Annotated in this window: 52 protein-coding genes and 1 tRNA gene (1 of these 53 running past the window's edge); 32 read left to right on the top strand and 21 right to left on the bottom strand. The window is 65.1% G+C overall.

Annotation, left to right across the window (positions count from 1 at the left end; all coding sequences use genetic code 11):
• The first annotated feature begins 151 nt into the window (after positions 1–151).
• The 3 genes from AC1X6S_RS03245 to clpX all read left to right on the top strand — a co-directional run bounded on the left by AC1X6S_RS03245 (position 152) and on the right by clpX (position 2,888).
• Positions 152–739, top strand: a complete 588-nt coding sequence (locus AC1X6S_RS03245; RefSeq protein WP_108391261.1) for an ATP-dependent Clp protease proteolytic subunit — start codon at positions 152–154, stop codon at positions 737–739.
• Between the two features lie 24 nt (positions 740–763).
• Positions 764–1,447, top strand: a complete 684-nt coding sequence (locus tag AC1X6S_RS03240) for an ATP-dependent Clp protease proteolytic subunit (RefSeq protein WP_108391260.1) — start codon at positions 764–766, stop codon at positions 1,445–1,447.
• A 163-nt stretch (positions 1,448–1,610) separates the two neighbouring features.
• A complete protein-coding gene (gene clpX, locus AC1X6S_RS03235) occupies positions 1,611–2,888 on the top strand; it encodes an ATP-dependent Clp protease ATP-binding subunit ClpX (RefSeq protein ID WP_108391259.1) in 1,278 nt (425 codons plus the stop codon).
• 171 nt (positions 2,889–3,059) lie between these two features.
• On the opposite strand, the gene AC1X6S_RS03230 is transcribed toward clpX, so the two are convergent.
• On the bottom strand, positions 3,060–5,105 hold the full coding sequence (locus AC1X6S_RS03230) for a M3 family metallopeptidase (RefSeq protein WP_483404365.1): 2,046 nt from the start codon (positions 5,103–5,105) through the stop codon (positions 3,060–3,062).
• A 63-nt stretch (positions 5,106–5,168) separates the two neighbouring features.
• Between AC1X6S_RS03230 and AC1X6S_RS03225 the strand changes: the two genes are divergently transcribed.
• The 4 genes from AC1X6S_RS03225 to AC1X6S_RS03210 all read left to right on the top strand — a co-directional run bounded on the left by AC1X6S_RS03225 (position 5,169) and on the right by AC1X6S_RS03210 (position 10,637).
• Complete coding sequence (locus AC1X6S_RS03225; RefSeq protein WP_483404364.1) at positions 5,169–5,975, top strand: class I SAM-dependent methyltransferase; 807 nt, start codon at positions 5,169–5,171, stop codon at positions 5,973–5,975.
• An 81-nt stretch (positions 5,976–6,056) separates the two neighbouring features.
• Complete coding sequence (locus tag AC1X6S_RS03220) at positions 6,057–7,745, top strand: DHA2 family efflux MFS transporter permease subunit (protein WP_483404363.1); 1,689 nt, start codon at positions 6,057–6,059, stop codon at positions 7,743–7,745.
• Between the two features lie 122 nt (positions 7,746–7,867).
• Positions 7,868–8,464 (top strand): isochorismatase family protein, encoded by a 597-nt coding sequence (locus AC1X6S_RS03215; protein WP_483404362.1) that lies wholly within the window; start codon positions 7,868–7,870, stop codon positions 8,462–8,464.
• Positions 8,465–8,906: 442 nt separating this feature from the next.
• The gene (locus tag AC1X6S_RS03210; protein WP_483404361.1) at positions 8,907–10,637 is read left to right on the top strand and encodes a DUF222 domain-containing protein; all 1,731 of its coding nucleotides are present in this window, start codon (positions 8,907–8,909) and stop codon (positions 10,635–10,637) included.
• Between the two features lie 122 nt (positions 10,638–10,759).
• Here AC1X6S_RS03210 and AC1X6S_RS03205 read toward each other — a convergent pair whose 3' ends face one another.
• The 8 genes from AC1X6S_RS03205 to AC1X6S_RS03170 all read right to left on the bottom strand — a co-directional run bounded on the left by AC1X6S_RS03205 (position 10,760) and on the right by AC1X6S_RS03170 (position 19,857).
• Positions 10,760–11,029, bottom strand: coding sequence for a hypothetical protein (locus tag AC1X6S_RS03205; protein WP_483404360.1), 270 nt, complete (start codon positions 11,027–11,029; stop codon positions 10,760–10,762).
• 4 nt (positions 11,030–11,033) lie between these two features.
• On the bottom strand, positions 11,034–11,486 hold the full coding sequence (locus AC1X6S_RS03200; protein WP_483404359.1) for a GNAT family N-acetyltransferase: 453 nt from the start codon (positions 11,484–11,486) through the stop codon (positions 11,034–11,036).
• 10 nt (positions 11,487–11,496) lie between these two features.
• Positions 11,497–14,094 (bottom strand): valine--tRNA ligase, encoded by a 2,598-nt coding sequence (gene valS, locus AC1X6S_RS03195; protein WP_483404358.1) that lies wholly within the window; start codon positions 14,092–14,094, stop codon positions 11,497–11,499.
• A 189-nt stretch (positions 14,095–14,283) separates the two neighbouring features.
• A complete protein-coding gene (locus AC1X6S_RS03190) occupies positions 14,284–14,634 on the bottom strand; it encodes a VOC family protein (protein WP_483404357.1) in 351 nt (116 codons plus the stop codon).
• A 49-nt stretch (positions 14,635–14,683) separates the two neighbouring features.
• Positions 14,684–16,363, bottom strand: a complete 1,680-nt coding sequence (locus tag AC1X6S_RS03185; protein WP_483404356.1) for a dipeptide ABC transporter ATP-binding protein — start codon at positions 16,361–16,363, stop codon at positions 14,684–14,686.
• A 14-nt stretch (positions 16,364–16,377) separates the two neighbouring features.
• Positions 16,378–17,235, bottom strand: a complete 858-nt coding sequence (locus AC1X6S_RS03180; RefSeq protein WP_483404355.1) for an ABC transporter permease — start codon at positions 17,233–17,235, stop codon at positions 16,378–16,380.
• Entirely contained in the window at positions 17,232–18,224 is a 993-nt protein-coding gene (locus AC1X6S_RS03175) for an ABC transporter permease (RefSeq protein WP_483404354.1), read from the bottom strand. Before AC1X6S_RS03175 ends, AC1X6S_RS03180 begins: the two co-directional genes overlap by 4 nt.
• Positions 18,199–19,857 carry an ABC transporter substrate-binding protein gene (locus AC1X6S_RS03170; protein WP_483404353.1) on the bottom strand — a complete coding sequence of 553 codons (1,659 nt, stop codon included), beginning with the start codon at positions 19,855–19,857 and terminating at the stop codon, positions 18,199–18,201. The genes AC1X6S_RS03175 and AC1X6S_RS03170 overlap by 26 nt, the downstream gene beginning before the upstream one ends.
• A 217-nt stretch (positions 19,858–20,074) precedes the next feature.
• Here AC1X6S_RS03170 and AC1X6S_RS03165 point away from each other — a divergent pair, with 217 nt between their 5' ends.
• Positions 20,075–20,680 carry an acyl-CoA-like ligand-binding transcription factor gene (locus tag AC1X6S_RS03165; RefSeq protein ID WP_483404352.1) on the top strand — a complete coding sequence of 202 codons (606 nt, stop codon included), beginning with the start codon at positions 20,075–20,077 and terminating at the stop codon, positions 20,678–20,680.
• 13 nt (positions 20,681–20,693) lie between these two features.
• Here the strand turns inward: AC1X6S_RS03165 and AC1X6S_RS03160 are convergent, their stop codons facing one another.
• On the bottom strand, positions 20,694–21,470 hold the full coding sequence (locus tag AC1X6S_RS03160; RefSeq protein ID WP_483404351.1) for an AAA family ATPase: 777 nt from the start codon (positions 21,468–21,470) through the stop codon (positions 20,694–20,696).
• Between the two features lie 35 nt (positions 21,471–21,505).
• Between AC1X6S_RS03160 and AC1X6S_RS03155 the strand changes: the two genes are divergently transcribed.
• The 6 genes from AC1X6S_RS03155 to ndk all read left to right on the top strand — a co-directional run bounded on the left by AC1X6S_RS03155 (position 21,506) and on the right by ndk (position 28,665).
• Positions 21,506–21,856, top strand: coding sequence for a GntR family transcriptional regulator (locus AC1X6S_RS03155; protein ID WP_108391245.1), 351 nt, complete (start codon positions 21,506–21,508; stop codon positions 21,854–21,856).
• Positions 21,853–22,854, top strand: a complete 1,002-nt coding sequence (locus AC1X6S_RS03150) for a DUF1648 domain-containing protein (RefSeq protein WP_483404350.1) — start codon at positions 21,853–21,855, stop codon at positions 22,852–22,854. The genes AC1X6S_RS03155 and AC1X6S_RS03150 overlap by 4 nt, the downstream gene beginning before the upstream one ends.
• 263 nt (positions 22,855–23,117) lie before the next feature.
• Positions 23,118–26,531, top strand: coding sequence for an isoleucine--tRNA ligase (gene ileS, locus AC1X6S_RS03145; RefSeq protein WP_483404349.1), 3,414 nt, complete (start codon positions 23,118–23,120; stop codon positions 26,529–26,531).
• Entirely contained in the window at positions 26,524–27,888 is a 1,365-nt protein-coding gene (locus tag AC1X6S_RS03140) for a bifunctional folylpolyglutamate synthase/dihydrofolate synthase (protein WP_483404348.1), read from the top strand. The genes ileS and AC1X6S_RS03140 overlap by 8 nt, the downstream gene beginning before the upstream one ends.
• A 17-nt stretch (positions 27,889–27,905) precedes the next feature.
• Complete coding sequence (locus AC1X6S_RS03135; protein ID WP_158270246.1) at positions 27,906–28,259, top strand: DUF4233 domain-containing protein; 354 nt, start codon at positions 27,906–27,908, stop codon at positions 28,257–28,259.
• The gene (gene ndk / locus AC1X6S_RS03130) at positions 28,249–28,665 is read left to right on the top strand and encodes a nucleoside-diphosphate kinase (protein WP_108391240.1); all 417 of its coding nucleotides are present in this window, start codon (positions 28,249–28,251) and stop codon (positions 28,663–28,665) included. The genes AC1X6S_RS03135 and ndk overlap by 11 nt, the downstream gene beginning before the upstream one ends.
• A 115-nt stretch (positions 28,666–28,780) precedes the next feature.
• Here ndk and AC1X6S_RS03125 read toward each other — a convergent pair whose 3' ends face one another.
• Entirely contained in the window at positions 28,781–29,380 is a 600-nt protein-coding gene (locus tag AC1X6S_RS03125) for a vitamin K epoxide reductase family protein (protein ID WP_483404347.1), read from the bottom strand.
• A 538-nt stretch (positions 29,381–29,918) separates the two neighbouring features.
• Here AC1X6S_RS03125 and AC1X6S_RS03120 point away from each other — a divergent pair.
• Entirely contained in the window at positions 29,919–32,690 is a 2,772-nt protein-coding gene (locus AC1X6S_RS03120; RefSeq protein ID WP_483404346.1) for an Rne/Rng family ribonuclease, read from the top strand.
• A gap of 27 nt (positions 32,691–32,717) precedes the next feature.
• Here the strand turns inward: AC1X6S_RS03120 and AC1X6S_RS03115 are convergent, their stop codons facing one another.
• Positions 32,718–33,002 (bottom strand): DUF4031 domain-containing protein, encoded by a 285-nt coding sequence (locus tag AC1X6S_RS03115; RefSeq protein ID WP_483404345.1) that lies wholly within the window; start codon positions 33,000–33,002, stop codon positions 32,718–32,720.
• Between the two features lie 219 nt (positions 33,003–33,221).
• Between AC1X6S_RS03115 and rplU the strand changes: the two genes are divergently transcribed.
• The 10 genes from rplU to AC1X6S_RS03065 all read left to right on the top strand — a co-directional run bounded on the left by rplU (position 33,222) and on the right by AC1X6S_RS03065 (position 40,288).
• Positions 33,222–33,530 (top strand): 50S ribosomal protein L21, encoded by a 309-nt coding sequence (gene rplU / locus AC1X6S_RS03110; protein WP_108391236.1) that lies wholly within the window; start codon positions 33,222–33,224, stop codon positions 33,528–33,530.
• Positions 33,531–33,548: 18 nt separating this feature from the next.
• Positions 33,549–33,809 carry a 50S ribosomal protein L27 gene (gene rpmA, locus AC1X6S_RS03105; protein ID WP_108391235.1) on the top strand — a complete coding sequence of 87 codons (261 nt, stop codon included), beginning with the start codon at positions 33,549–33,551 and terminating at the stop codon, positions 33,807–33,809.
• 86 nt (positions 33,810–33,895) lie between these two features.
• Positions 33,896–35,452: a GTPase ObgE gene (gene obgE / locus AC1X6S_RS03100; RefSeq protein WP_483404344.1), complete on the top strand. Its 1,557-nt coding sequence runs from the start codon at positions 33,896–33,898 to the stop codon at positions 35,450–35,452.
• Positions 35,453–35,455: 3 nt separating this feature from the next.
• A complete protein-coding gene (gene proB, locus AC1X6S_RS03095; RefSeq protein ID WP_483404343.1) occupies positions 35,456–36,265 on the top strand; it encodes a glutamate 5-kinase in 810 nt (269 codons plus the stop codon).
• A 10-nt stretch (positions 36,266–36,275) separates the two neighbouring features.
• Complete coding sequence (locus AC1X6S_RS03090) at positions 36,276–37,589, top strand: glutamate-5-semialdehyde dehydrogenase (protein ID WP_483404342.1); 1,314 nt, start codon at positions 36,276–36,278, stop codon at positions 37,587–37,589.
• 53 nt (positions 37,590–37,642) lie between these two features.
• On the top strand, positions 37,643–37,840 hold the full coding sequence (locus tag AC1X6S_RS03085) for a hypothetical protein (protein ID WP_108391231.1): 198 nt from the start codon (positions 37,643–37,645) through the stop codon (positions 37,838–37,840).
• A gap of 7 nt (positions 37,841–37,847) precedes the next feature.
• On the top strand, positions 37,848–38,447 hold the full coding sequence (nadD, locus tag AC1X6S_RS03080; protein ID WP_483404341.1) for a nicotinate-nucleotide adenylyltransferase: 600 nt from the start codon (positions 37,848–37,850) through the stop codon (positions 38,445–38,447).
• A complete protein-coding gene (locus AC1X6S_RS03075) occupies positions 38,444–39,727 on the top strand; it encodes a hypothetical protein (protein ID WP_483404340.1) in 1,284 nt (427 codons plus the stop codon). Before nadD ends, AC1X6S_RS03075 begins: the two co-directional genes overlap by 4 nt.
• 22 nt (positions 39,728–39,749) lie before the next feature.
• The gene (rsfS, locus tag AC1X6S_RS03070; RefSeq protein WP_483404339.1) at positions 39,750–40,127 is read left to right on the top strand and encodes a ribosome silencing factor; all 378 of its coding nucleotides are present in this window, start codon (positions 39,750–39,752) and stop codon (positions 40,125–40,127) included.
• An 85-nt stretch (positions 40,128–40,212) separates the two neighbouring features.
• Positions 40,213–40,288: transfer RNA gene (locus AC1X6S_RS03065), tRNA-Ala, on the top strand.
• A gap of 65 nt (positions 40,289–40,353) precedes the next feature.
• On the opposite strand, the gene AC1X6S_RS03060 is transcribed toward AC1X6S_RS03065, so the two are convergent.
• The gene (locus AC1X6S_RS03060; RefSeq protein ID WP_483404338.1) at positions 40,354–43,515 is read right to left on the bottom strand and encodes a M14 family metallopeptidase; all 3,162 of its coding nucleotides are present in this window, start codon (positions 43,513–43,515) and stop codon (positions 40,354–40,356) included.
• 236 nt (positions 43,516–43,751) lie between these two features.
• Here AC1X6S_RS03060 and AC1X6S_RS03055 point away from each other — a divergent pair, with 236 nt between their 5' ends.
• The 3 genes from AC1X6S_RS03055 (at position 43,752) to AC1X6S_RS03045 (ending at position 45,616) form a co-directional block, all read left to right on the top strand.
• The gene (locus tag AC1X6S_RS03055; RefSeq protein ID WP_483404337.1) at positions 43,752–43,910 is read left to right on the top strand and encodes a hypothetical protein; all 159 of its coding nucleotides are present in this window, start codon (positions 43,752–43,754) and stop codon (positions 43,908–43,910) included.
• Between the two features lie 2 nt (positions 43,911–43,912).
• Positions 43,913–44,899, top strand: a complete 987-nt coding sequence (locus AC1X6S_RS03050; protein WP_483404336.1) for an aldo/keto reductase — start codon at positions 43,913–43,915, stop codon at positions 44,897–44,899.
• 309 nt (positions 44,900–45,208) lie between these two features.
• Entirely contained in the window at positions 45,209–45,616 is a 408-nt protein-coding gene (locus AC1X6S_RS03045) for a YchJ family protein (protein ID WP_483404335.1), read from the top strand.
• 7 nt (positions 45,617–45,623) lie between these two features.
• Here AC1X6S_RS03045 and AC1X6S_RS03040 read toward each other — a convergent pair whose 3' ends face one another.
• On the bottom strand, positions 45,624–46,214 hold the full coding sequence (locus AC1X6S_RS03040) for an NADPH-dependent FMN reductase (protein WP_483404334.1): 591 nt from the start codon (positions 46,212–46,214) through the stop codon (positions 45,624–45,626).
• A 65-nt stretch (positions 46,215–46,279) separates the two neighbouring features.
• Positions 46,280–47,050 carry a trimeric intracellular cation channel family protein gene (locus tag AC1X6S_RS03035; RefSeq protein ID WP_483404333.1) on the bottom strand — a complete coding sequence of 257 codons (771 nt, stop codon included), beginning with the start codon at positions 47,048–47,050 and terminating at the stop codon, positions 46,280–46,282.
• An 85-nt stretch (positions 47,051–47,135) separates the two neighbouring features.
• Between AC1X6S_RS03035 and AC1X6S_RS03030 the strand changes: the two genes are divergently transcribed.
• Both AC1X6S_RS03030 and AC1X6S_RS03025 read left to right on the top strand, forming a co-directional pair.
• Complete coding sequence (locus tag AC1X6S_RS03030; RefSeq protein ID WP_483404332.1) at positions 47,136–48,182, top strand: zinc-binding dehydrogenase; 1,047 nt, start codon at positions 47,136–47,138, stop codon at positions 48,180–48,182.
• The gene (locus tag AC1X6S_RS03025) at positions 48,179–49,234 is read left to right on the top strand and encodes a glycoside hydrolase family 3 N-terminal domain-containing protein (protein ID WP_483404331.1); all 1,056 of its coding nucleotides are present in this window, start codon (positions 48,179–48,181) and stop codon (positions 49,232–49,234) included. The genes AC1X6S_RS03030 and AC1X6S_RS03025 overlap by 4 nt, the downstream gene beginning before the upstream one ends.
• Before the next feature lie 13 nt (positions 49,235–49,247).
• Here the strand turns inward: AC1X6S_RS03025 and AC1X6S_RS03020 are convergent, their stop codons facing one another.
• Both AC1X6S_RS03020 and AC1X6S_RS03015 read right to left on the bottom strand, forming a co-directional pair.
• Entirely contained in the window at positions 49,248–50,306 is a 1,059-nt protein-coding gene (locus AC1X6S_RS03020; protein WP_483404330.1) for an FUSC family protein, read from the bottom strand.
• The gene (locus AC1X6S_RS03015) at positions 50,306–51,433 is read right to left on the bottom strand and encodes a winged helix DNA-binding domain-containing protein (RefSeq protein WP_483404329.1); all 1,128 of its coding nucleotides are present in this window, start codon (positions 51,431–51,433) and stop codon (positions 50,306–50,308) included. Before AC1X6S_RS03015 ends, AC1X6S_RS03020 begins: the two co-directional genes overlap by 1 nt.
• Before the next feature lie 90 nt (positions 51,434–51,523).
• On the opposite strand from AC1X6S_RS03015, the gene AC1X6S_RS03010 reads away from it, so the two are divergent.
• The gene (locus tag AC1X6S_RS03010) at positions 51,524–52,237 is read left to right on the top strand and encodes an SOS response-associated peptidase (RefSeq protein WP_483404328.1); all 714 of its coding nucleotides are present in this window, start codon (positions 51,524–51,526) and stop codon (positions 52,235–52,237) included.
• Positions 52,238–52,271: 34 nt separating this feature from the next.
• On the opposite strand, the gene AC1X6S_RS03005 is transcribed toward AC1X6S_RS03010, so the two are convergent.
• The 4 genes from AC1X6S_RS03005 to AC1X6S_RS02990 form a co-directional block, all read right to left on the bottom strand.
• Positions 52,272–53,279 carry an App1 family protein gene (locus tag AC1X6S_RS03005; RefSeq protein WP_483404968.1) on the bottom strand — a complete coding sequence of 336 codons (1,008 nt, stop codon included), beginning with the start codon at positions 53,277–53,279 and terminating at the stop codon, positions 52,272–52,274.
• Between the two features lie 84 nt (positions 53,280–53,363).
• Positions 53,364–54,038, bottom strand: a complete 675-nt coding sequence (locus tag AC1X6S_RS03000; protein ID WP_483404327.1) for a DedA family protein — start codon at positions 54,036–54,038, stop codon at positions 53,364–53,366.
• 19 nt (positions 54,039–54,057) lie between these two features.
• Positions 54,058–54,996: a M56 family metallopeptidase gene (locus tag AC1X6S_RS02995; protein ID WP_483404967.1), complete on the bottom strand. Its 939-nt coding sequence runs from the start codon at positions 54,994–54,996 to the stop codon at positions 54,058–54,060.
• A gap of 20 nt (positions 54,997–55,016) precedes the next feature.
• Entirely contained in the window at positions 55,017–55,385 is a 369-nt protein-coding gene (locus tag AC1X6S_RS02990; RefSeq protein ID WP_483404326.1) for a BlaI/MecI/CopY family transcriptional regulator, read from the bottom strand.
• 129 nt (positions 55,386–55,514) lie between these two features.
• Here AC1X6S_RS02990 and AC1X6S_RS02985 point away from each other — a divergent pair, with 129 nt between their 5' ends.
• Positions 55,515–56,525, top strand: the 5' portion of a protein-coding gene (locus AC1X6S_RS02985; protein WP_483404325.1) for a cytochrome ubiquinol oxidase subunit I. The gene runs 402 nt beyond the window's last position; only the first 1,011 of its 1,413 coding nucleotides appear in the window; it begins with the start codon at positions 55,515–55,517; its stop codon lies beyond the right edge, outside the window.

The following is a 56,525-nucleotide window of genomic DNA, read 5'->3' as shown; positions in this document are numbered from 1 at the left end:
GAACTTTTTCCGGGGCATTCGTCGTTTTGTCGTAAGTGCGCTGTGTGCGGGGCCGAGCCCCGCGGGATATCTGCCCACGGCGAACAGGGCAGAAGTGGCTTTGCACCTCCGATAGATTCGATTACACGCAACAACTGAAATGGAGCGCGACATGGCCGAACTGGCACTGCCGAACAGTGTTTTTGACCGACTGCTGAAGGATCGCATCATCTGGCTCGGCGCAGAAGTACGCGATGAGAACGCCAATGAGATCGCTGCGAAGCTGTTGCTGCTCGCGGCTGAAGACTCCAAGCGTGACATTTACCTCTACATCAACTCACCCGGTGGTTCCATCACCGCAGGCATGGCGATCTACGACACCATGCAGTTCGTCCCCAATGACATCGTCACTGTCGGTATCGGCATGGCGGCATCGATGGGACAGCTTCTCCTGACGGCCGGAACCAAGGGCAAGCGCTACATCACGCCGAACGCCCGCGTGCTCCTGCACCAGCCGCACGGCGGCTTCGGTGGAACCGCGAGCGACATCCAGACGCAGGCTCAGCTCATCCTCGACATGAAGAAGCGCCTCGCTGAAATCACCGCAGCGCAGACCGGCAAGACCGTCGAGCAGATCAACGCCGACGGTGACCGTGACCGCTGGTTCACGGCACAGGAAGCCCTCGAGTACGGTTTCGTCGATCACATCCGCGAATCAGCAACGGACGTCGCCGGCGGCGGCGGCACCGAGGCGAGCTAAGCGCAGAGAGACAAAGGAAAAACTATGGACACCCCTACATTCCGCGCAGCGGGCAATCTTCCGCAGCAGGCGGCAGCGATGCCGAACTCGCGCTACATCCTCCCCAGCTTCGAGGAGCGCACGGCATACGGCTACAAGCGCCAGGACCCGTATGCGAAGCTCTTCGAGGATCGCATCATCTTCCTCGGCGTCCAGATCGACGACGCATCGGCGGATGACGTCATGGCCCAGCTGCTCGTGCTCGAGAGCATGGACCCTGACCGCGACATCGTCATGTACATCAACTCACCCGGTGGTTCCTTCACCGCGATGACGGCGATCTACGACACCATGCAGTACATCCGCCCGCACGTGCAGACTGTCGTGCTCGGCCAGGCCGCGTCAGCTGCCGCCGTGCTCACCGCTGCCGGTACGCCGGGCAAGCGACTCGCGCTGCCGAACGCCCGCATCCTCATCCACCAGCCGGCTGTCGGCCAGGCGGGCCAGGGGCAGGCATCCGACATCGAGATCCAGGCCGCGGAGATCCTCCGCATGCGGGTCTGGCTCGAGGAGACGCTGTCGCAGCTCTCGAACCGCTCGGTCGAGCAGGTCAACAAGGACATCGACCGCGACAAGATCCTCTCGGCCGCCGAGGCGCTCGAGTACGGTCTCATCGACCAGGTGCTCACGAGCCGCAAGAGCCTGCCGGCTCTCGTCAAGGGCGCGTAACACCGATCAACCACGAAGGTGGGATCCATGGAACACCATTGGATCCCACCTTCTTCGGTCTGCGGGGAGTCACGATTGTGACCCACCGCGCGCCGGATACACCCCGATGTCATATGTTCGGGTTAGGCTCGAGTACCGGATAGCCAGAAGAGGAGAAAAGCTGATGGCACGAATCGGTGAGAGCGCCGACCTGCTCAAGTGCTCCTTCTGTGGCAAGAGCCAGAAGCAGGTACAGCAGCTCATTGCTGGGCCAGGCGTCTACATCTGCGACGAGTGTGTCGAGCTCTGCAACGAGATCATCGAAGAGCGTCTCGCGGAGGCAGGCGAGGTCGCGGCGACGGAGTTCGAACTGCCGAAGCCCCGCGAGATCTTCAACTTCCTCGAGGAGTACGTCATCGGGCAGGAGCCGGCCAAGAAGGCGCTGAGTGTCGCGGTGTACAACCACTACAAGCGCACACGGGCTCGGTCCACGCTCACCAGCGCCGACTCGATCAATGACGACATCGAGATCGCGAAGAGCAACATCCTGCTCATCGGCCCGACCGGCTGCGGCAAGACGTACCTCGCGCAGACCCTGGCAAAGCGGCTCAACGTGCCGTTCGCCGTCGCCGATGCCACAGCGCTGACCGAGGCCGGGTACGTCGGTGAAGATGTCGAGAACATCCTCCTCAAGCTCATCCAGGCCGCCGACTACGACGTCAAGCGCGCCGAGACCGGCATCATCTACATCGACGAGGTCGACAAGATCGCCCGCAAGGCCGAGAACCCGTCGATCACCCGCGACGTATCGGGCGAGGGCGTTCAGCAGGCTCTGCTGAAGATCCTCGAGGGTACCGTCGCTTCGGTTCCGCCGCAGGGCGGCCGCAAGCACCCGCACCAGGAGTTCATCCAGATCGACACCACGAACGTGTTGTTCATCGTCGCTGGAGCGTTCGCCGGACTCGAGGAGATCATCTCGTCACGAGCAGGGAAGAAGGGCATCGGTTTCGGCGCCCCCCTGCACTCCAAGGGCGACGACATGAACCTGTTCAGCGAGGTTCTCCCCGAAGACCTGCACAAGTTCGGGCTCATTCCTGAGTTCATCGGCCGTCTGCCGGTCGTCACGACCGTCACGCCGCTCGATCAGGACGCGCTGATGCAGATCCTGACAGTGCCCAAGAACGCTCTCGTCCGGCAGTACCAGCGCATGTTCGAGATCGATGGCGTCGAGCTCGAGTTCGAGCGAAGCGCCCTCGAGGCAATCGCTGACCTCGCCGTGCTGCGCAAGACCGGTGCCAGAGGGCTCCGAGCGATTCTCGAAGAGGTGCTCGGCCCCGTCATGTTCGAGGTTCCGTCCACCGAGGAGGTGGCGCGGGTGATCATCACTCGCGAGTCCGTTCTCGAGAACGCGGCGCCGACGATTGTGCCTCACAAGCAGCGTCGCCAGGAGAAGTCGGCCTGATCCTCGTCGGGGTTCTCGCGAGTGTCAACCGCAACATCCGTTTGCCACAAGCGGCTCGCTAACCCCGCCGAGACCGGGTTGGGGGAGCCAGTTTTGGCAAGCCGGCGAGCCCGGTCGGCGGGCGCCGCCCCGCCCGGGTGACCTCAGGCCGGCGCCCTGGCGCGAGCGAGCTCAGGCCAGTGCGCGCCGGACAAGCAGCGGCTCTATCGCGGCGTCGCGACCGCGGAATGCGCGGTACGCCGCCAGCGGGTCCATGCGACCGCCGACGCCGAGCAGCGTGCTGCGGAAGTGATCGCCGTTGGCGCGGGTGAGCCCTCCGTTCTCGGTGAACCAGCCGACGGCATCCGCGTCGAGGACTTCGCTCCAGATGTAGGAGTAATAGCCGGCGTCGTATCCGCCCGAGAACGTGTGCGCGAAGTAGGTACTTGAGTACCGGGGTGGTACCGCCGGGTTGTCGAGCCCCGCCGCCTCGAGCGCGGCCTTCTCAAAGACCGCGACATCGGCAATACTGTCGGTCGCGGCGATGCGGTGCCAGGCCTGGTCGAGCATCGCGGCAGCGAGGTATTCGCTCGTGAGGAACCCCTCGTTGAAAGCTGCAGCCTGGGTGAGCCGCGAAACGAGCGCTGATGGCATCCGCTCGCCGGTTTCGGCGTGGACCGCATAGTTCTCCAGTACCTCGGGCCAGAGCATCCACATCTCGTTGACCTGACTCGGGAACTCGACGAAGTCGCGGAAGACGTTGGTGCCTGCGAACCTGGGATAGGTCACCGTCGCGAAAAGGCCGTGGAGTGCGTGACCGAACTCGTGGAAGAACGTAGTCACCTCGTCGAGGCTCAGGAACGTGAGTTCGCCCGCGGCGGGTTTGGGGACGTTGAGGTTGTTGACGACGACCGTCGGTGAGCCGAGGAGGGTGTTCTGCGAGATGAGCGGGTTCATCCAGGCGCCGCCTCGCTTGGAATCCCTGGTGTAGAGGTCGAGGAGGTACAGGCCGACGGCGGTGCCGTCTTCGTCCGTCACCTCGAAGATCCTGACGTCGGGGTGGTAGGCGACGAGATCGTGACGTTCGGTGAACCGCACCCCGTAGAGCTTTTCGGCCGCGAAGAAGATGCCGTGAATGAGCACGCGATCCGCCTCGAAGTAGTGGCGGAGAGCGGCGGTATCGATGGAGAACCGATCGGCGCGCACGCGCTCGGTGTAGAACGCCCAGTCCCAGCTCTCGACAGGGTGTGAGTCGCCATCGGAGCGGATGAGCGCCTCCAGGTCGGCCTGTTCAGCCCGTGCGTTCCGCGCGGCGGCGGGAGCGAGTGACTCCAGCAGGGAGGCGACGTTCTCCGGCGTTTTCGCCGTCTCGTCCGCGGTGACGAATGCGGCGTGTGAGTCGCAGCCAAGGAGTGCCGCGCGTTCGGCGCGCAGCCGCGTGATGTCGAGCACCAGTGACCGGTTGTCGTGATCGCCACCCCGGATGCCGCGGGCCCTGGAGGCGCGCATGATGCGCTCTCGAACGTCACGGCGGGTAAGGCTCGCCAGGGCAGGGTGACCCGTTGGCAGCACGAGCGTGAGCAGGTAGCTGTCCGTCAGGCCGCGTTCACGGGCTGCTTCAGCCGCTGCGGAGATCTGCCCGTCGCTGAGGCCGTCGAGTTCGGCAACGTCGGTGATGACAACGGCGAGTTCGTTGGTGTCGGCGAGAAGGTTCTTCTCGAACCTGGTGGTGAGAGTCGACAGAGTGGTGTTCAGCGCTCGAAGACGCTCCTTGTCGGCGTCGCTCAGGGCAGCCCCTGCCAGGGTGAACTCCGTGTGGTATCGCTCGAGGAGGTAGCGGGACTCGTCGTCCAGGCCGAGATCATGGATGCTGGCATACAAGGCGCTGATCCTGCCATAGAGCCCGGCGTTCAGGCGGATCGCGTCTGAGTGTGCAGCGAGCCGGGGAGCCATGTGCTCTTCGAGCGCGGTCGTCTCAGCGCTGGAATCCGCCGAACTCTTGGTGAAGAAGACGTTGCTGACGCGGGCGAGGGTCTGGCCGGATCGTTCCAGCGGAACCATGGTGTTCTCGAACGTCGGAGCATCCGTTTCTGTCACAATCGCGTCGATCTCAGCGAGCTGCTCGGCCATGCCGGCTTCGAACGCCGGCAGGAAATGCTCGTCCCTGATATCCGCGAACGGCGGCAATTGGTACGGGAGAGTGCTCGGGGCGAGGAACGGATTGTTCGAGTCAGACATGAACCAACCCTAGGGCCCGTCATGTGGGCGAGGACGCCCGTGAACCGGTCATAGGCTTGGGCTATGGCAATTTCCGAGCGCTACACGCTGGGGCACCACGAAAGCGTGCTCCGCACGCACAGCTGGCGCACCGTTGACAACTCCGCTTCATATCTTGTGCCCTACCTCGTCCCCGGGGTCAGGGTGCTCGACGTTGGCAGCGGACCCGGCACGATCACCCTTGATATCGCCGAGAGGATCACTCCCGGATCCGTTATCGGTATGGATGCATCCGCTGACGTGTGTATCCAGGCCTCAACGCTCGCTCGGGACAGCGGCGTGATGAACGTCGACTTCGTGGTCGGTGACGCATACTCCCTGGATTTCCCCGACGACAGCTTCGATATTGTTCACGCCCACCAGGTGCTGCAGCACGTCGGGGACCCGGTTGCCGTGCTGCGCGAGATGCGTCGGGTTGTGAAGCCCGGCGGCATCGTCGCCGCCCGCGACGTTGTCTATGGAGCGGCATCCTGGTATCCGCTTCTGCCCGGTCTCGATACCTGGATGCGGGTGTATCAGGCACTGGCCAGGTCGAACGCGGGAGAGCCGAACGCCGGACGTTCGCTCAAGGCGTGGGCGATGGAGGCCGGTTTCACCGAGGTGGAGAGCACCGCGTCGATCTGGTGCTTCTCGACGGATGCCGACCGCGATTGGTGGGGGAGCGCATGGGCGGATCGTGCGGTCGAGTCGAGCTTCGCCGCGCAGTCGATCGAAACCGGTGCTGCAACCGAAGCCGAGCTCGAGCAGATCTCGGCCGCATGGAGAGAATGGGTGGCCGACGATCGCGGCTGGTACGCGATGCCTCACGGTGAGATACTCGCGCGGAAGTAGCAGGGGGATGCCCGGGGCGCCAGCCCTCTGCGCTTTGAGCTGGCGGGTCTAGGGTGGCCCCCTGTGCCGAAGGGGTTATCCATGAGTCAGAAATCGACGGGGTCGACTGCCGACCGCTACGTGCGGTACCGCTGGTGGGGATTGCTCGCCATCAGCCTCGGCGTCGCCATCATCATCATGGACGCGACAATTGTCTCGGTCGCGGTCCCGTCGATCGTCGATGACCTTGGTATTTCCAGTACGGAGATCCAGTGGGTGCAGGAGATCTACACGCTGCTGTTCGCCGCGCTGCTCCTGACCTGGGGCCGCATCGCAGACCGGGTCGGGCGACGTCGGATCATGCTGATCGGTGTCGTGATCTTCGTTGCGGCCAGTGTGCTCTGTGCCCTCGCAGACAACGGGGCTGTGCTCATCGCCGGGCGCGCTCTGCAGGGGCTCGGCGGATCGATGATCCTGCCAACGACGCTTGCGCTGCTCAACGCCAACTTCCAGGGCAGGGAGCGCGGTATCGCCTTCGCAGTCTGGGGGTCGACCATCGGTGGAATGGCCGCCATCGGTCCGCTGCTGGGCGGCTGGCTCACCGAGAACGCGAGCTGGCGCTGGGCGTTCGGCATCAACGTGCCCGTTGGTGCGTTGATCATCGCTGGATTGATCCTCTTCGTGGCCGAGTCATCCGAGGCGGTGACCGGGGCGCTGCAGCGGCTCGATATCGGGGGAGCGCTGCTCTCCATTCTCGGTTTCGGTGCGCTCGTCTTCGGGCTGATCGAGGGACGCAACTACGGCTGGTGGACGGCCACGGACGAGGCGCCATTCGCCGTCGGTGATATCTCGCCGGTGCCATTCGCGTTCCTGCTCGCCGTGATCGCCCTGACCGCCTTCGTGCTCTGGGAGCGCGCCAGGACCAATGCAGGAAAGGGAGTCATCCTCGATCTCTCGCTGTTCAGCATCCCGTCATTCGCCAACGGCAATGTGACCGCGCTGATCGTCAGCTTCGGCGAATTCGGGCTCATCCTTTCGCTGCCCCTCTGGTTCCAGAACGTGCTGGGGTACACGGCATTTGAGGCCGGACTTGCTCTCGTGCCCCTCGCGGCGGGGTCTTTCCTCGCGAGCGGTGCGGTGGCGGGGTTGTCGAAGCGTCTCTCGCCGATTGTCGTGGTGCGAATCGGTCTTGGCCTTGAGATCCTCGCGATCGCCGTGCTTGCGCTCCTGATCCGACCGGACAGCACGGCCTGGCTGACCTCCCCGATCCTCCTGGTTTATGGGATGGGCGTCGGGCTCGCGACGGCTCAGCTGACCAGCGTGGTGCTGGCCGATGTTCCCGTGGCGAGGAGTGGTCAGGGATCCGCTACCCAGAGCACCGCGCGGCAGACCGGGTCTGCGCTCGGGATCGCCGTGCTGGGTACCGCGTTCTTTACGACGCTCAAGACGGGTACGGAGAATCGGGTGGCGGATGCCGTTGCCGGGAACCCGATGCTCCAGTCACTCGTCGACTCGGTGAATGCGAGCTCAGGCGGAAGTATCGCTTCGCTGGCTGCAAATGAGCAGACGGCGTTCATTGCGGATGCCGCGCGTGCGGCGATGACGGACGGTGCGTCACTCGCCGGCTGGATCGCCGCGGGTGCTCTGGTGGTCGGGCTGATCACGAGCCTGCGGATCAGGCCGGCAGCAGGCTCCGCTGGGGCATCCACCGCGGGTTCGTCCTCTGCCGGTCCCGCCTCTGCACACCGTGCCAGCGGCACGGAGAGCGCCCAGGCGGGTGAGTCGAACTGACCGTCTGGCACGCCGCGCGGTCTGCGTAGTGAGCGCGTCGACAACTGGACGTGTCCGGAATCCGTCATATGTTGACCGCTGAGCGGTTTCGCGTTGGCACTCTGGGCACGCAGGATGGGTCCATGAATCGAGAAACCCGGACCGCACTGCTCGTCATCGACGCTCAGGAGTCTTTTCGCCAACGGCCGGATGACTGGGCACGGATGGCAAACCCATTCGTGTTCGATAACATCGCCCGGCTTGTGGCGCACGCACGCTCCGCCGGTCAGCTCGTTGTATGGGTAACCCACGCCGAGCCGGGGACAGGGGGCGTGTTTGATCCTGAGCTTGGGTTCGTTCGGGTCGTGGCGGAACTCGATCCGCTCGACAGTGAATTACGCGTGACCAAGACCTCGGTTAACGCGTTCACGACGTCGAACCTGCATCAGCGGTTGGTGCAGCACGACGTTCGCAGGGTAGTCATCTGCGGGATCAGGACTGAACAGTGCTGCGAGACCACGGCACGCGTGGCAAGCGACCTGGGCTTCGAGGTGGATTTCGTGACCGACGCCACCACGACCAGCGACATCGAGCCGGGCCCCGGTTATGCGGGGGTCTCCGCTGACGATCTCATCAGCCGGACCGCGAGCATCCTCGGCAGTCGCGAATTCGCCTCGATAGTCACGACGGAACAACTGGTGCACCCCACTGAGCACCTGACCGCATCTGCAGCGCGCTGAGGCTCGGCGTAGCTTCAGATACCCACTCGAAGATATCTACGAAATACCTGGAGAAAAGCCTTCTCTAATATCGAATGTCTTGGTATCATGAAGTATGGCAAAGGTGTCCGAGCAGATTCGAGAGGTCGCCCTTCGGGTGTGCGACCAGATCGCCCGGTATGAGGACGCCATCGAGGCGGTTGGTCGTGCGGCGGGGGATGCCGCGGGGCCGGAGCCAGCGTCTGGTCCCGAACCTGCGTCGGGATCTCTCAGGGGTTCTGGCAGGGGCAGGTCTTCGTCTGCTGAGGTTTCGACCGGCATCACCGAGTTCGGTGGTGCCGGTTCGTCGTTTAAGCGCCAGCGGTTCGTGCCGGTGGAGCCGGAGCCGTTGAGCACTGGGCGTGGTGTTGGTGACGATGGTGCGGCCGCTGGTACGGGCGTGAGTACGCGTATGAGTACGCGTATGAGTACGGGCGCGGGCGCAGCACCTGCAGGCTCTGCCGTGGACGCGGCGCTCCCGTTGTCGATGGTGTTGGAGCGGGCGGCGAACGCCGAGCTGGAGGAATTGCTCCGCAACGCGGCGCGAGCGAAGTCCGAGCTGGACGCGGTGATCGCGGCCGGGGCTGGGGTGGCTGCGAAACGGTCGAGCCGTGATCTCGGTTACTCGGGGTGGGCCCAGTCGACCGGGGACCGCACGGCGGTGAACCTGGTGCAGCGGTTGACCGGGTCGACCAAGTCCGAGGCGTTCCGACAGGTGCGTTTGGGTGAGGCGATGGGTGAGGCGGATGCCGCCACCCACCCGACCGGGTTCGCACCCGGGACTGGTCCCGGCGTCGACGGCGCTGATGAGCCGTTGATCGATCTCGACGGGAAGATCCTGGTTGATCCCGACGCCGACCCTGAAACGGACACAGACCGCGCTGCGGTGTCGGTGTTGCGTCCGGTGCCGGTGGTGCCGTGGCATGAACCGATCTCGCGGGCGGCGCGGGAGGGGGTGATCCGGTCGGAGGCGGTAACGATCATCATGCGCGGGCTCGGGCAACCGAATGAGCGGGTGGATGTGGAGATGTTGCGGGCCGCGGCGGTGGAGATCATCGCGGATGCTGCCGGGGCGAACGCTGACGAACTCGGGGTTAGGGCGCGGCATTTGCGGGACCGGATTGATCCGGCCGGGGTGCAGTTGCGGTGGGATGAGCGTTACGCGAACCGGAAGTGGCGGTTCGGCCGCAACGAGGACGGCACGAAAACGGCGTATGTGGCCTTTGATGAGGAAGGCGCTGCGTGGGTGGAGTCGATCGTGGGGGCGGCGTTGCGGCCGCGGCGGGGTGGGCCGCGGATGGTGGACCCGGTTGAGGCGGAACGGGCTGAGAAGCTGCGGGTGGATGAGCGCAGTAATGACCAGATCGTGTACGACATTCTGATGGGTGCGATGCGGACCGGGGTGCAGGCCGACCCGACCACAACATACGGATCCCGCCAACCCGGAATCCGGGTCGTGATGACCGAAACCAGCCTCGACAACCGTGCCACCGACAGCGAGGGTGCGGAGCACCTGGTCGGCACCGGGTATCTCGAAGACAGCAAAGATGCGGTGCCGGGCAGTGTGATCGAGAAGCAGATCTGTATCTCCGGGATCTCCCCGATCCTGATGGACACCTCCGGCACGATTCTCGACGTCGGGCGGGAGCAACGACTCCACACCCGGAAGCAGCGGGTGGCGATGGCGGTGCGGGACGGTGGCTGTCGGATCGAGGGCTGCGAGTGTCCGCCGTCGATGACCGAGGCGCACCACATCAACGAATGGGCCGCCCACGAGGGCTGCACCGACCTCGCGGATGGGATCCTGCTGTGTCCCTATCACCACACCCTGGTGCATACGTTTGGCTATCGGGTGGTCCGGATCGAGGGCGAGTACTACCTGATCCCACCACCGGGGGAGAACGGGGAACGGATCCCGATCCGGATGCCATCGAAATCACCGTTGGAAAAGGAACGCCTCCGCCTGGCCGGGATCAAAGCCGCGACCGACGCCGCGGACGCCGCAGCACGAGCCGCAGCCGCCGGGAACAACGGTGCCGGTGCCGACAGTGCCGACAGTGCCGATGGCGGCGGTGACCGGTCAAGCAGACGAGGCGGACAGGCGCCAGGGGAGAACTCCGCCCACCCATCGGCCCAACAGACCAGGACCGCGTAGTCGGGAGCCGGGGGAGAACTCAGCCTTCCCGTCGGCCCAACAGACCCGGACCGCATAGCAACCACTGACCGTGCTGCCAGCGCCGGGCTCAGGCGATGGATGAACTTGAGCCGGGTTGCGCCCTAGGCGTCATCCTCGTCATCGTCGAGGGTCGGCTCGTCATACTGCCGAATCGTTGCTGAGTCGGTTGTCGAGTTGTACGTGATCACCGTTCCATCATCGAGTTCGACAACCGGCTTTCGCTCAAGCCAGGTCAGGGTCCATCGCCAACCGGTGGTGGAGACGTCCTCCGCACGGAGCTCGTCCTCAACCGTCCTGACCGCAGCGACAATCACCTCGGGAAGCCCCGCGGGCGGGGTATCACCGATCGACCAGCGTGTCCCGAGCTGCATGACGCTAGCCGTTGACGTTGCGGTCGTACGTGATCCAGTCGGTGCGGTTCGCAACCTTGCCGCCGAGGCTCTGAGCCGCGTCGTTGTCGGGAGCTGTTGTCCACCGCACGATACCGGCGCGCTCAGAACGGGCGATCTCAGTGACCCGGTCGAGCAGCGCAGTCCCGATGCCGTTGCCGCGCGACTCGGGAGCGACGAACAGGTCATCGATAAAGATGCCGGTTCCACCCTCGAGCGGCCTCGGGAACGGCCGGTAGTGGGCAAGGCCAACGAGCTTGCCGTCGTCATCCTGCGCCACGAGGGCAGAAACGCCGTGCACTTTCTCCGAGATCCAGCTCCAGACAAGGAGGGCCTTCTCGTCAGGCACCTGGGTGCCATAAAACTCGCCATAGCTTGCAAACAGTGGCAGCCAGTCAAAGAAGTCGCGGTCGCGGACCGGACGGATTTCGATCGTCATTGTGTCTCCTCTAACTGTGGTTCGACGTCGGGGCGTCGACCGGGGCAAACTCCACCCCGGTTACCGACAACTCGTCGGCCGGGGTGAATGTGAGTCTAACGATACGTCCTACCGCTTTAAGGTCGCCTTCCGCACCAGCCAAAAGGCCTATCTGGTCCGGTGTGCCGGTGATGGTGGCCTCGTTCAACGTTGCCTTCTGCGAGGCCTTGGCGTCCGTTTTAGCACGACGGATGCTCGTGAGCGCCTGTCCCGCAAGCGCCAGCAGTTCAGGCTCACCGGTCGCGGTCAGCTCATCGGCGGTCGGCCAGGAAGCGGAGTGCACCGAGCCCTCATTCCACCAGGACCATGCCTCATCGACGGCAAACGGGATGAACGGGGCGAAGAGACGAAGCAAAACGCTCAGTGCTTCACGGAGCGCCGCCACAGCAGAGGCCTGGCCCGGGTGCTCAGCGTCGTATGCACGCTCCTTGACCAGCTCGAGGTAGTCGTCGCAGAACGTCCAGAAGAACGACTCGGCGGTCTCAAGCGCACGGGCGTGGTCGTAGGACTCGAACGCCGTGGTCGCGTCAGCGACAACCGTACGCAGAGTCGCGAGCATGCTCAGGTCCAGAGGTTCGGTTACAGCTGCATCGGCTGCTGATTCGAAGCTCAGGATGAACTTGGACGCGTTGAGCACCTTGATCGCGAGACGACGCCCGATTTTGATCTGGGTCGGGTTCTGCGGGTCGAAGCCGGCATCGGTACCGAGGCGCGATGATGCTGCCCAGTAACGCACAGCATCCGAACCGTGCTTCTCCAGAATGTCGGCGGGCGTCACGACGTTGCCCTTCGACTTGGACATCTTCTTGCGGTCGGGGTCGAGGATCCAGCCGGACAGGGCAGCGTGTTCCCAGGGCTTTTCGCCGTACTCGAGAACCGAACGGAGCATGGTCGAGAACAACCAGGTACGGATGATGTCCTGGCCCTGCGGGCGCACCGAGTAGGGGAAGACGAGGTTCCAGAGCTCCGGGTCACGCTCCCAGCCACCGGCGAGTTGCGGGGTGAGCGAGGAGGTCGCCCAGGTGTCCATCACGTCGAGTTCGCCGATGAAGCCACCGGGAGCATTGCGCTGTGATTCGTCGTAGCCGGGGGCGGTGTCGCTCGACGGGTCGACGGGCAGCGACTCTTCCGATGCAACGATCGGGGAGTCGTAGACCGGGTTACCGTCGGCATCCAGCGGGTACCAGATCGGGATGGAAACACCGAAGAAGCGCTGGCGCGAAATCAGCCAGTCGCCGGTGAGTCCACCGACCCAGTTTTCGTAGCGCACGCGCATGAAGTCGGGGTGCCACTCGAGTTCGTTGCCGAGCTCGATCAGGCGGGCACGAAGCTCCTCATCGCGGGCACCGTTCTTGATGTACCACTGACGGGTGGAGACGATCTCGAGCGGCTTGTCGCCCTTCTCGAAGAACTTCACCTGGTGCGTGATCGGCTTCGGGTCTCCGATGAGCTCACCGGACTCCTTGAGCAGGGCAACAACGGCCTGCTTGGCGCTGAAGACCGTCTTGCCAGCCAGTTCGCGATACGCGGCCTGTCCTTCTTCGCTCGTGATGACATCCGGTGCTTCGCTGATGATGCGACCGTCGCGACCCATGATGGTGCGGTTCGGCAGGTCGAGTTCACGCCACCAGACCACGTCGGTGACGTCACCGAACGTACAGATCATCGCGATACCCGCACCCTTGTCCGGCTGGGCAAGGTGGTGCGCGAGCACGGGGACGTCGACGCCGAACAACGGCGTCTTCACCGTCGTTCCGAAGTACTGCTGGTAGCGCTCATCATCGGGGTGCGCGACGAGGGCGACACACGCGGGGAGCAGTTCGGGCCGCGTGGTCTCAATCTCGATCGTTCCGCCGTCGGGCTTGGCGAAGGCGAGGCGGTGGTAGGCCGCCGGCTGCTCTTTGTCCTCGAGCTCGGCCTGGGCGACCGCGGTACGGAAGGTGACATCCCACAGGGTGGGCGCCATGGCCTGGTACGCCTCGCCGCGCGCGATGTTCCGCACGAAGGCAAGCTGGCTCGACCGGATCGAGTCGGCACCGATCGTGCGGTAGGACTGCTTCCAGTCCACCGAAAGGCCGAGGGTGCGCCAGAGGGCCTCGAACTGCTTCTCGTCTTCGATCGTCAGCGTCTCGCAGAGCTCGATGAAGTTACGGCGCGAGATCGGCTTCTGATCGGCGGCCTTGGAGCTCTTGTTGTCGCCACCCTCGAACGGCGGCACGAAGTCAGGGTCGTAGGGGAGCGTCGGGTCACAGCGGACACCGTAGTAGTTCTGTACGCGGCGCTCGGTGGGGAGACCGTTGTCGTCCCAGCCCATCGGGTAGAAGACCTGCTTGCCGCGCATGCGCTGGAACCGCGCAACGACGTCGGTGTGGGTGTAGCTGAACACGTGCCCGATGTGCAGTGAACCGGATGCCGTTGGCGGGGGCGTGTCGATCGAGTACACGCACTCGCGGCCACCGTCGAGGGCGGCTGAACGGTTGAAGCTGTAGGTGCCGCGGGACTCCCATTCCGGACCCCATTTCGCTTCGAGGCCCTCGAGAGCGGGCTTGTCTGGAACGTGCGAGGTCATGGGTAACTCCGGTTCAATATGGGCGGCACCGTGTGTACGTGCCTGAGTGTCGGGGACTATCCATGGTAGCGGAGCCGGGGCAGCGCGAACCGCGACGCCACCCCGAGGGTGACCCGATGGCCACCCCGCCAGCGAGGGAAACGGGCGGTCGTCAGAGCGAAGCGGCGGCGCTGCGAGCGGTTCGGAACCTCAGGCGAGCTCGGTGACAAACCCAATCTTGTTGCCGTCGAGGTCGGTCAGTTCAAAGAAATCAACGACGCCGTCAATGTGCTGCAGCGGGGTCACCTCAAGCCCCCGGGAGACGAAGGATTCTCGCTGTGCCGAGGCGTCAGCGACGCTGATGTTGACCGAGATGCCCTCGTTCCCGGCGAGCTCAGCCGACAGCGCGAGTTGCAGCCAGAAAGCATCGAGGTCGAACTCGACGAGCCCTTCCATTGGTTCGAGGTCGGGCTCACCCAGCTCAAACGCCGTCTGGTACCAGGCGGTAGCCGCCCGGAGATCGCGGACCGGGATGCCGATGGTGACTGCCTGAGGTTTCATACCGACACCGTAGCGGCCGGGCGAACCGGCACGGAATGGATCACGCGAATCAGTGTGATGGCAAAAGCCGGGGCACATCGGCGACGAGGCGTGCCGTGTACGGATGCTGTGGGTCGGCGAAGACGGTCGCCGCGTCACCGGTCTCGACAATTTGCCCATCCTTCATCACGGCGACCCGGTCGCTCACGTGCCGGACAACGCCAAGGTCGTGGGAGATGAACAGGTAACTGAGCCCGCGTTCGACCTGCAGCCGGTCGAGAAGGTCAAGCACCTGGGCCTGGACCGTGACATCGAGCGCAGAAACCGGTTCATCACAGACGATGACGTCGGGACGGGCCGCGAGTGCTCGGGCGATCGACACCCGCTGCCGCTGACCACCCGAGAGCAGTAACGGGCGCGCGTCGGCAACGCCCCTGGCCAGACCGACGGCGTCGAGCAGTTCATCGACGGTCGACCGGTCGGTGGCAGGCGCCGTGCCGATGGCGTCGTCGAGAATGCGTCTCACCGAGAGTCGGGGATCGAACGAGCTGAGGCTGTCCTGGTAGATGGCACCGATCCGTTGCCGGAGTGGACGCCGCTCCCGCTCCCTCAGCGTGGAGAACGGAGCACCGTCGAGCAGCACCTCGCCCTCGTCCGCCGGGGTGAGCGCGAGAACCAACCTGGCCACCGTCGTCTTGCCGGACCCGGATTCGCCGACGAGGCCGAGCGTCTCGCCCCTGCCCAGGCTGAACGACACCCCGTCGACGGCGCGGAACCGGCCCGCCGGCGATCGATAGGTCTTCACGAGCGACCGTGCCTCGAGAACAGCGGGAGCGGCATCCGGTGTCTCAGGTGTTGTGTCTCCAGGGAGGGCGACCGCGGCATGGATCGGCTTTCGGCTCATGCCCCCATTGGTCATGTCCGGCTCCTGAACCGGGACGAGCGGGGTATGGCGCGGCTTATCGGTGGGCACCGCCGCGATGAGCCGTCGGGTGTAGTCCTCCCGCGGCCGGGTCAGCAGCTCCCTGGTCGCTCCCGACTCCACAACGCTGCCGTCCTTCAGCACGAGCACGCGATCGGCGATTGCACTCACGACGGCGAGGTCGTGGCTGATCAGCAGGATGCCCGTTCCCCGTGACCGCAGTTCGGCGAGCAGATCGAGAATGCGGGCCTGGATGGTGACGTCGAGGGCGGTCGTCGGCTCGTCGGCAATCACGAACGGCGGGTCCAAAGCGATAGCCGCGGCGATCAGTGCTCGCTGTCGGAGTCCTCCGCTCAGTTCGCCAGCACGCTGGGACACCGCCCGCTCGGGATCCGGCATTCCGACCCGGGCGAGGACCTCGACGACGCGACTGCGGGCATCCGTTGCCGACAGGTTCGCGTGCAGCCGGAGCGCATCGCCGATCTCGCGACCGATGGGACGCAACGGGTCGAGGGAGACCAGCGCGTCCTGGAGCACGAGCCCGACCTGTGACCCGCGGATGCCGCGCCAGTCCCGTTCGCTCGCCGCGGTGAGGTCACGCCCGGCGAGAGTGAGCGTTGATGCCGTGACCTCGGAGCCGCGTCCGGCGAGGCCGAGCAGGGCCCTCGCGGTGACGCTCTTGCCCGACCCGGATTCGCCGACGATGGCAACGCACTCGCCCCGGCCGATGCTGAGGGAGATGTCCCTGACCACGGGGACGCCGCCGAAGGAGACGGAGAGACCCTCTACCTCGAGGAGTTGTGACGCGGAGCCTGTCGAAGCGTTCATCGGTTGCCTGTCGTTCATCGGTTGTCCGCCGTTCGTCGGGTGAGGCTCCGGCCGAGCACCGTTGTCGCGATGGTGGTGAGCACGATCATGAGGCCGGGGAACACGGTCAGCCACCACGCGGTACCGATGTAGGTGCGCCCGGCGGACAGCATGGCGCCCCATTCCGGCTCCGGCGGTTGTGCGCCGAGGCCCAGGTAGCTGAGGGCGGCAGCCCACACAACAGCCTGCCCGACACCGAGGGTGGCGAGTACCGCGAGGGGAGCGAGGGCGTTCGGCAGGATGTGCCTGGTGAGGATTCGCCACGGCCCGTGACCGAGCACCCCTGCCGATTCGACGTACGCAGACGAACGGATGCTAACGAGCTGGCCGCGGATGATCCTCGCGTACCCGGGCGCGGTGGAGAGGCCGACGGCGATGGTCGCGGTCACCGGGCCGGGCCCGGCGATGACAATGACGAGGAGAGCGAGGAGGAGTCCGGGGAACGCGAAGAGCACCTCGATCGTGCGGTTCACCGTGAAGTCGAGCACGCGACCGCCGAACCCGGCGAGCACACCGAGGATCAGCCCCAGAATGAGACCGATCGCTGTCGCTGACACGCCGATCAACAGCGAGGTGGCTGTTCCGGTGACGACCCGGCTGTAGATGTCGCGACCGGACTCGTCGGTGCCGAACCAGTGAGTCAGTGACGGGCCCTGGAACGCGTCGCGTGCCGAGATGGCGTTGGGGTCGAATGACGAGAGCAGCCCGGGCGCGACGGTGGCCACGATGAGGAAGAGAACGAAGAGACCGGCGAGTACTTCGCCGACACTCGGGCGGGCGCGACGGGCGGGTGCCGCGCTCGCCGCAGCGGTCCTCAGGTCGAGTTCGCTCATCGCGTTGCCTCCGTGCTGGCCAGGCGTGGATCTGCCAGCCGGGAGGCGGCATCCGTCAGAATCGTCATGAGGATGTAGACCAGGGCGACGAGCAGCACAACACCGGTGACCACGGGCACATCACGGAGCGTCACCGCCTGCAGCAGGGTGCGGCCGAGCCCCGGCCTGGCAAAGATGGTCTCGACCACCACGGCGCCCGAGATGAGGTAACCGAGTGCCCAGCCGGAGAGGCTGATCGCCGGCAGGCTCGCGTGGCGGAGTGCATGGCGGAGACGGATGCCCCGCTCCGATTCGCCCCTGGCCCTTGCCGAAACGATGAAGGGTGCGTCGAGGGTGTCGAGCAGCGTCTCGCGCATCACCTGGGCGAGGAACCCGGCGAGGGGAATGGCGAGCGTCACGGTCGGGAGGATGAGTCCCGTCGCCCCTCCCGTCGATACCGGTGGGAGCCAGCCGAGACTCGTGCTGAATACGGCGATGAGGACAGTGGCAAGCCAGAAGTGGGGGAGAGCAGCACTCGTGAGTTCGATGCCCTGCCCGAGAGATGCAGCAACGCGGCCGCCACCGGTTGACCAGAGCGAGAGGCCGAGTGCGGCGAACCAGGCGAGGGCGAGGGCCGCGAGAGCGAGGAGGAGCGTGCCGCCGAGCTGGGCGCCGAGAAGTTCGGTGACGGGGACCTTAAGCGCGTAGGAGGTGCCGAGGTCGCCCCTGAGCAAGCGGCCCAGTGCGTTGAGGTACTGGATGCCGAGGGGGAGATCGAGACCGTAGTCGCGTCGAACCTGGTCGAGGGTCTCCTGTGATGCCTGTGACCCGGGCCCGCCGAGGACCGCCTCGGCCGGGTCTCCCGGAATCAGGCGGATCGCGAAGAAGGTCAGCGTCGCGACCGCCCAGAGCACGAACGCAGCACCGCCGAGTCGGACGAGGAGCCAGCGCACTGAGCGCCGGCTCCTCGATCGCTCGGCCGGCTTACTGTCCGGCAAGCCAGGCGTCATAGAACGTGGGTGTCGACACCGTCGGCATGGCGCGGGCATCCTTCACCTGTGTGCCGAGCAGGAAGTGGTTCTGCTGGTCGTAGAGAGGGAGGATGTGGAAGCCACCGAGGATGATCTCCTGCGCCTGGTCGTAGAGCGCGGCGCGCTCGCCGTCATCGGAGGTCTCACTCGCTGTGGTCAGCAGATCGTCCAGCTCAGGGTTGCTGACCTGCGAGAGATTCGCGAAGTATCCGCTCGGCGCCGGGACGATTCCGTCGGAGTGGTACAGGATCCGCAGCACGTCAGGGCCGACCTTCGTGTACGGGGCGCTCACGAGGTCGTAGTTGTTCTCGGCGAGGACGCCGTACCAGCTCGACAGATCGAGGAGCGAGAGCTTGACCTCGAACCCTGCGTCCTTCGCCGTTGCCTGGATCTGCTCGAAGAGCGACTGCTCGGCGGGGATCGACTGGTTCGTCGAGACGGGGAAGTCGAGAGTGAGGCGCTCGCCGCCTTTGACCCGGTAGCCGTCGGCATCCCGTTCAGTCCAGCCAGCGGAGTCGAGCAATTCGTTGGCCTCGTCGAGGTCGGTGTCGAACAGTGACTCGTCGGAGAAGCCTTCGGGCTCAGCGCTCGACAGCGGCGAGTATGAGCGTTCCGCCGAGCCGAAGAACAGTGACTCGATGCCGTCATTGACGTCAACCGCGCGGATGAATGCCTCACGGACAGCGGGGTCGCTGAATGGTGTGGCACCGGCGTTCAGCTCGATGCGGTTGGCGGCACCGGGGCGCGGTGCGTCGATGTGCGCGAGCGTCGTGGTCTTCTCGGCTGCGGAGATCGTGTCGGGCTGCGCGTTGTCGAGAACATCGACCTGCCCGGCCTGCAGAGCGGCGTAGCGCGATGCGGAGTCAGGGATGAAGCGCCATTCGATCGCCTCGAGGTATGCCTTGCCCTCGTGCTTGGCGTCGGCCGGCGGTGAGTTGTAGTCGTCATTGCGAACGAGCGAGACGTGGTCCTGCTTGACCCACTCGTCGACGATGAACGGCCCAGTGCCGATCGGCGCCTGGCAGTTCTCCTCCATGCCGCGGGCGATTCCCGCGGGCGACTCGATGGCGAGCCATGGCATCGAGAGGGACTCGAGCAGTGCGCTGTCCGGCGCGCTCAGGGTGAATCGCGCGACGGTGTCGGAGACTGCTTCGACACTCTCAACCTTGCCGAGTGCGAGGTAGCCCGTCGACGACTCAGTGGCCGGATCCTTGAGGTGCTCGACGTTGACCTTGACGGCCTCGGCGTTGAACGGGGTGCCATCGGTGAAGCTGACGTCATCACGAAGAGTGAAATCCCAGCTGAGGCCGTCGTCTGAGGCCGACCATTCGGTGGCCAGCCAGGGGATGACGGTTCCATCCGAGTCCCGCGAGACGAGCGAGTCGAGGAACTGGCCGGCGATGAGTGCCTGCGGGTAGTTGCCACCGACGTGGGGGTCGAGGCAGGTGGGTTCCGCGTCTCCGCTGGCGTAGGTGAGGGTTCCGCCGGCGACCGGGGTCGATGACTGTTCGGCCGCGGGTGACTGGCAGGCGGTGATGAGAAGGGCGAGAACGGCTGCCGAGCCGACCGCCGCGAGTCCGCGCCGCGCGCGGGTGATGGTGAGTGAGTGCATTGCCTGTTCCTTGACGAGGGCAAAGCCGCGATGCGGGTGGCCCGAGCGTGGCGCCCAGATTTATTGGACGCGGTCTAATAACGACCCTAGTACCTGATTTCTTCCCGATTGCCCTGACGTGGCAGCCGGTGTCGACGCCCGGCTGGATCCACCCCGATCGACGGGCGGTGGAGACGGTATGCCCTCGGGTCGATACGCTTTCGGGAGGAGGAACCTATTGGCCGAGAACACTGTGCAGGTCGGGCGCCCGAGGCGATCATCGAAGCGCACGCTTGAGGAGGCCGCCGCCGAGCTGTTCCTCGAGCAGACCTACGCCGGGACGACAGTCGACCAGATCGCACAGAGAGCCGGCGTCAGTCGCAACACCTTCTTCAACTACTTCGGCTCCAAGTCCGACGTGCTCTGGATCGACTTCGACGAGACGCTCGCTCGGCTCGCCGATGAGCTTGCGGCGGCGGATGCAACCGAGCCGGTGATGGATGCCGTGCGCAACGCGGTCGTGCGTGTCGCGCGGTCGCATCCCGGCGATCGTGTGCCGTGGGCGCTGACCCAGGTCGACCTCATGGGCACCCGCGAGGACCTCGAGGCATCCGGGCTCCGTCGCCTGATGAAGCAGAGCGCCGTCATCCGTGACTTCATTCTGCGCCGGACGGAAGGTTCCGCCGGAGTGCTGCTGCCTCAGGCCATCGCCTTCGCGGTGCTCGGTGCGGCAGCGGCTGCAGCCGGCGTCTGGGCGAACGCCGGTGTCGCCAGGCGCCCGCTCGCCGATTACGTCGACGAGGCCGTGGGCCCGGTCTGCGCGGGTTTCGCCGACGCGGTCTGACGGAGTCTGGCGGTCAGTCGAGGATGTGCCGCAGGTAACGTCCCGGCGCATCGAGGTAGGACTTCCAGTGGGTGACGAGATCGAGGTCTTCCCAGTTGGCGCGGCGGATGCCGTGATCGCCGAGTTCGTAGATCGTCGCGCCGGGAAGTGACGCGAGCACGGGGGAGTGCGTCGCGCACAGCACCTGGGAGCCGTTAGCAACGAGATCGGCAAGCACCCCGATCATCGCGAGGGTCGAACTGAAACTCAGGGCTGCCTCGGGTTCGTCGAGGCAGTAGAAACCGGGTCGTGTCAGGTAGGTCTCGGCCACGGCGAGGAACGATTCGCCGTGGCTCATGCTGTGGAAGTCGTGGCCGCCCTCGAGTGAATCCTGGAAGGTGTAGTAGCCGTGCATCGTCTCGGCGCGAAGGAAGAAGCCCCACTTTGCTGCTCCGGGGCGCCTGGCGAGGGTGATCCAGTCGCCGAGTGGCGACTCCGTGCGCCTGGTCTCATGCGCCGAGTTGATGGTGCCGCCCTCCGGGCCGAGGCCGTACGCCGCTGCCGCCGCCTCGATCAGGGTGGACTTGCCGCTGCCGTTTTCGCCAACGAGGAACGTGACGCCGTCTCCGAGCGGGAGCCCCGACTCGAGGACCGCAGCGATCGCGGGGATGGTTGCCGGCCACTGGTCGTCGGGGACTGCGACGTCGGTGATACGGCGAATGTCTCGCACGAGCCGGGTGTCGGTGAAGGGATCGGCGCGGGTCATCCGGCCATTGTCGCAGGCCGGTTCGGCAATCAGCCAGATTGCCACTTGTTCTAGTTTAAACAGAACTATAGCATGAACACATGCTCCTTCGAATCGACCAGTCGTCGACCACACCGCTGTTTGACCAGCTCGCCGCGAGCATCCGCGCCGCCGCCATCTCGGGTGACGTGAAAGCGGGGGAGCGGCTCCCGGCCGCTCGAGAACTCGCTGAGTCGCTCGAGATCAACGTGCACACCGTCCTCAGGGCGTACCAGGTGCTCCGCGACGAAGGTCTCGTCGACCTCCGGAGGGGGCGCGGCGCCGTTGTCACCGACCGTGCCGCCCGCTACTCACAGCTCAGCGCCGCGATCGACGCCGTCGTCGCTGAAGCTCGCATCCTCGAACTCAGTCCAGATACCGTAACCGCACTACTCCGAGAGGCCCTTCGATGACCACCGCACCCCAGACGATGCCAGGCCGACGCCGATACCTGGTTATCGGAGTGATCCTCCCGATCCTCATCGCCCTGGTCGGAGCAATCGTCGCTCTGACCTGGCTGCCGGACCTCCCCGATCCCGTTGCTATCCACTGGGACAGCAACGGTGCCGACGGATTCGGGAGCGTATGGATCATGATCCTGATGCCGCTGGCCATCGTCACCGGGGTCACTGTGGCGAGCGGGTTGTCACTCCGCGGCGCACCCAAGCGCGGCGGCCTGACCAGCACCGAAAAGATCGTTGTTGTCACGCGAGTCTTCCTGAGCGTCCTGCTGACCAGCGGCGTGATCGGTTCGCTCGCCGTCCAGCGCGGACTGAACGATGCGGCCGCCGCCCCGAACATCGCGACGCCGATGATCATCGGCGCCCTCGGCGGCGTCCTTGCCGCTGCCATCGCCTGGTTCATCCTGCCCAGGGCAGTACCGGCGGACTTCGACGAGGAGACAGCGGTCGAGCCGCTCGATCTTGCACCCGCGGAGAGCGTCTACTGGGCGCGAACCGTCCGGATCTCCGGCGGCATCGTCGTGTTGCTGGGTGCAGTCGTCGTGCTCACTGTCGGTATCGCTCTCGCGACGGCGTTCAGCTCCCCATCCGACGCCACCTACCCTCTCGCTCTCGCCGTGTTCGTACTGCTCCTGTCGGTCGGGATGTCGTTCTGGCGAGTGCGCGCAGACCGACGCGGTTTCACCGTCCGCGGGATCCTGGGCTGGCCTCAGGTCAGCATTCCTGCGAGTGACGTCGCCGAGGTCCGGGTCGTCCAGGTCAACCCGACAGCCGATTTCGGTGGCTGGGGCTGGCGCGTGGCCCCTGGCAGGCGAACGGGAATCATCCTTCGCGCCGGTGAGGCGATCGAGGTCACCAGACGCAACGGCAAACGACTCGTCGTGACCGTTGATGACGCCGAGACGGCCGCCCGTGTGATGCAGACGCTCGTGTCGCGCTCTGCCGTCTGACGGCATCCGCACCACGCCGAAAGGCCCTGACTCCCCGGCGACCGGAATTCCCCGCTATCCTTGAGGAAGCGACTGTGAACCGGCCATCACCGGGGAGTCTTCGGAAGAACAGCACCGTGCACCTGCGGAGCCCAGTAGAACCGAACGGGGCTGGCCCGTCACAGCCAATGAACGAGCGGCCGTCACAAGCGGCAAGCGAGGTGGTACCGCGGATCGGAAACGATCCGCCCTCGCAGGTGAACACTGAACCTGCCGGGAGAAAAATGCCTTACCCCAAGTCGAACGACGATTCGCCGAACGCCGGGTCCGCCTTCGGCGTGACCCCCTCGCCGAAGTTCCCCGACATCGAGAACCAGATCCTCGAGTTCTGGAAGAACGACGGAACCTTCGAGGCATCCGTCGCTCAGCGTGAGGGCGCCGATGAGTGGGTCTTCTACGACGGTCCGCCGTTCGCGAACGGCCTGCCGCACTACGGCCACCTGCTCACCGGATACGCGAAGGACCTCTTCCCGCGCTTCCAGACGATGCGTGGCAAGCAGGTGCACCGCCGCTTCGGCTGGGACACCCACGGACTGCCCGCCGAACTCGAGGCGGAGCGCCAGCTCGGCATCACCGACAAGGCCCAGATCGAAGAGATGGGCATCGCCGCGTTTAACGCCGCCGCGAAGGACGCGGTGCTCAAGTACACCGAGGACTGGGAGCGGTACGTCACCCGCCAGGCTCGCTGGGTCGATTTCGACAACGACTACAAGACGCTCGACATCACCTTCATGGAGAGTGTCATCTGGGCGTTCAAGCAGCTGCACGACAAGGGGCTCGCCTACGAGGGCTACCGCGTGCTGCCGTACTGCTGGCGCGACCAGACTCCGTTGTCGAACCACGAGCTCCGCATGGACGACGACGTCTACAAGATGCGCCAGGACCAGACGGTCACCGTCACCTTCCCGCTCGTCGGCATCAAGGCCGAGTCGCTCGGCCTCACCGGCGTGCGCGCGCTGGCCTGGACGACGACGCCGTGGACCCTGCCGACCAACGCCGCGCTGGCCGTCGGACCCGACATCGAATATGCGGTTGTGCCCGCCGGTCCGCACGGAACACCGGATGCCACTGTGCTGCGCGAGAAAGCCGGAGACGACGCCGGCCTCACCGAGGTGCTTGGCGGGCAGTACCTGCTCGCAACGGCGCTCGTCGGCAACTATGCGAAGGAACTCGGCTATGACTCCGCCGAGGACGCCCTCGCGGCCGTCTCGCGGACGCTGATCGGGTCCGAGCTCGAAGATGTCACGTACGACCGTCTCTTCGACTACTACTCGGATGTCGAGGAGTACGGCATGCAGAACGCGTGGCGGATCCTCGTCGCCGACTACGTCACCCTCGAAGACGGCACCGGCATCGTGCACCAGTCGCCGGCATACGGTGAAGAAGACCAGAAGATCTGCGAGGCAGCAGGCATCCCCGTCATCATCTCCGTCGATGACGGCGGAAAGTTCCTGCCCGCGGTGACGGATGTCGCGGGGCTGCTGTGGTCGGACGCCAACAAGCCGCTCACCCAGCTGATCAAGTCGGAGGGACGCCTGCTCCGCCAGGCGAGCTACGAGCACTCGTACCCGCACTGCTGGCGCTGCCGCAACCCACTCATCTACAAGGCGGTGTCGAGCTGGTTCATCCGCGTGCCCGAATTCCGCGACCGGATGGTCGACCTCAACGAAGACATCAACTGGGTGCCTGACAACGTCAAGCACGGCCAGTTCGGCAAGTGGATCGGCAACGCCCGTGACTGGTCGATCAGCCGCAACCGCTACTGGGGATCACCGATCCCCGTGTGGAAGAGCGATAACCCCGAGTATCCCCGCATCGACGTGTACGGGTCGCTCGACGAGCTCGAGCAGGACTTCGGCGTTCGCCCGACCGACCTGCACCGGCCGTACATCGACGAGCTGACGCGCCCGAACCCCGACGACCCCACCGGGCAGTCGACCATGCGGCGCATCACCGACGTCCTCGACGTCTGGTTCGACTCCGGCTCGATGCCGTTCGCCCAGGTGCATTACCCGTTCGAGAACCGTGAGTGGTTCGACTCGCACAACCCCGCCGACTTCATCGTCGAGTACATCGGGCAGACCCGCGGCTGGTTCTACACCCTCCACGTGCTCTCGACCGCGCTGTTCGACCGGCCGGCGTACAAGAACGTGCTCAGCCACGGCATCGTGCTCGGCAGCGACGGCCAGAAGATGTCCAAATCGCTCCGCAATTACCCGGACGTCAACGAGGTCTTCGATCGTGACGGCTCGGATGCCATGCGCTGGTTCCTGATGTCGAGTTCCGTCCTGCGCGGCGGCAACCTCATCGTCACCGAGGAGGGCATCCGCGAGGGTGTCAGGCAGATGCTGCTTCCGTTGTGGAGCACGTGGTACTTCTTCAGCCTCTACGCCAACACGGCTCGCGACGGTGGATACGACGCCTCGTGGCGCACCGACTCCACCGACGTCCTCGACCGGTACATTCTCGCGAAGACCCGCCTCGTCGTGGGGGAGGTCGGCACTCACCTCGAGAACCTCGACTCGACCCTGGCAGCGGCGACGCTCCGGGACTTCGCCGACGTGCTCACCAACTGGTACGTGCGCCGGTCACGCGAGCGATTCTGGACCGGAGTCGACGAGAACGGCAACGGAACCGAGGCGTTCGACACGCTGTACACGGTGCTCGAGACGATCACGCGCGCGTCCGCACCTCTCCTCCCGCTGGTTTCCGAGCGGATCTGGAAGGACCTCACCGGTGGCCGCAGCGTGCACCTCGAGGACTGGCCGGACCTGAACGCCTTCGACGAGGACGATGTGCTGGTCGCGTCGATGGACGCCATCCGCGCCATCAGCTCAACCGTGCTCTCCCTCCGGAAGCAGGCGGGTCGACGCGTGCGTCTCCCGCTCGCGACGCTCACCGTTGTCTCACCGGACCCGGACCACCTGGAACGGTTCGGCGACATCCTCCGCGATGAGGTCAACGTCAAGAACGTCGAGTTTGTCACCCTCACCGACTCCAGCGCAGGCGACTACGGCATCACGTCGAAGCTCACCGTCAACGCCCGCGCCGCCGGACCCCGTCTCGGTAAGAACGTGCAGACCGTGATCAAGGCTGCGCGTGCCGGGGACTGGTCCGAGACCGACGGTGTCGTCACCGCCGGCGGTATCGAACTCCAGGACGGCGAATTCGAGCTCGTTCTCGAAACCGCCGCGGTCGAGGGTGGCGCCGAGCAGGCGCTCGCTCTGCTGCCCGGTGGTGGATTCGTACTGCTCGACACACATACAACCCCCGAACTCGAGGCCGAGGGTCTCGCTCGGGATGTCGTCCGTGCCGTGCAGGACACCCGCAAGGCCGCTGGATTCGACGTCAGCGACCGCATCCGCCTCGGTCTCGTCTTCGAGAGCCCGGAAGACGCGGATGCCGTGACCTTCGTCACCGAGGTCGACATCGCCGCGGAGACGCTCGCGACGACCACCTCGATCCACGCGTTCGCCGAGGTCGACGAGGCCCGCCGCGCCGGCACGCCGGCGGAGTGGCTCCCCGAGCTGCTCGACGACGAGCCGGAGTTCTACCAGGAGTTCGCCAAGGGACAGTTCGCCAACGCGGGATCGTTCATCGTGGCCGTTCGCCGAGCAACCAGGAGCATCAATGTCTGAGATTGACGACGAATTTGCCGATGAAGGACAGGCCGTCTACGAGGACCTGCTCGCCCGCACGGGCGAACAGGCTCCTCAACCGCGTCTGGAGCCGACCCGCCGGGTGCTCGACCTGCTCGGCGACCCGCAACGCGCGTTCCCGATCATCCAGCTCACCGGAACCAACGGCAAGACGAGCACGAGCCGCCTGATCGAGGGGATTCTCCGTTCCTACGGGCTTCGGACCGGACTCTTCACGAGTCCGCACCTCGTGAGTTTCAACGAGCGCATCGTCATCGACGGTGAGCCGATCTCGAACGAGGCCCTCGCCCGGAACTGGGAAGACATTCGGACCTACGTCGAGATGGTCGACCTCGAGCTCGAAAACGCGGGTGACGTGCCGCTGACCTTCTTCGAAGTACTCACCGTGCTCGCCTACGCGAGCTTCGCTGACGCGCCGATCGACGTCGGTGTGATCGAGGTCGGGATGGGCGGCGAGTGGGATTCCACCAACGTCGCGGATGCGCAGATCGCCGTGTTCACCCCGATCGATCTCGACCACGTTGCCCGACTCGGTTCGACCATTGCCGAGATCGCGCGAACCAAGGCGGGCATCATCAAGCCGGCCGCGACGGTCGTCACCGCCGCGCAGCATCCCGATGCCATGGCAGAAATCCTGAAGGCGGCGGAACGGGACGAGGCCCCCGTCATCGCCCAGGACGTCGACTTCGCGCTGACGGCAGATCATGTCGCCGTCGGCGGCCAGGTGATCAGCGTGCGCGGACGGGCGGGGCAGTACAACGACCTCTTCCTGCCGCTCTACGGCGACCACCAGGGTCAGAACGCGGCAGTCGCCATCGCCGCGGTCGAGACGTTCCTCGGTGACGGCAGCCAGCCGCTCTCGATGGACCCGCTCGTGGAGGGACTCTCGGAGATCACTACGCCCGGTCGGCTCCAGCTCGTCGGCATCGAGCCGACGGTTCTCATCGATGCGGCGCACAACCCGCACGGCGCACGGTCACTCGCCGCTGCGCTGGGGAAGTACTTCGACTTTGCCGAGACCGTCTTCGTCGTCGGTGTGCTCGGAGACAAGGACGCCGAGGGAATCCTCTCCGTGCTGGCGCCGATCGCGGCACGCATCCACGTGACCGAACCGTCGTCCGAACGGTCCATCCCGGTCGCTTCTCTCGCTCGGCGTGCGGCGGCTGTCGCGGATCCCGGACTCGTTCACGCTTACGACACCGTGGAAGACGCGGTCTTCGCCGCACGCGAATGGGCGAATGACGCACCGTCGAGGCTCGTCGTCGTCACCGGCTCCGTCGTTCTCGCCGGAGAGGTCATCGAGCTGGCCGAAGCCGGAGAGTGGAAGAAGTCATGAGAAGACAGCGACAGAGCGTGAGGCAGTCCCTCGCGTCGATCGTCCTCGGCTTTGAACTCATTGTGATGTTCCTCGCCGCGCTGGTGGCCTTCGGGCTCAAGGTCCTTCCGGCGCCGGTCGCCCTCGGGGGCGGCGCCGCGATCTGTGTCGCGATCCTGGTGGCACTCGCCGGCCTCCGCTACCGCTGGGGCATCATTGCGGGCTGGGTGCTGCAAGGCGTTATCGTTGCTACCGGCATCCTGGTGCCGATCATGTTCATTATTGGTGCGCTTTTTGCCGGCATGTGGGTTTACTCCATGGTGGCTGGCGGTCGGATCGACCGCGAAAAAGCCGCCGCAGCGCAATTGGGAGACGAAACACATGGCAGTTGAAGAAACACTCGTTTTGGTCAAGCCGGACGGTGTCGCACGCAACCTGACCGGAGCGATCCTCGCGCGTATTGAGGCGAAGGGCTACTCGCTCGTCGACATCCGTCTCGTTCAGCCCGACCGATCGGTTCTCGCCGCGCACTACGCCGAGCACGAGGGCAAGCCGTTCTACGAGCCGCTCGTGGAGTTCATGCTGTCAGGTCCGATCGTCGCCATTCGCGTCGCCGGTGACCGCGTGATCGAGGGCTTCCGCAGCCTCGCGGGTACGACGGACCCGACGACGGCGGCTCCCGGCACCATCCGTGGCGACTTCGGTCGCGACTGGGGCCTGAAGGTTCAGCAGAACCTGGTTCACGGGTCAGACAGCCCCGAGTCGGCGGCGCGCGAACTCGCGCTCTGGTTCAAGTAACCCGATTACCTCAAACAGCGAGGCGACCCGGAAACGGGCGCCTCGCTGTTTTTTGTGTCACGGCGCGTGTCACCGGGTTCAGCGACCGGCCGGGAGCCGCGGGGGAGAGGGCGGCTTAGAGGTGCTGCAGGACGTCGAGGCGCACCTGGGCGATCACGGCGACGATCAGGTAGCAGGCCAGGGTGAGCGGCACGAGCCAGCCGTACAGAGCCGTGGCTACCCGGCGCACGCCGGCGGGCGCAGGGAGATTCCCGGCTTTGAGGTTGTAGAGGGTGACGGCGAGGAACGCGGGGATGGTCACCGACCAGGTGACCATGCACCACGGGCAGAGGGTGCCGAGCACGAAGATGCTCTGGGAGATCAGCCAGATCACGAAGGCGAGGGCGCCGGCCAGCCCCAGGTTGAACAGCGCCCAGTACCAGCGCGCAAAACGAGCTCCGGCGAGTATGCCGACGCCGACAACGATCGGTGCGGCCCAGCCGACGAGCCCGATCAGCGGGTTGGGGAACCCGAAGACAGAGCCCTGCCATGACTCGAGATTGGCGCCGCACTGCACGAGGACGCTGAAGTCGCAGGAGAGCGATTCGCCGGGCGATGACAGGGTGTGGATCTTTTCGACGGTGAGGGCGAAGGCAGCAATCTCACCGATGATGCCCGCGAGGATGAGAAAGACAGCGAGGACAGTCGGTCGGGTGTTGGTCTCGTCGCGGCTCACGGTTCGAGAGTACGACACTGAGGCTGGCCGTGGCGGCATCCGCATGCTCGGCCACAAATTGCTGCTCAGTCGCCGCTCGGACAGAGAGGGCTGCACTTTCGAGAGAAGTGTGACCGTTTGTGTCCGAGCACGCCCGCGGGCGGCGCGAGTGACCGTTTGTGTCGGAGCACGGCTCTTCGCGACACACCTTTCGAGAGAACGACACAGTGCGGTGCGGCGCGAGCCGGAGAATCGCTCTGAACGCGCCTGCCGTGCGATAATGAGAGCACGACCATAGGGCCGCGCTCTAGGGTCGTACAACAGAAGGCTTATTGGGCACGGCGCTCGTAATGAAACAGCGTTCGCCCAGTGTTTGAGACAAAAGTGTTCGTCGGTCACAACTCGAAGGGGTACGGCCGACAAAGAAGGTACGCGACCAGAGCCACAGGGCCGGTCGTGGACGTACAGGATTTGCGGGGAGTACGCGAAAGCGAGAAACCGCTCGAGAGTTCCCGGATGGGCAGCGCGGCTGCCGTGCCGGATGAGGAGTGCACCAGGAATGGTGAATGAAAATTTTGATAACACGGCCGACACATCAACCAACAGCGAGGGCGTAGCGCCGGAAAGCTCCGAGACCCAGGCTTTCGAGGCGCAGGCTTTCGAGGCGCCGACTGCCGACACGCAGGCACCGGATGCCGCAGCGAGCGAGCCGGTCGCCGAAGACGCACCGCAACGTCCTGACTCTGAGGACGCGGCGTCATCCGACGCAGCGCCTGTGGCCGCCGAGGATGCTGCAGGCGATACGGGGTCCGCAGCCCCGTCCGCAGCCCCCGTTGGTTCCGCTTCTGTCGCGGAACCGACTCAGGCCGGTGACGAGTCTGCTGCCGAGGAGCCAGCGGCAGACGCGGCCGAGCCCGCGAAGACCGCGGAGAGCACGGCGCCCGGAATCTTCGCCGCATACTCAACAGCGCCGACGACAGCGCTGTTCTTCCAGGCACCCGACGTCAAGCCGCTCCCCGCGCGCGACTATCGCGACGACGCGATCGACGATGACGACGACGAGGATGACGAGCCGTCGACGGTCCGCCGTCGCGCACGCCGCCGCTCGGGCGACGAACGCCGGTCGGGACAGAACGACCCGGCCAACACGGTAGTCAAGGTCAGGCAGCCCAGGGAACAGCCGCGTGAGGTCGAGCAGATCACCGAGCCGCAGCGCATCAAGGGCTCGACGCGCCTCGAAGCGAAGAAGCAGCGACGACGCGACGGCCGCGATGCCGGCCGCCGCCGCCCGGTTGTCACCGAGGCAGAGTTCCTCGCCCGTCGTGAGTCAGTCGACCGCACGATGATCGTCCGCTCGAAGAGCAACAAGATTCAGATCGGTGTACTCGAGGACGGCGTGCTCGTCGAGCACTACGTCGCGCGTAACGAAGAGGCATCCCTCATCGGAAACGTCTACCTCGGGCGCGTGCAGAACGTGCTGCCAAGCATGGAAGCAGCCTTCGTGGACATCGGACGCGGACGCAACGCCGTGCTGTACTCGGGCGAAGTCGACTGGGACGCCGCAGAGACCGGAAACCAGCCGCGCCGCATCGAGCTGGCGCTCAAGCCAGGCGATCGTGTTCTCGTCCAGGTCACCAAGGACCCGGTCGGACACAAGGGTGCTCGACTGACCAGCCAGGTCTCGCTTCCAGGCCGGTACCTCGTCTACGTGCCCAACGGCTCGATGAACGGCATCTCACGCAAGCTGCCCGACACCGAACGTGCTCGCCTCAAGAAGATCCTCAAAGAGGTGCTTCCTGACAACGTCGGCGTCATCGTGCGGACCGCTGCAGAGGGCGCGACCGAGGAACAGCTCACGCTCGACGTCAATCGCCTGATCAACCAGTGGGCAGAGATTTCACGGCAGATGGAGAGCGTTCAGGCGCCAGCTTTGCTGCACTCTGAGCCTGACCTGTTGATCAAGATCGTCCGCGATGTGTTCAACGAGGACTTCCAGAAGATGCTCATCGCCGGCGATGACGCGCAGGAAGTCATCGAAAGCTACCTGCGTGGTGTCGCTCCCGACCTGCTCGAGCGCGTCGAGCGCTACGAGGGCACCCGGGACGTCTTCGACGAGTACCGCATCACCGAGCAGATCGAGAAGGCCCTCGACCGCAAGGTCTGGCTGCCCTCCGGTGGATCGCTCGTCATCGACCGAACCGAGGCAATGACTGTCGTCGACGTCAACACGGGAAAGTTCGTCGGTTCAGGCGGAAACCTCGAGGAGACGGTAACGAAGAACAACCTCGAATCCGCCGAGGAGATTGTCCGCCAGCTTCGGCTGCGCGACATCGGTGGAATCATCGTCGTCGACTTCATCGACATGGTGCTCGAATCCAACCGGGATCTCGTTTTGCGCCGACTGATCGAGTGCCTCAGCCGTGACCGGACCAAGCACCAGGTCGCCGAGGTGACCTCGCTCGGTCTCGTTCAGATGACGCGCAAGAAGCTGGGCCTTGGCCTGCTTGAGTCGTTCAGTGAGCCATGCGAGGTGTGTGCCGGCCGCGGTGTCATCGTGCACCACGACCCGATCGTCAAGCACCGCCAGACCCCTCAGCCGGAGACCAAGCGTCGCGGCAAGGGCGGCACTTCGAACGGCAACAGCAACGGTGGCAACACCAACGGCAACGGCGGAGGAAACAACGTCGGCCAGGCACCGAAGGCTCCGACACACGCCATCACCGATGACGCCAAGAACGCCCTCGCGAAGATCGCCGCATCGACGATCGTTGCTCACGCGGACGACGCGCCGTCGGCCGATCAGGTGACGGAACAGCCCGCGGCGAGCGAGCGACGCAATGAGTCACGCAGCGAGCGACGCAACGAACGCCGGAAGAACCAGAAGGGCCAGAACCGCGGCGCCGGGTCGGCGCAGGGGAACTCGGGTGGCGGCCCAGCCGGCCAGACCGAGGACATCGCGCCTGACGCGCGTTCCGAGAGCTCGGCTCCCGCCAGCCGGCCAGAGACGAGCAGGCCAGAGACGAGCAGGCCGGAGACGAGCAGGCCGGATTCCGGCAGGCCCGACCCCGAACCTCAGGTTGCCGCTTCCCGCACGGAAGCCCGGGATGCCCTGTCGATTCTCGACATCCCTCTCGAGCCCGCACGCAAGGCGAAGAGAGTCGACCCGCGCGACGCAGAGGACCTCCTCGGCTCAGTGCTCGACGCGCTTCCGGAGCCCAAGCTTCCCGGCACCGGCCGTGCACGCCGCCGTCGGGTGACGACCGCCGGCCTGACCGGGACTCCCGTCGCTCACGACGCAGACGCCGGAACATCCGCGCCGGCTGCTGAGTAGCCAGTAACGACGAACGGCGGTCGCCCCTCACCCGAGGGCCGACCGCCGTTTGCGTTCTTTCGCCGTCACCCTGAGGTTGCTCTCGATCAGCCGACGGACGAGAACATTCGCGCTTACGGGTACCGCGCCACCGGCGACCAGTTCGTCGAAGCGTTCCTGTGGCACGTCGTAATGGTCCAGGTCGAAGCTGCGCCGGGGGAGTGAGTGACGAGCGGCGAACGCGTGCAACTCGTCGAGAGAAACGTCGCTGATGAGGTGGGACCAGAGTGTGTTGTGGGCCGGCCATAACGGAGTGTCGATGAGCACGGTCATGACCTGAAGTCTACGAATTGCGACACGGCTGGGCGTGCATTTGTGAGATCGGGTGTGATCAAGTAAAGTTGCCTGTTGGTGCACGTTGGCTTATCCCGCGTTTTGCCCATGGTTTTCTGTCAGCTTGACCTCCCTTCCCGCTGGGGTCTACCGCACAGTGAATATTCCTTGACAGATTCAACTCGGAGCACAAGCTCCCAAGAGAAGTAGGTACGAGAAGTGGTTTACGCAGTAGTGCGCGCCGGTGGTCGGCAGGAAAAGGTAGAGGTCGGCACCATTGTGACGATGGACCGCGTCAAGAGCATCAAGGACGGCAAGGTCGAACTGGCCGCTGTTCTTCTCGTCGACGGTGACAAGATCACCACTGACGCCGAGTCGCTCGCGAAGGTCACAGTCACGGCTGAGTTCATCGAGAACCTCCGCGGCCCCAAGATTCACATCCAGAAGTTCAAGAACAAGACCGGTTACAAGAAGCGTCAGGGGCACCGTCAGGAGCTCACACGCGTCAAGATCACCGGCATCAAGTAAGCCTGAGGGAGAACAGAGATGGCACACAAAAAGGGCGCGAGTTCCACTCGCAACGGTCGCGACTCCAACGCACAGCGCCTCGGCGTGAAGCGCTTTGGCGGTCAGGTTGTCTCAGCAGGCGAGATCATCGTTCGCCAGCGCGGCACGCACTTCCACCCCGGCGTCAACGTCGGACGCGGCGGTGACGACACGCTCTTCGCCCTCGAGGCAGGAGCTGTCGAATTCGGCGCCAAGGGCGGCCGTAAGGTCATCAACATCGTGACGGCAGCTGCCGAATAGGCATCAGTTCGATGTGTCTCAGGGGCGAGCTTCGGCTCGCCCCTGAGTTTTTTATGTAGAAGAACAAACTAATTTGGAGGGCTCTCGTGGCCACATTCGTCGATCAGGTGACACTGCACCTGCGTGCTGGAAACGGCGGTAACGGATGCGTGTCTGTGCGTCGGGAGAAGTTCAAGCCGTTAGCCGGACCCGATGGTGGAAACGGCGGTAACGGTGGCGACATCGTCCTCGTTTCTGACCCGCAGGTCACGACGCTTCTCAACTACCACCGCTCACCGCACCGGAGCTCACCGAACGGTGGCCCAGGCATGGGCGACCACCGCGCGGGGACGACGGGTGAAGAACTCGAACTGCCCGTCCCGGTCGGAACCGTCGTCAAGGACGCCGATGGCAACGAACTGATCGACTTCGCCGAGCCAGGCATCCGTTACGTCATCGCGCAGGGTGGACAGGGCGGCCTCGGCAACGCGGCTCTCTCGACCACCAAGCGGAAGGCTCCCGGGTTCGCTCTGCTCGGCACGCTCGGCCAGGAGGGGTCGTTCACCCTCGAGCTCAAGGTCGTCGCTGACGTTGCGCTCGTCGGTTACCCCTCTGCCGGAAAGTCGAGCCTCATCGCCGCGATGAGCGCGGCCAAGCCCAAGATCGCAGACTACCCGTTCACGACACTGCACCCGAACCTCGGCGTTGTCCAGGCCGGCGACATCCGGTACACCGTCGCCGACGTCCCGGGACTTATCGAGGGCGCGAGTGAGGGCAGGGGCCTCGGGCTCGAATTCCTCCGCCACGTTGAGCGCTGCTCAGCCCTCGTGCACGTCCTCGACTGCGCGACCCTCGAGCCGGGCCGTGACCCGATCAGTGACCTCGACATCATCCTCGGTGAGCTCGGCGCGTACCCGGTACCCGAGGGCCAGACGCCGCTCCTCGAGCGTCCGCAGCTCATCGCGCTCAACAAGGTCGACGTGCCAGAGGGCAAGGAACTCGCCGAGCTGGTCAAGCCGGAGCTCGAAGCCCGCGGATACCGCGTCTTCGAGATCTCGACGGTCAGCCACGAAGGACTGCGCCAGCTCTCCTACGCGCTCGGCGACCTCGTCGAGGCCGAACGCAAGGCCAAGGCCGAGCACGAAGCGGCTCACCCGCGCATCGTCATCCGCCCCCGTCCCGTGGACGAGTCGAAGTTCACGGTCACCGTCGAGGGTGGCAGCTTCGGCAACATCTACCGTGTGCGCGGCGCCAAGCCCGAGCGCTGGGTGCAGCAGACCGACTTCACGAACGACGAAGCAGTGGGTTACCTCGCCGACCGCCTCGCGAAGCTCGGCGTCGAAGACGGCCTGTTCAAGGCCGGCGCCGTCGGTGGATCCACGGTCATCATCGGTTCAGACAATGGTGTGGTCTTCGACTGGGAGCCGACGCTGACCTCGTCCGCCGAGATGATCACGACCCCTCGTGGACTCGATGCCAGGCTCGACGCGAACAACCGCCCGACCCGCAACCAGCGCCGCGAGGAGTACTTCGAGCGGATGGACGCGAAAACCGAAGCGCGTGCCGAAATGGTCCGCGAACGGGAAGCCGGGCTGTGGCGCGACCAGTACGAAGAAGAAGAACGTGCGGCCGCAGAAGCAGCCAGTGCCGAGGGAGAAAAATAGGTCATGGCGGTAGCTGATCGGTCCGACCTGGCTTCGGCCAGGCGGGTAGTCGTCAAGGTGGGCTCATCGTCGATCAGCGGTGACAACGCCGATCAGATTGCGCCGCTCGTCGACGCGCTCGCTACTGCCCACGGGCGGGGTGCCGAGATTGTCCTCGTCTCGAGCGGCGCGATAGCGACCGGGATGCCGTACCTGGCGCTCACCAACCGGCCGGTCGACCTCGCCACCCAGCAGGCCGCCGCCGCGGTGGGGCAGAACGTGCTCATCTACCGCTACCAGGACAGCCTCGACCGCTACGACATCGTGGCCGGGCAGGTTCTGCTCACCGCCGGTGACCTCGAGAACGATGCTCACCGGTCGAACGCCCAGCGCGCCATGGAGCGGTTGCTCGCGCTCCGGATCCTTCCCATCGTCAACGAAAACGACACAGTGGCAACCCACGAGATCCGTTTCGGTGACAACGATCGGCTCGCCGCGCTCGTGTCGATCCTCATTCACGCCGACGCGCTCGTGCTGCTCAGCGACGTGGATGCGCTCTACACGAAGCCGCCAGCTGAGGCCGGCGCCGAACCGATCAGCCGGGTGGAGCGCGGAGACGCCCTCACCGGTGTCACGTTCGGGGGCGCCGGCGCTGTCGGCGTCGGGACCGGGGGAGCCTCCACCAAGGTGTCAGCGGCCCGGCTCGCCGCCGATGCGGGAGCCGGTGTTCTCATCACGTCGACGGGCAATGTTGCTCGCGCTTTGAACGGTGAAGCCGTCGGAACGTGGTTCGTGCCGGCCGAACGGGTCGAACGTACGCCCGCGGCTGGCTAATATCGGTCTTATGACCGACACCGCTGCCGTAGACATTGCTTCGTCCACCGCGAGCTCACTCGCCGATCCCGGCCACGGGGTGTCGTTCGACGAGCGCCTCCTCCGAGCACGCGACGCATCCCGCGTGCTGGCAACGGCATCCGGTGATCTGAAAAACGCCGCCCTCGAAGCGATGGCCGTCGGGCTCTCCCAGGCAAGCGAGAAGATCCTCGCCGCGAACGCGAAGGACCTCGAGAACGGACGCGCAAACGGTCTCGCCGTCGGGCTGCTGGACAGGCTGCGCCTAGACGAGAGCCGACTGGATGCCCTCGCTGTGGCGATCCGCGAAATCATGGCACTGACCGACCCGATCGGACAGAGCGTGCGAGGATCACGCCTGCCCAACGGTGTGCGCATCGATCAGATCCGGGTGCCGTTCGGCGTCGTCGGGGCGATTTACGAGGCGCGGCCCAACGTCACTATCGACATCGCCGCACTCGCGATCAAGAGCGGTAACGCTGTGGTTCTGCGCGGCGGTTCCGCTGCGGAGAACACGAACGGAAGGCTCGTTGAGGTCATTCAGGATGCTCTTGGCTCGGTCGGTCTGCCGTCGGGCGCTGCGCAGACCATCGATGAGTTCGGTCGGGACGGTGCGACGCGGCTGATGCAGGCGCGTGGCCTCGTCGACGTCCTCGTGCCGAGGGGGAGTGCATCACTCATCCAGGCGGTCGTGACCGAGTCGCGGGTTCCTGTGATCGAGACCGGGGCTGGCGTCGTCCACATCTACCTCGATGAGTCTGCTCGGGAGGACTGGGCAACGGACATCGTGCACAACGCCAAGGTGCAGCGGCCGAGCGTGTGCAACGCCGTCGAGACCGTTCTGGTGCACGCTGCAGCCGCTGACCGGTTGCTGCCCGGCGTTCTCGCCCGGTTGACGGAATCCGGGGTCACCATCCACGCCGACGATGCGACGCGTGCCATCTGGCCGGATGCCCTCGTCGCGACGGAGGAGGACTGGGCAACGGAGCACATGAGCCTCGACATCTCTGTCAGGGTCGTGGACGACCTCGACGAGGCAATCGACCACATCAGCCAGTACTCCACAGGGCACACCGAATCGATCATCACCGAGAGTGTGTCGAACGCCGAGCGGTTCCTGGCTGAAGTGGACTCGGCTGTCGTGATGGTGAACGCGTCGACGCGGTTTACCGACGGTGGTGAGTTCGGCTTCGGCGCAGAGGTGGGAATTTCAACGCAGAAGCTCCACGCCAGGGGCCCGATGGGTGTCTCCGAACTGACAAGCACGAAGTGGACGGTCCGGGGTACCGGTCAGGTGCGCGGATAGTCGTTAGACTGAATGGTGGCGTGGTCACCCCGCCGGAACTGAATGGAGCACACATGTCGTATGCGACGACCCTTCTCGCCGAAGCAGTATCACACGTGGAGCTGCCTATGCCCACCTGGATGTACGGCGTCATTGCTCTCATTGTTTTCATCTTCCTCGGCGTCGCGACGTTCAGCTACCGCGATGTCGCAAACCGCCACAGCGCGAAGGCCTCGGGACAAGCCGCGGCAGAACCCGGACACGGTCACTAGCCCCACAATGGCAGTCGCGTCGCGCCGGCCACGAGTAGGCGTCATGGGTGGAACATTCGATCCCATCCACAACGGCCACCTGGTCGCCGCCAGTGAGGTTGCCCAGTCGTTCGACCTCGACGAGGTCATCTTCGTGCCGACGGGCAGGCCGTGGCACAAGAACGTCGTCACCCCGCCCGAGCACCGTTATCTCATGACGGTCATCGCGACTGCGTCGAACCCCAGGTTCACCGTCAGCCGGGTCGATGTCGACCGCGAAGGCACGACCTACACGATCGACACGCTTCGCGACATCCACCGGAACCGTCCCGATGCTGAACTGTTCTTCATCACCGGTGCGGATGCCGTTGCCCAGATTTTTAACTGGAAAGACGTCGAGGAGCTCTGGTCTCTCGCCCACTTCGTGGCTGTGAGTCGACCGGGACATCCGCTCAGCGTTTCGGGATTACCGCCTCAAGACGTAAGCTTGTTGGAAGTTCCGGCCCTGGCGATATCGTCGACCGACTGTCGGAGCCGGGTGAGCCGGGGATTCCCGGTCTGGTATTTGGTTCCCGACGGTGTCGTTCAGTACATCACCAAACACCACCTGTATCGGAGTATTGCATGACCCCGCTGCCCGACGAGCAACCGCTCTCTCGTCGCCAGCTGCGTGAGCAGCAGCGAACGACAGACGTGACCCCCGAAACGAAATCACGTCGCGTCTCAACCACGACTCCCGTGTCAGGTGGGGCGATACCCGACGTGTCCGGCTCGCAGCCGGAAGCCCGCGCCGAACCGTCGTTGACGACGGAGGAAGTTGCAGCGCTTGAGCGCGCCGCAGCCGAAGGATCGCAGCTGACCCGGCGCCAGGCGCGTGACCTCGAACGCGTGCGGACGGCATCCGTCACCATCATTCCGCCACTCGTCGAACCCGGCGATGCCCGGCCTGGTGGGAAAGCGCCCGCGAGCAACAAGCCTGCCGAGAACGAGCACGTCGAGAATGACGCGGTCGACAACGAGCAGGTAGATGACGAGGCAGTAGGCAGTGCTCCAGTAGAGAGTGCGCCAGTAGACAGCGCGCCAGTCGACGACGATGCGGTCGACGACGATGCGGATGCCAGACCGGACCGGAAGCCTCGGGCTCGCAAGGCCGCAGCATCAGACCAGTCGGGGGGAGCGCCAAAGTCGTCCCGCCTGCCGTCGTTCGTTCCGGCATCCGCTGCCCGGGCCGGTGTCGTCGACCACGAGACTCCGGGCATTGTCGTTGTCAGTGAGAGTGACGACGAGGCCCCGGCAAAGAAGCGCACGTCGTTCGGCCTCCCGATCGTCGATGATGACTCGGAAGACAGCTCAGCGTCGGACACCAACGATGACGACGAGCCGCAGCTCGCGAGTAACTTCGGTGAAGCGGTTAGCGAACGCCCGGCTCCCGTCCTCAGCGAGATCGACACCGAACTCGAGCAGCCCTTTGACCAGATCATCGCCCGCGGCCTCGAGGAAGCTGGCAATGGCGTCGGGACCAGCTCGCTGATTCTGCCATCCATGCCGACGGGGGACCCGTTCACCGGACCGCTCACAGCACAGGGCGGCGTCGTTATCACCGGCTCGATCGACATCTCGACCGGCACAGGCTCCACGGGCAAACACCCGAGTGGCTTCGACAGGTCCGACATCGATTCGATGTTCGACGAAGAAGACGAAGCACGGCCGGCCACTGCGGGGACACCGGTCTCCGCCAGCCGCGCTGTGTCGACACACACCGCTACGCGCGATGTGATTACCCCTCCAGCTCCTGCCCGCAGCAATCGACTCCTCCTCATCCTGGCGATAACCGCCGGTGTGCTGGCTGTCGCCGTGCTGTCGGTCATCATCGTCGGTATCGCGGCCGGCGCTTTCCAGTCGCGATAGCCCCCAGAAAGGCCACTTCCCAGTGACAGCACGTGAATCAACCATCGAACAACTGAACATCGCCGTAGCGGCAGCGCAGGACAAGGGTGCCGAGGACCTCGTCGCTCTTGACGTCTCCGAGCCGTTGCCGTTTGTCGACATCTTCTTCATCGCGACGGGTCGCAATGAGCGCAACGTCATGGCTGTTGCGGGCGAGATCGAAGACCAGCTCAACGCAGCAGGCCACAAGACGCTTCGGCGTGAGGGCCGCTCCGAAGGCCGCTGGATCCTCATCGACTTCGGCGACCTCGTCGTGCACGTCTTCCACGAGGAAGAGCGACTGTACTACTCGCTCGAGCGCCTCTGGAAGGACTGCCCGGTCATTCCTATCGCTGAGCCGGTGCGAGCCTCGGCTGAGTAGCCCCCGGGTTGCCGCTCGATTCGGAACATTTCGGATTGTGTAGTAATCTAAACAGGTTGCTTCGAGCGATCGAAGCGGCCGAAATGGGTCTGTGGCGCAGCTGGTAGCGCACCTGCATGGCATGCAGGGGGTCAGGGGTTCGAATCCCCTCAGATCCACCAAAACCCCTGAGAACAATAAGTTCTCAGGGGTTCTTTTCTTTGGCGTGGGCTTTAGAGTGTTTCTTTCATTCAGCACGGCCCAGGTGGGTGAGTATCCGCGCGACGACCTCCGATCGGGCGGTGTCCGACTCCAGCTGTTCGAGGCCGAATCCAAACAGCAGCGAGTCGGACGTGGCTGTCGAGCTGATGAACGGACCCTCTGCCGTATACCGTTCGAACTGGCCGCTGTTGTCTGGACTCCCCTCCGGGGCGGCGAGGACACTCCAGGGTGAGACGTCCTCCTCTTCGAAGCCTTCCGGTTCCGTCGCCTCGCCGTTCAGCACGAACTTCGTGTCGTCCACCATGAGCCCCGTGTCGCCAGTGAAGCCGTCGGTGACGTAGCTGATCACGACCTCGACGTCCTGCCCCGCGTATGCGCTGAGGTCGAAGGACACCGGAATCCAGCCGCCGGACGAACCCGTGAAGGCGTTCCATTCGCCGGTGGTTCCGGTCGGCTCGCACGGGTCCCCAACAGTGAGGTAGTGCTCCAGCTGCGGGTGTTCTTCGACGTAGAACTCCGCCTCGCACTCCGCCGGAACATCGGTGGTGGTGGCGCCGCCCAGATCGGGAAGCGTCGTCCAGTCCTCAGTGCCTGCCGGTCGAGCCTCGACGATGACGTTGTCGTAGCCGAACTCCGTCGCGTACGAGAACTGCGCGTCGAAGGTCGCTGTTTCACCGACCCCCAGTTCCGGCACTGAGAATGTCCGGCTCAGTCGCTGATAGCCGTCATCGATGTGCGCGGCGAACATGGACCAGAGTCCTTCGATGGGGATGAACGGCCCCGATGGGTTCTGGTACTGCGCGACCGCCCAGCTCTCGAACTGCGGGAACTGCTCAACGGGGAGCACGTCGCTCGTCACGGTGAACGCGCCGGCCTCATCGACCGGATTGTCCTCCGTCGCCGGACCTCCGAAGAGTGCCTCGATCCCATCGAGCGGTGTAGCCGTCCCCGTCACGCCGTCGGCTCCGACGGGAGTGCGGTTGTACGCTCCCAGCCAATACTGGGTGAAGTCGTCGGCCAGCAGCAGGCAATCCGAGTATGGGTCCGACGTGACGACGCAATCCTGATCCGGCGCACCGTCCAGACCGTAGTAGATCCCACCCAGCGCTCCGCCGAACTGCCCGTAGTAGGCGGCCGTCTCACCCGCCAGAGCGAGCTTGCCCCCTTCGTTGAGGTAGTCCCGCACAGCGAGCGTAAGATATTGCTGCCGCTCCGCCACGGAGGCGTCCTCGAGGTCTCCGAAGTACGTCTGGGTTATCGCGTCCTCCGGGTCCTGGGTGAGCCGGTTGTCGCCGAGGTACCAGAACACCGCGTCGTAGTGGCTCAGCACACCGAGGTCGTGCGGCACGCCGTTCGCGTCGACGTCCCAGACATCCGGCGTGACGCCGTTCGCCTCGAATGCCGCGACATGTGCGTCGAGGTATTTCGGGCCGGCACCGCTTGGAGTGGCTTCGGGGTTCACACCCGTGTAGTCCTCGTTGGCGATGATCAGCACCGAATTGCCAGTGTCGTGCGCCACCTGGTAGGTGAAGTGCTCACTGCTGATCTTCTTCAGCGCGCGGTTCTTGATGATGTCGCGCGCCGACGGCAGCCCCGAGAACCAGACCTCGACGCTGTCGCCCGCCTTCGCACCCTTCACGGTTCCGCGATACTCGCCGTAGTAGTCGACGTTCTCGTCGCCGTACCGCTCGCCGCCCTTCCACTCCTTCACCGGCGAGATCCGCAGGGGTCCGCCGTTTATGCGGTAGGTCATCACCTTCGCGAGCAAGTCCCGTTTTGCCCAGACGGCCACGGTCTGCGGGTCGCCGTAAGAGACCGAGAAGCTGTCGACGCGGAAGTCCTCAGCATCCCGGCCTACAACCGAGACGGGGTCGTTCGGGTCCTTGGCAGATTCCGCCACGGCCAGTGCGAAGGGGATATTCTTCTCGAATTCGGCCTGGATGAGCCCCTCGTCGTCGGGGAAGTTGAAGCCGCTCTCGCAGTCTTCGGAGATCCACTCGTCATCGTCATACAAGTCGGACACGGACTCACAAGTGCCCATCTCGGGTGTGAAGCCGAGAACTCCGTACGCCTCCTGGGCGTGCGAATCGGTATCGCCGTTGGTCGTGTACAGCTCTGCGGAGATGTCGGGGTCGTAGCCGGCGATCGCGGGCGTCGCGTCGTCGCCCACCATCGCTTCGTAGATCACGTCATCCGGCGACGGCGTCGAGACCTGCCAGCCGATACCGTGCAGCAGCAGCTCCGCGGCCGAGTGGTAATTCACGAGGAACTGCGGTGTGACCTTCGCGAACAGCGCGTCGAGCGCCTGCGTCTCGGGTTCCGATGCGGGCGCGGTCCCACGGTAGGTCTCGCTTGCCGGGTCGGGTGAGGAGCCCTCGTTGTCGTAACCCCAGCGGGTGGGGTAGTTGCGGTTGAGGTCCACCCCATCGCCGACCGTGATCTGGCCGTCTCCGTTGTTATCGCGAAGGTTCTTGCGCCAGAGTCGCTGGCCCTCGGTGAAGGTGAAGTCGTAGCCGTCGGGGTTGGCGACAGGCACGAACCACAGCTCTGTGTCGTCGACGATGCCCTTGATGCGCGGGTCGCTCCCGTAGGAATCGACATAGTAGTTGAGCAATCGCCGGACCATCTCGGGCGTGATCCATTCGCGCGCGTGCTGCGCGCCGACGTACACCGTGGCGGGGCGCTTGCCGTCCTTGGTCTTCGCGACGTTCTTCGTGAGGCGCACCGCGCCGATGTCCTGGCCGTTCACGGTCTGCCCGATCACACGGAACTCGGCAATCTTCGGGTTGGCTGCCGCCAGTGTCATGAGCTCCTCGAGGATGCCGCCCTCGCCGCTGTAGGTGCGGAACACGCCGTCGGCTGCATCCAAGGACCGACGCTTCGCCGACGGCGTCTTCACCTCGAGCGTCGTGCCTCCCTCGGCAAGCTGCGCGGCCTGATCGCCGCTCAGGATGACCTGCACGTCCACTTGGCCGGGTGCCGCGCCGTTGGGCGTCGTCACCAGCTCCTGACGGTCGACACCCAGCTCGACGATGGCGGCCAGATCCTCGACGCTCACCGTGCCGGTGTACACCGCCATGCGGTCCTGGTCTGCCTGCGGAGGCGGAGGGCTCGCCATGCTTGGCGTGGAGACGAGCATCGTGACGATCAATGCGGCGCTGGTGGCGACGGCAAGCTTGCGGAACATGCGCACTCCTTTGTGGCGCGGTGCCGGGGTTCCGGGGTCTTCGAGCGGTCCTTCCCGGGGGGTGGCGTAGCGCGAGTGATCCTCATCTTGTGCCCTCCGACGCGTGCTCGTCAAGGGAGGTGTCAACTCGATCGAGTCGAAGACGGCGTGCGTCTCTTCCATCAGCGCCGGCTCCACCGATCGGCTCCCCAACACGTGATCACCACCGAGGAACACAGATTCGCGGTGAAGGACGTATGGTCGCTGGAGGAGTAACGAAGGACGACTCGTTCACGCGCACTGACGACGACAAGGCTGAGAACGACTTCGCCTTGCGCGCCAAGTATGGGCGCGGGGCGCTGTCAGCGCGACCACCGATCGACGTTCATCTGAATACCGCTGACACGAAGGAGTGATCATGCACAACAGAATTCTCGGACAGGGCCTGGAAGTATCCGCCATCGGTTTCGGAGCGATGGGGATGTCGCAGAGCTACGGCCCCAATCCTGGCGACCGCGACGACATGATCGACGTTCTCCGTTACGCCGTCGAGCACGGAGTCACGTTCATCGACACTGCAGAGGTCTACGGCCCGTACGACAACGAGGAGCTCGTTGGCGAAGCAATCGCGCCGATCCGCGATCGCGTCACCATCGCCACCAAGTTCGGGTTCAACCTGGTCGACGGTCGCTCACAGGGCGTGGACTCAAGACCGGAAAACATTCGTCGTGCCGCCGAAGGGTCTCTGAAGCGGCTCGGCGTCGATTCCCTCGATCTGCTCTACCAGCACCGCGTTGATCCGAACGTGCCCATCGAAGACGTCGCCGGCACGGTCGGCGAACTTATCCGAGAGGGTAAGGTCAAGCACTTTGGGCTTTCGGAAGCCAGCGCTGCAACGATTCGCCGCGCCCACGCCGTGACCCCGGTCACCGCAGTGCAGAGCGAGTACTCCCTGTGGACGCGCGACCCTGAGCCGGAGGTCCTGCCCCTCTGCAGCGAGCTCGGTATCGGATTCGTGCCGTTCAGTCCGCTTGGGAAGGGGTTCCTTACCGGAACGGTTGCAGCGGATGCCACGTTCGCCGCTGACGAGATCCGCGCCCGGGTGCCGCGATTCGAGGCCGAGAACCTGCGTGCAAATCAGTCCATCGTCGATCATGTTCGCGAGCTGGCCGTGAACCGAGACGCGACACCAGCCCAGGTCGCCTTGGCCTGGCTGTTGGCGCAGCATCCGTTCATCGTTCCCATCCCTGGCACGCGGCGACGCGAGCGTCTCGACGAGAATGCCGGAGCGACATCGGTCGCGTTGTCAGCTGACGACCTTGCCGACCTCAACCGGCTTGTGGATCGGATCGGCGTCGCCGGCAACCGGTACGACGACGCCGGCATGGCTGCCGTCGGTCTTTGAGTTGACCCACCCAGCACTGGCCGGTCCCGCTGATGCATGATGAGCTGGCCGCTGCGGGCTTCGAGATAGTCGAGCCACATACACGAGCCGATCCTGGCCAGCGTCCGCATGCCGCGATCATCGCACGCCGCCGCTGTTAGCTTTCCTTAATGCGGGGTGGGGTAACACCGGCCGGCTCGCGTGCGGGTTGCTCCGGAGGTTCACGGATCGTGTCTTTGCGGTCGCCGCGGGGGCTCGCTTCGCGATCTAAACCGGGCCTGGCCCAGCACCCCGCCGGTGTCTTGCAGACTGGGGCCGGATAATTGTGGGGTGACTTCTTCCGGAACCAGCCCGCTTGCCGCCGACCAGCGCTGTCCCTGCCTGAGCGGTGAGACCTACGGCGCGTGTTGCGGCCGATACCATTCCGGCGCCGCCGTGGCACCGACAGCCGAGGCACTGATGCGGTCCCGGTTCTCGGCCTTCGCGGTTGGCGACGCCGCCTACTTGCTCGCGACATGGCATCCGTCGACCCGCCCTGCCGCACTCGAACTCGATGCCGGCCTGACCTGGTATCGGCTCGACATTCTGGACCGTCGTCGTGGCGGGCCTCTCGACGCGGAAGGTACCGTTGAATTCCGGGCCTTCTGCAAGGGAGCGGACGGCCGGAGCGAGCAACACGAGGTGAGTCGCTTCGTCAGGGACAACCGGCGCTGGTTCTACGTGGACGCCGTCAACTGATCCGGATTCAGCTCCTCGGCACGACGGTGAGCACCCGGGTGATGAACTCGTAAAAGTCGTGCATCCATTCGGTCAGGAACTGGGTGGTGCCATCGTTGGTGATTGAACCGTCCTCAGCGATGAGCCCCGGCGTGATCTGGAGGTAGGCCTCTGGCGCGTTCATCTGCGGCGAATTGCAGAAGCTGAGCACGCTGCGGAGATGCTGCTGCGCCACGGCGGTTCCGATCGCGCCGATCGAACCGCCGATCACCGCTGAGGGCTTGTGCGTGAACGAGTTGTCACCCCACGGACGGCTCGCCCAGTCGATCGCATTCTTGAGTGCCCCGGGAATCGACCGGTTGTACTCGGGAGTGACGAAGAGCACAGCATCGACACCCGCGATGGCGGCTTTGAAGTCGAGCGCCACCTGCGGGTAATCCGCATCGTGGTCATAGCTGTACAGGGGCAGATTTCCGATCGGGATCTCCCGCATCTCAAGCTCGGGGGGAGCGAGGGCGACAAGCGCACCGGCGAGTTTCCTGTTGATGGATGCCGTCGCCAGACTTCCGATGAGATAGCCCACTGAATAGGGCGGTTCGTGCTCGTGGATCGTGGCCATGATGAAACTCTTTCCCGGGGATTCTCTGGCGCGTGTCTCACGGCACCCGCCCGGACGCCCTCAGGCTATGACCGCGCCGGTGGGCTGTCCAGAGTCCCTTCGCCGTCCTGTCCCTGGTCGGGCCCAGCGCCCGTGGTATCGGGATTGTGCCGTTCACGGGCGGCGCGCCGGCGCCGACGGAACTCGGTCACCAGTCGCGGGGTCGGTACGCGGGCCTCGGTGGGGAGCGTCCAGCCAAATCGCCTGGCGAGGAGGGAGAGCACGGCTCCGCTGGTGAGCGCAACCGCGGAACCGAGGGTCGGCATGCCGAGCTTCGAGAGCACGACCATCTCAACGCTCGATACAAGTGCGCTCGTCGCATACAGGGTGTTCCCACCGAAGATCCGAGGGATGCGGAGCAGCAGGATGTCGCGAACGGCACCGCCGCCGACCGCTGTGATGATGCCCATCACGACGGCGGGCAGCCAGCCGAGACCCGCGTCGAGCGTTTTTTGGGCGCCCGCAGCGGCCCAGAATCCGACAGCGAGTGCATCGACGAGGACAAGCGTGCGATTGGACCATTGTCCACGGAAGGGGACGAAGAAGGCGATGACGGCACCGGCGATGGCGATCACCAGGTAGGCGGGATCAGTCAGGGCTACCGGCGGTCCCTGCTGCAGCAGCGTGTCGCGAATGATTCCGCCGCCGAGCCCGCTCATCACAGCGAGGATCACGAAGCCGACGATGTCGAGCCTGGCCGATCGTGCGGCAATCCCACCGAGGATCGCGTTGGCGAGCACGCCGCCCAGATCGACGAACCGCATAATCTCGTTGACGGTCTCAGTCGTCGTGTCCATGCCGTCCTTCCGGCCAAGCCGCAACCGGCTCTCCTGATCCGGCTCGTTCAAGCGTAGCCGAGCACGGGTGGGGGATACTTGCCTGATGCGCGCCGTGTACTACGACTCCTTTCTTCGCGAACCGACGGTCGAGGAGGTGTCGGACCCGGTGCCGACCCCTGACGGCGCTGTCATTGCCGTTGAGGCGACAGGGCTCTGTCGGAGCGACATCCACGCGTGGGAAGGACACGACGGCGGCGTCTCGCTTCCTCATGTGCCCGGTCACGAGTTCGTCGGCAGGATCGTGAGCGTCGGCAATTCCGTCTCGCGGTTCAGGCCGGGCCAGCGCGTCACTGTTCCGTTCGTCTGCGCGTGCGGCGCCTGCGCGGAATGCCGTGCCGGCCATGCGCAGGTGTGCCGGAATCAGACCCAGCCGGGATTCACGCACTGGGGCTCGTATGCCGAACTCGTCGCCATCACGTCGGCTGACGTCAACCTGATCGAGGTCCCCGAGTCACTCGACGCCGGTTCTGCTGCGATTCTGGGTTGCCGTTTTGCGACGTCGTATCGCGCTCTCGCGACGCAGGCCTCCGTGCGTGAGGGCGAGTGGGTCGTTGTCGTCGGTTGCGGCGGGGTCGGTCTGAGCGCCGTCATGATCGGCGCCGCCCTGGGAGCTCGGGTGGTGGCCGTCGACGTCTCCGGTGCGGCTCTCGATGTCGCGGAGGCAGCGGGCGCCGAACACACGGTGAACAGTGCCGGACTCAGCGATGCGGAGGTGATTGCGCGAGTGAAGGAGTTGACGGGTGACGGCGCGCAGGTGTCGCTCGAGGCTATCGGCCGCGAACTCACGACGGGCATCGCGATCCGGTCGCTCACGCGGCGCGGTCGACACGTGCAGGTGGGGCTCTTCGCACAGCCACCCCGAATCCCGATGGCCGACGTGATCGCCGGTGAGCTCACGATCATGGGCAGCCACGGGATGAGCGCGGCGGAGTATCCCGGGATGCTGGATCTGGTCGCGTCAGGTCGGCTCCGACCACAGGACCTCGTCACGCGGACCATCGGCTTCGACGAGGCGCCTGCGGCGATGCTCGCGATGAGTCAGGGGCAGAGTCCCGCCGGTGTGACGATCATCAGGCCTGACGCCCGATGAGTGCGGAGTCCGGCGCGGTAAAAGCTGCGGAACAGCGGCTGGCCGGGATGTCGCGTGACCGCAAGATCGCGAGCCTGTTCATGTTGCACCTGCCCGGGACGGACGAGGGCGCACTGCGCTCGTTCGTCGCCGACACCCAGCCGGGCGGCATGATCTTCATGCCGGACAATATTGGAGCGAGCCTGACGGACGTTGCGTCACTCGCCCGGGCGGCGCGAGAGGACGAGGACTTTCCCCCGATCATCGGCATCGACCAGGAGGGTGGGCGGGTTCGGCGCATCGCCAACGACCGCTTCGCCTCGGCGGTCACCCTCAGGCACCACGATGCGGGGGAGTCGAGGGAGGCGTTCGCCGGCCGTTCAGCGCTGCTCGCCGAAGCCGGTATCTCCGTCAACTTCGGCGTCGTGGCTGATGTCACCGGCGAGCCCGGGTCGTTCTTGTATGACAGGGTGCTCGGAACCACCGCCACCGAGGCCGCCGAGCGCGTGAGCGCGGCGGTCACGGGGGAGAGCGGGCGAGTGTTCTCCGCCCTCAAGCATTTCCCCGGCCACGGCAGAACGCCGGGCGACTCCCACTCCTCGATCCCCGAGACCGCGGTCGATCTCGCGACCTGGGAGGAGACGGATGCCGTTCCGTTCCGGTCCGGCGTCCGCGCGGGTGCGGAATTCGTCATGATGGGTCACCTCAGGTATTCGACGGTGGATGACCAGCCCGCCACGCTGTCCCGCACGTGGCACTCGATACTCCGCGACAGGCTGGGCTTCGAGGGGGTCATCATCACTGACGACATGCTCATGCTGAGGGACAGCGGAGTGCCGGAGTACCGAGACGCCGCCGAGAACGCCGTTCGTGCCCTCGCTGCCGGGGCGACGATGCTGCTCTATGTGCTCCGCGGTGACCATGAACAAGTCGGTATCGACGCCGCGCGCCTTGTGCGGGCGGTCAGCGCGGCCGTTGACGTCGGAAGGCTCTCAATCGAGCACATCGATGCTGCGGCGTTGAAACTTCTCACGCTGCGGGCTCGGCTCGCGACGGCTGGCGATATCAGCTGACCCAGAGCGTGTCTTACTCGTCGCCGACGATCTCCTCACGGATCCGACGCAGGTCCTCCATCAGCGAGCCGAACAGCATCCAGTGTTCAGGTTCGGGGCGGCTGATGCGAAGGGGCGCTGTCAACGCGGGGACCTCGTCCACCGACGGTTCGGCATCCGGCCCTTCGGCGGTTCGCGTGAGCAGTCGGAGATCGTGTGCCGCCCTGCGGAGTTGGATGGCGATTGACTGCAGTGACGGCTCTTCGACGAGAGACGCGTCATAGTGATCGTGGAACGCCCGCGTCATCCCGATCACGCGCGTCACGATCGGCGAGAGCCTGTCGAGCAGGCGATGAATGTCCTCGAGGCGGGTGCGGTGTGCAGTTTGCCGCGGGTTGAGCGTGAGCGACTCTTCACCCTGGCGAACGGATGCCTCCGCGGATTCTCGCATCGGACGCAGGAGCCTGGCCTGGATCATGAGCGAGTCGAGTTGCTGCTGAGTCTGCGGCGTGCCAAGCGCTGCGGCGAGGCGCTCGAGACTCGACGCCAGTTCACCGGCGAGTAGTGTCACATCCCGCTCGGCTGGCGCGAGTACAACGGGAGGAACGATGAGGACGTTGATGATGACGCCGAGCGCTGCGCCGATGAGCGTTTCGATGATCCGGTCGATGGCATACCCCGGAGTGGCGGCGCCGATCGCGAGGACAAGCATTGCGCTGATCGGAATCTGGTTCGCCGAGCCCGGAGTGAGGCGGAAGACCCAGCCGAAGAAGATGGAAACCACGATCGCGATGAGGATCACCCAGTTCTGGCCGCTGAAGAGCAGGCCGATGAGCGAGGCGATGATGACGCCGGCGATCACGCCGACGCTCCGCTCAATCGCTTTACCGAATGACTGGTTGACGCTCGGCTGTACGACGAGCAACGCGGCAATTGCCGCGAAGATCGGCAGTTCGGACGGCAGAACCAGGATGGCCACGAACCACGCGGCCACCGTTGCCACCGAAGTCTTCACGACCTGCAGCAGCGGAACCCGGCTCGCGGTGCGCAATCGGCTCGAGGAGAGAGCCGCCGGCAGTCGGAAGAAACGCATCAGTGTGCACCGCTGGTCTCGAGCGAGACCACTTTCAGCTCGATCGGTTTGCCCCGGAAGCGTCCGTATTGCTCGAACGCCGTAGTCATGCCGCGTTCCTGGGTCGGCGACAGCTGTTGGAAGAGCTGCGCGGTGACATCGATTGCCTTCGCTTTGTCGCGACGCAGCCAGGTGCCGACGACGTGACCGTTGACGACAACAGTGGCCTTGAAAACACCGTTGTTGCCGGGGACGATGAGCGCGGAATAGCGGGCATCAAGGACGGCGGAGCGATCGGTATAGCCGAGCAGGAGCTCGTCGAAGCCAGGGAGCACGCGCACCGACCGCTCCGCCCGTGCGCTGTGTTCCATGACCTCGGGCGCCATGAAATAGTCTGTGTCGTCGACATCGAGGACGCTGAGCTGGTCGGTGATGGCTGCCGCGGCTGCGCGCGCGTCCGCCAGCGTCAGCCGGGCCCACCAGGCGAAATCGGCGACCGTCGCCGGTCCGTGCGACCGGAAGTAACGGAGAGCCACGGTGGCGAGTGCCTCATCACGGTCCGGCAGCGCTGCGGTCATCGGTGCCCAATCGTCGAGCAGGACGAACGCCTGTTCCTTACCGAGGAACGGGCCGAGACAGAGCAATCCGGACTGAGCGAGCATGAACGCGAGGTGGCTGCCGCGCTGGCCAGCGGTCGACTGGCCGGCAGCCTCGAAAGCGGCAAAGAGTTCTGTGCGGGAAAGCCGCCCAGACCCGGTGGACAGCGCGGCCTCTGCAGCCCTGGCGGCATCCGTGATGTCGGTGGCATCGATGCCGAGTTCGCGGTGGCGGGCACGGAGTGAGGTCACGAGCCGGTCACGGGACAGGGGGAGGAGCATCCGGAGGGTGCCAGGGGTGAGTGCGTGAAGGGTTCCGCGCATGGGCCAGCTCCGGATGATGGCCCCCGTGTCAAAGGCATCCCGCACATCCGCCTCCGTGCTGCCGGCGGTGCGAAGGCCGATCGCCCAGAGGGTGCCAGGCAGATCCTGCCCCTGCATCGCCGTCATGGCCTCGACAGCGGCAGCTGGTTTCCGTTCGGGTGCTGCGAGGATCTCCTGGGCGCGCAGCCGCAGCGGCGCGATATCCGACTGCTTCCACGAACGTCCCATACTCCGATTCTCGCCCACCCGGGCGCTACCCAGGCACAGGTCGTGCCCGGACACGGCCACGCTGTCGGTCGACTGGGTGACAATGGGATCATGTGCGGACGATTTGCGATGAACAAAGACACCGATGATCTCATTCGGGAGTTCATGACAACGACGGGCAGGCCCGCGCCCGAGTGGCGGCCCTCCTGGAACGTGGCTCCCACCGACTCGGTTCCCGTCGTCCGTGAGCGGAGTGGGGAGAGAGGACTCGACCTCGTCAGGTGGGGAATCGTCTCGCCGTCGTCTCCCACTTTTGGAGGCGGAAAGCCGATCATCAACGCTCGCATCGAAACGGTCGCCACCAATGGTCTGTTCAAGGGCGCGTTCGCGGCTCACCGATGCATCGTGCCGGCATCCGGTTACTACGAATGGCAGCTTCAGAACGGTGGCAAGCAGCCGTACTTCATCTCGGGCGAGAAATCCGACCTTGCGATGGCCGGCATCATTCGGGCATGGCCCGATCGGTCGAAAGACCAGGGCGACCCCGATTACTGGCGGTTGTCGATGGCGATCATTACCCGGGACGCGCACGTCGCTCCGGGTGAGGTGCACGATCGTATGCCCGCGTGCCTGACGCCCGACCGGTTCGACGCCTGGCTCGGCAGCGAACTCGCGCCGGGCGAGCTGCTCACGCTTCTCGACGAATCATCGTTCGACGTGGCGCACGAGCTGGGGTACCACCCGGTCTCGAAGGCCGTCAACAGTGTCAGGAACGACGGTCCCGAACTGGTCGAGCCCATTGAACTGGATTCCGTCGAACTCTAGTCTCTCCGAACGGAGTGCCGGAGGGCTGCGCTGGCTAGGCCAGCCCGCGTTCCTCGAGCTGCCCGAGAAGCCCCGCGCCATCTGGTGCGTACACCCAGGGGGCACGAGACTCATGTTCCTCTGGCTTGGAACGACCACCGGCGAGAACAGCCTGGCTTGGTGACAGCTGACGGATGGCGACGGCGGCGACGTTCTCCGGGTGCTCAGTGGAGAACTCGCCGTAGATAACTTCGTCGTGCTGTCCGTCGTCTCCGACGAGGAGCCACTTGATGTCGGGGAATTCATCGGCGAGCCGGCGGAGATTGTCCGCCTTATGGGCCCGCCCGCTCCTGAAGATGCGGTCGGCCGTCGGACCCCAGTCCGTGAGGAGCAATGCTCCGGTCGGGTACAGGTGCCTGGTGAGGAAGCGGGAGAGTGTGGGAGCCACGTTCCACGCGCCGGTCGACAGGTAGATGATGGGGGCGCCCTCGTGGTCGCGCAACAGGCGCTCGAGGAAGACGGCCATTCCGGGAACGGGAGTACGCGCGTGCTCGTCGAGGACGAACGTGTTCCAGGCCGCGACGAAGGGGCGGGGGAGTGCCGTGACCATGACCGTATCGTCGATGTCGGAGATGACCCCGAATCGGATAGTCGGCGCCACCACAAACACGTTTTCGATAACCGGCCGGGAGTCCTCTGTCTGCAACGTGATCTGCTGCCACCCTGGTTCAAGCTCGACGGGGATCCTCGCGTCGACGACGCCGCCCCTGTCTGCCTGCACGACGTGTGTCTGGTCGCCGACGGTAACAGTGACCTGTGCAGCCACCACCGGAATACTCGTGAAGCTCCGCCAGCCACGAACACGCTGTGCGGGTGCTGCGGTCTGGGCAAGCTCAGGCTTGGTCAGCAGAACGCGCGCGAGAACACGGACCCAGGTGGTTGAGCCGTAGCCGGTGTATGGGATCACGGTGGCCTGCAGCCCATTCCGGCGGCCCCTGCGGGCACGCCAGTCCAGGAATGCGTCGTCAATTCGCGCTGCCCGGTGCAGCCTCAGAGCCGACATTGGGGTGGCCCTGCCGGGCTGTTCGAGTGAGTGCACCCGATCAGTCTGGCATGTCCGGTGACGATCGTTGGTGCGCATGTCGGTTCAGTCGCTTTCGCGCGTTGCGGGGTCGCCGTCACCCGGGCGGCTCATGTGGCGTTCCTCCGAGCGTTTCAGGAGGCGCTTGACGATGTATGCGACAACCAGGAACGCCGCGATGATCGCCACGAAGATGTAGCCGGCGTAGTGCAGCTGGTCGGCGAGCTGTCTGTAGGTGCCGGCCGCCGCCGAGCCGACCGACACGTATGCGATCGACCACACCAGGCAGGCGGGAATGGTCCAGCTGATGAATCGGCGATACGACATGGCACTCATCCCGACCGTGAGGGGGATGAGCGAGTGCAGCACGGGAAGAAAGCGTGAAATAAAGACGGCGATGCCCCCTCGCCTGTCGAGGTAATTCTCCGCCCGGACCCACTGGCGATCGCCGATCTTCCTGCCGAGACGGCTCGCCCGGATTCGGGGTCCGAAGAAGCGTCCGAGCGCGAAGCCGATGGACTCCCCGATGATGGAGCCGATCAGTACCGCGGCGATGAGTCCAACGAACTGAGCAGGGCTCGCCACCCCTGTGCTCGCCACAATGACGACGGTGTCGCCGGGAACAATGAGACCGACGAGAACACTGGTTTCGAGCATGATCGCCGTGCCCGCGAGAACCGTCCGAAGGACAGGGTCAACGCTTTGCACGAGGTCGAGCAGCCAGGTGAGGAACTCATTCACGATGCTGAGCCTATGGGACCTAGATGAGTACCAGCAGCACGGTCGGAATTACGAGAAGGGCGATGGCTCCGGTGAGGACGCAGACCCGCGCGCCGAGCCGCAGCGGCGGCTGCGGGTTCACGAGCCTCGCGACCCGCGGGCCGATCAGGCCAGGTTCGATCTCGCCGCGATTCGCCCAGGCGAGTTCGGGAGCGAGGGGATCGCTCACCGCCCCTGACCCAACGAGCGCGATGGCGGTGGCAAGTGTGCGGTCGTCCGTGGCCCTGCGGGCCTGGTCGTCGGCGAGCATTTCAACGAGAAGTGCGACGGCGTTCTCCGCACGATTGGCGATGGGGAACCACGGGAGTGCGCTGTGCCACGACTTGAAGGCGATGAGGACCAGGTGGTGCTGCTGCGCGAGGTGAGCTCGTTCGTGCGCAATGACAGCCCGCAGCTGGTCGTGATCCAGCAGGGCGAGCAGGCCCTCGGACAGTACGGTGACGGAGCTGCTTGTCCCGGCCAGGCAGTACGCAACGGGAGAGGGGTGGTCGATCACCCGGGTGCCGGGGTTTCCCTCCAGAGGTGCGCTCAGCAGGTTCACGAGCGAGAGGTGGCGCTTGCGCTGGCGCTCGCTCCTCACCGTGGTGAGCACGAGGCTCAGGAGCAGGTGCCCGGTGAGGAGAACGGCGAGGCACAGGGCGAACATCTGGGGGAGCGTCGCACCTGTCGGCAGGGTCCCGGCGAACAGATGGTTGATGAGGCGGATGCCGCCATCGATGAGATTGTCGCCGAACGGGATGAGACCGTACGTGACCAGCGACCCGATCATGGACAGGCCTCCGGCGAGGGCGATCGATTGCCAGAGCACGAGGGCGGTGCCGGGGGCGCGGGCAGTCCACCGCGCCCGTGAGAGCGCCAGGGGTACCGGCCACGCGAGCGTGAGGGCCAGTGCGGCGAGCACGACGGAGGCGGTGAGCATCACGTCGACCGAGTTTAGTGTCAGGACGTGCGAGCCCCACCGAGAAGCGCGCGCAGCGTCTCGGCCTCTTCCGGGGTGACCTGGCCGACGAAGCGTGCGAGGGCGGCTTCGCGGTCGTTGGCCGTGCCGAGCACCTCGTGCATGAGGTCGGCGGTGTGCTCAGCCCTCGACGTGACCGATCGATAGAGGTGAGGTCGGGTCGAACGGTCGCGCTCGACGAACCCCTTGTTCTCAAGTCGTGACAGCACGGTCAGTACCGTCGTCACCGCGACTTCCCGTGCGCCTGTCCCGGAGTCGAGGCTGTCGCGGAGGTCGTTCGCGCTGAGTGAGTCGTTTGTGCTCCACAGCACATCCATCACCGATCGTTCGAGTTCACCCAGGGTTGCCATCGCACAAGAATACCCCAGTTCGCGCGAATTTCTACATTTCGTAGAAAAGAGTTCTACAGGTCGTAGAAATGGGTCTAGGCTCAGACCGAAAGCTTTTCTACGCGGTGTAGAAAACTCTGTGGAGGTGACGTGAACGACCTGCTCGATCCGCTGCTACTGTCGCGCTGGCAGTTCGGACTCACGACGATCTACCATTTCCTCTTCGTGCCGCTCACGATCGGGATGGCACTGACGGTCGCGATCTTCCAGACAGCGTGGGTGCGAACCGGCAAGGTGCACTACCTCCAGCTCACCCAGTTCTTCGGCAAGATCTTCCTCATCAACTTCGCCATGGGCGTCGTGACAGGAATCGTTCAGGAGTTCCAGTTCGGCATGAACTGGTCCGACTACTCACGCTTCGTCGGAGACGTCTTCGGCGCACCACTCGCGTTTGAGGGACTCCTCGCGTTCTTCCTCGAGGCCACGTTCATCGGCCTGTGGATCTTCGGCTGGGACAAACTGCCGGCCAAGCTGCACCTCGCAACCATCTGGCTGGTGTCGATCGCCAGCATCCTCTCGGCGTACTTCATCATCGCCGCCAACGCGTTCATGCAGAACCCTGTCGCGTTCACGATCAACGAGGAAAAGGGCAGGGCGGAGCTCACCAGTATCTGGGAGCTGCTCACCAACCCGGTCGCTCTCGCGGCGTTCCCGCACACGATCTTTGCCTGCTTCATGGTCTCGGCCGGCCTCATCATCACGGTTGCGGCCTGGCACCTCTCCAAGAACCAGCACCTGGAAACCATGCGGCCGGCGCTCAAGTTCGGTCTCTGGGGAATGGTCGTCTCCGGTGCACTCACCACACTCGCGGGAGACCAGCTCAGCCTCGCCATGGTCGCGACCCAGCCGATGAAAATGGCAGCAGCCGAAGCGATGTACGAGACCTCGACCGGCGCCGACGCGTCGTTCTCCATCTTCACGCTCGGCACACCCGACGGCGTACACGAGCTCTTCTCCATCCGTATCCCATACCTGCTGTCGTTCCTGTCGACCCACACGTTCGACGGCACCGTCGAGGGCATCAACAACCTTCAGGAGCAGTACCAGACCCTGTACGGCCCCGGCGACTACGCGCCGATCATCTGGGTCACCTACTGGTCC

The sequence above is a fragment of the Mycetocola sp. Y442 genome (genome assembly GCF_056898615.1).
This window is presented reverse-complemented; position numbering and strand designations above follow the sequence as displayed.

What these genes read in the sequence shown, in the direction of transcription:
- AC1X6S_RS03085 (WP_108391231.1), top strand. Translation starts at nt 37,643, where the DNA reads ATGTCGTATGCGACGACCCTTCTCGCCGAAGCAGTATCACACGTGGAG.
- AC1X6S_RS03205 (WP_483404360.1), bottom strand. Translation starts at nt 11,029, where the DNA reads ATGCAGCTCGGGACACGCTGGTCGATCGGTGATACCCCGCCCGCGGGG.
- clpX (WP_108391259.1), top strand. Translation starts at nt 1,611, where the DNA reads ATGGCACGAATCGGTGAGAGCGCCGACCTGCTCAAGTGCTCCTTCTGT.
- nadD (WP_483404341.1), top strand. Translation starts at nt 37,848, where the DNA reads ATGGCAGTCGCGTCGCGCCGGCCACGAGTAGGCGTCATGGGTGGAACA.
- AC1X6S_RS03200 (WP_483404359.1), bottom strand. Translation starts at nt 11,486, where the DNA reads ATGACGATCGAAATCCGTCCGGTCCGCGACCGCGACTTCTTTGACTGG.
- AC1X6S_RS03020 (WP_483404330.1), bottom strand. Translation starts at nt 50,306, where the DNA reads ATGCGTTTCTTCCGACTGCCGGCGGCTCTCTCCTCGAGCCGATTGCGC.
- AC1X6S_RS03180 (WP_483404355.1), bottom strand. Translation starts at nt 17,235, where the DNA reads ATGAGCGAACTCGACCTGAGGACCGCTGCGGCGAGCGCGGCACCCGCC.
- ileS (WP_483404349.1), top strand. Translation starts at nt 23,118, where the DNA reads ATGCCTTACCCCAAGTCGAACGACGATTCGCCGAACGCCGGGTCCGCC.
- AC1X6S_RS03060 (WP_483404338.1), bottom strand. Translation starts at nt 43,515, where the DNA reads ATGTTCCGCAAGCTTGCCGTCGCCACCAGCGCCGCATTGATCGTCACG.
- AC1X6S_RS03120 (WP_483404346.1), top strand. Translation starts at nt 29,919, where the DNA reads ATGGTGAATGAAAATTTTGATAACACGGCCGACACATCAACCAACAGC.
- AC1X6S_RS03225 (WP_483404364.1), top strand. Translation starts at nt 5,169, where the DNA reads ATGGCAATTTCCGAGCGCTACACGCTGGGGCACCACGAAAGCGTGCTC.
- AC1X6S_RS03230 (WP_483404365.1), bottom strand. Translation starts at nt 5,105, where the DNA reads ATGTCTGACTCGAACAATCCGTTCCTCGCCCCGAGCACTCTCCCGTAC.
- AC1X6S_RS03210 (WP_483404361.1), top strand. Translation starts at nt 8,907, where the DNA reads ATGAGTACGGGCGCGGGCGCAGCACCTGCAGGCTCTGCCGTGGACGCG.
- AC1X6S_RS03240 (WP_108391260.1), top strand. Translation starts at nt 764, where the DNA reads ATGGACACCCCTACATTCCGCGCAGCGGGCAATCTTCCGCAGCAGGCG.
- AC1X6S_RS03220 (WP_483404363.1), top strand. Translation starts at nt 6,057, where the DNA reads ATGAGTCAGAAATCGACGGGGTCGACTGCCGACCGCTACGTGCGGTAC.
- rpmA (WP_108391235.1), top strand. Translation starts at nt 33,549, where the DNA reads ATGGCACACAAAAAGGGCGCGAGTTCCACTCGCAACGGTCGCGACTCC.
- AC1X6S_RS03140 (WP_483404348.1), top strand. Translation starts at nt 26,524, where the DNA reads ATGTCTGAGATTGACGACGAATTTGCCGATGAAGGACAGGCCGTCTAC.
- proB (WP_483404343.1), top strand. Translation starts at nt 35,456, where the DNA reads ATGGCGGTAGCTGATCGGTCCGACCTGGCTTCGGCCAGGCGGGTAGTC.
- AC1X6S_RS03245 (WP_108391261.1), top strand. Translation starts at nt 152, where the DNA reads ATGGCCGAACTGGCACTGCCGAACAGTGTTTTTGACCGACTGCTGAAG.
- AC1X6S_RS03040 (WP_483404334.1), bottom strand. Translation starts at nt 46,214, where the DNA reads ATGGCCACGATCCACGAGCACGAACCGCCCTATTCAGTGGGCTATCTC.
- AC1X6S_RS03155 (WP_108391245.1), top strand. Translation starts at nt 21,506, where the DNA reads ATGCTCCTTCGAATCGACCAGTCGTCGACCACACCGCTGTTTGACCAG.
- AC1X6S_RS03030 (WP_483404332.1), top strand. Translation starts at nt 47,136, where the DNA reads ATGCGCGCCGTGTACTACGACTCCTTTCTTCGCGAACCGACGGTCGAG.
- valS (WP_483404358.1), bottom strand. Translation starts at nt 14,094, where the DNA reads ATGACCTCGCACGTTCCAGACAAGCCCGCTCTCGAGGGCCTCGAAGCG.
- AC1X6S_RS03035 (WP_483404333.1), bottom strand. Translation starts at nt 47,050, where the DNA reads ATGGACACGACGACTGAGACCGTCAACGAGATTATGCGGTTCGTCGAT.
- AC1X6S_RS03215 (WP_483404362.1), top strand. Translation starts at nt 7,868, where the DNA reads ATGAATCGAGAAACCCGGACCGCACTGCTCGTCATCGACGCTCAGGAG.
- ndk (WP_108391240.1), top strand. Translation starts at nt 28,249, where the DNA reads ATGGCAGTTGAAGAAACACTCGTTTTGGTCAAGCCGGACGGTGTCGCA.
- AC1X6S_RS03025 (WP_483404331.1), top strand. Translation starts at nt 48,179, where the DNA reads ATGAGTGCGGAGTCCGGCGCGGTAAAAGCTGCGGAACAGCGGCTGGCC.
- AC1X6S_RS03075 (WP_483404340.1), top strand. Translation starts at nt 38,444, where the DNA reads ATGACCCCGCTGCCCGACGAGCAACCGCTCTCTCGTCGCCAGCTGCGT.
- AC1X6S_RS03015 (WP_483404329.1), bottom strand. Translation starts at nt 51,433, where the DNA reads ATGGGACGTTCGTGGAAGCAGTCGGATATCGCGCCGCTGCGGCTGCGC.
- AC1X6S_RS03090 (WP_483404342.1), top strand. Translation starts at nt 36,276, where the DNA reads ATGACCGACACCGCTGCCGTAGACATTGCTTCGTCCACCGCGAGCTCA.
- AC1X6S_RS03150 (WP_483404350.1), top strand. Translation starts at nt 21,853, where the DNA reads ATGACCACCGCACCCCAGACGATGCCAGGCCGACGCCGATACCTGGTT.
- AC1X6S_RS02990 (WP_483404326.1), bottom strand. Translation starts at nt 55,385, where the DNA reads ATGGCAACCCTGGGTGAACTCGAACGATCGGTGATGGATGTGCTGTGG.
- AC1X6S_RS03170 (WP_483404353.1), bottom strand. Translation starts at nt 19,857, where the DNA reads ATGCACTCACTCACCATCACCCGCGCGCGGCGCGGACTCGCGGCGGTC.
- AC1X6S_RS03055 (WP_483404337.1), top strand. Translation starts at nt 43,752, where the DNA reads ATGGTCGCTGGAGGAGTAACGAAGGACGACTCGTTCACGCGCACTGAC.
- AC1X6S_RS03185 (WP_483404356.1), bottom strand. Translation starts at nt 16,363, where the DNA reads ATGAACGCTTCGACAGGCTCCGCGTCACAACTCCTCGAGGTAGAGGGT.
- AC1X6S_RS03050 (WP_483404336.1), top strand. Translation starts at nt 43,913, where the DNA reads ATGCACAACAGAATTCTCGGACAGGGCCTGGAAGTATCCGCCATCGGT.
- AC1X6S_RS03005 (WP_483404968.1), bottom strand. Translation starts at nt 53,279, where the DNA reads ATGTCGGCTCTGAGGCTGCACCGGGCAGCGCGAATTGACGACGCATTC.
- AC1X6S_RS03175 (WP_483404354.1), bottom strand. Translation starts at nt 18,224, where the DNA reads ATGACGCCTGGCTTGCCGGACAGTAAGCCGGCCGAGCGATCGAGGAGC.
- AC1X6S_RS03010 (WP_483404328.1), top strand. Translation starts at nt 51,524, where the DNA reads ATGTGCGGACGATTTGCGATGAACAAAGACACCGATGATCTCATTCGG.
- AC1X6S_RS03115 (WP_483404345.1), bottom strand. Translation starts at nt 33,002, where the DNA reads ATGACCGTGCTCATCGACACTCCGTTATGGCCGGCCCACAACACACTC.
- AC1X6S_RS03190 (WP_483404357.1), bottom strand. Translation starts at nt 14,634, where the DNA reads ATGAAACCTCAGGCAGTCACCATCGGCATCCCGGTCCGCGATCTCCGG.
- AC1X6S_RS02995 (WP_483404967.1), bottom strand. Translation starts at nt 54,996, where the DNA reads ATGCTCACCGCCTCCGTCGTGCTCGCCGCACTGGCCCTCACGCTCGCG.